This window comes from Ruegeria sp. EL01 (assembly GCF_900313035.1).
Lineage (GTDB): Bacteria > Pseudomonadota > Alphaproteobacteria > Rhodobacterales > Rhodobacteraceae > Ruegeria.
This window is the reverse complement of sequence record NZ_OMPS01000001.1, coordinates 57,672-115,342: the sequence shown is the minus strand read 5'-3', so window position 1 is coordinate 115,342 and position 57,671 is coordinate 57,672. Positions and strand designations below refer to the sequence as shown.

General features: G+C 56.4%; 50 protein-coding genes, 1 pseudogene and 1 riboswitch (2 of these 52 cut by a window edge). Of the genes and pseudogenes, 26 read left to right on the top strand and 25 right to left on the bottom strand.

Annotated features, from left to right (window positions below; translation table 11 throughout):
- Positions 1-787 carry the 5' portion of a formimidoylglutamate deiminase gene (locus D9K61_RS00480; RefSeq protein WP_120631305.1) on the bottom strand. The gene continues 578 nt to the left of window position 1, outside the view, so the window shows 787 of its 1,365 coding nt (coding positions 1-787); it begins with the start codon at positions 785-787; its stop codon lies off the left edge, out of view.
- An 81-nt stretch (positions 788-868) separates the two neighbouring features.
- Between D9K61_RS00480 and hutI the strand changes: the two genes are divergently transcribed.
- The 7 genes from hutI (at position 869) to nadC (ending at position 9,730) form a co-directional block, all read left to right on the top strand.
- The gene (gene hutI, locus D9K61_RS00475; RefSeq protein ID WP_120631304.1) at positions 869-2,080 is read left to right on the top strand and encodes an imidazolonepropionase; all 1,212 of its coding nucleotides are present in this window, start codon (positions 869-871) and stop codon (positions 2,078-2,080) included.
- Positions 2,077-3,615 carry a histidine ammonia-lyase gene (hutH, locus tag D9K61_RS00470; protein WP_120631303.1) on the top strand — a complete coding sequence of 513 codons (1,539 nt, stop codon included), beginning with the start codon at positions 2,077-2,079 and terminating at the stop codon, positions 3,613-3,615. Before hutI ends, hutH begins: the two co-directional genes overlap by 4 nt.
- Positions 3,612-4,406, top strand: a complete 795-nt coding sequence (hutG, locus tag D9K61_RS00465; RefSeq protein WP_120631302.1) for an N-formylglutamate deformylase — start codon at positions 3,612-3,614, stop codon at positions 4,404-4,406. Before hutH ends, hutG begins: the two co-directional genes overlap by 4 nt.
- Positions 4,403-6,085 (top strand): urocanate hydratase, encoded by a 1,683-nt coding sequence (hutU, locus tag D9K61_RS00460; RefSeq protein ID WP_120631301.1) that lies wholly within the window; start codon positions 4,403-4,405, stop codon positions 6,083-6,085. The genes hutG and hutU overlap by 4 nt, the downstream gene beginning before the upstream one ends.
- A gap of 175 nt (positions 6,086-6,260) precedes the next feature.
- On the top strand, positions 6,261-7,310 hold the full coding sequence (gene nadA / locus D9K61_RS00455; RefSeq protein WP_120631462.1) for a quinolinate synthase NadA: 1,050 nt from the start codon (positions 6,261-6,263) through the stop codon (positions 7,308-7,310).
- Positions 7,311-7,316: 6 nt separating this feature from the next.
- On the top strand, positions 7,317-8,885 hold the full coding sequence (locus D9K61_RS00450; protein WP_120631300.1) for an L-aspartate oxidase: 1,569 nt from the start codon (positions 7,317-7,319) through the stop codon (positions 8,883-8,885).
- Positions 8,882-9,730, top strand: a complete 849-nt coding sequence (gene nadC, locus D9K61_RS00445; RefSeq protein WP_120631299.1) for a carboxylating nicotinate-nucleotide diphosphorylase — start codon at positions 8,882-8,884, stop codon at positions 9,728-9,730. Before D9K61_RS00450 ends, nadC begins: the two co-directional genes overlap by 4 nt.
- Positions 9,731-9,842: 112 nt before the next feature.
- Here the strand turns inward: nadC and D9K61_RS00440 are convergent, their stop codons facing one another.
- From D9K61_RS00440 to D9K61_RS00395, 11 genes and pseudogenes are all read right to left on the bottom strand, one after another.
- A complete protein-coding gene (locus D9K61_RS00440) occupies positions 9,843-10,853 on the bottom strand; it encodes an iron ABC transporter permease (RefSeq protein WP_120631298.1) in 1,011 nt (336 codons plus the stop codon).
- 1 nt (position 10,854) lies between these two features.
- Positions 10,855-11,805, bottom strand: coding sequence for an ABC transporter substrate-binding protein (locus D9K61_RS00435; protein WP_254055633.1), 951 nt, complete (start codon positions 11,803-11,805; stop codon positions 10,855-10,857).
- Between the two features lie 12 nt (positions 11,806-11,817).
- Complete coding sequence (locus tag D9K61_RS00430; protein WP_120631297.1) at positions 11,818-12,594, bottom strand: ABC transporter ATP-binding protein; 777 nt, start codon at positions 12,592-12,594, stop codon at positions 11,818-11,820.
- Positions 12,591-12,947, bottom strand: a complete 357-nt coding sequence (locus D9K61_RS00425; RefSeq protein WP_120631296.1) for a DUF1636 domain-containing protein — start codon at positions 12,945-12,947, stop codon at positions 12,591-12,593. The genes D9K61_RS00430 and D9K61_RS00425 overlap by 4 nt, the downstream gene beginning before the upstream one ends.
- A 98-nt stretch (positions 12,948-13,045) precedes the next feature.
- Positions 13,046-13,255: riboswitch (cobalamin riboswitch) on the bottom strand.
- A 45-nt stretch (positions 13,256-13,300) separates the two neighbouring features.
- Complete coding sequence (locus D9K61_RS00420; RefSeq protein ID WP_120631295.1) at positions 13,301-13,804, bottom strand: hypothetical protein; 504 nt, start codon at positions 13,802-13,804, stop codon at positions 13,301-13,303.
- Complete coding sequence (locus tag D9K61_RS00415) at positions 13,801-14,022, bottom strand: hypothetical protein (RefSeq protein ID WP_120631294.1); 222 nt, start codon at positions 14,020-14,022, stop codon at positions 13,801-13,803. The genes D9K61_RS00420 and D9K61_RS00415 overlap by 4 nt, the downstream gene beginning before the upstream one ends.
- Positions 14,023-14,159: 137 nt before the next feature.
- Entirely contained in the window at positions 14,160-14,825 is a 666-nt protein-coding gene (locus D9K61_RS00410) for a D-lyxose/D-mannose family sugar isomerase (RefSeq protein ID WP_120631293.1), read from the bottom strand.
- 18 nt (positions 14,826-14,843) lie between these two features.
- Complete coding sequence (locus tag D9K61_RS00405) at positions 14,844-15,770, bottom strand: carbohydrate kinase (RefSeq protein WP_120631292.1); 927 nt, start codon at positions 15,768-15,770, stop codon at positions 14,844-14,846.
- 38 nt (positions 15,771-15,808) lie between these two features.
- Complete coding sequence (locus D9K61_RS27370; protein ID WP_254055641.1) at positions 15,809-16,789, bottom strand: ROK family protein; 981 nt, start codon at positions 16,787-16,789, stop codon at positions 15,809-15,811.
- Positions 16,790-16,837: 48 nt separating this feature from the next.
- Positions 16,838-18,136 (bottom strand): annotated as a pseudogene (locus D9K61_RS27365) (GH1 family beta-glucosidase); the annotation flags it as partial.
- A gap of 2 nt (positions 18,137-18,138) precedes the next feature.
- Positions 18,139-19,170 (bottom strand): LacI family DNA-binding transcriptional regulator, encoded by a 1,032-nt coding sequence (locus D9K61_RS00395; protein ID WP_120631290.1) that lies wholly within the window; start codon positions 19,168-19,170, stop codon positions 18,139-18,141.
- A 221-nt stretch (positions 19,171-19,391) separates the two neighbouring features.
- On the opposite strand from D9K61_RS00395, the gene D9K61_RS00390 reads away from it, so the two are divergent.
- The 14 genes from D9K61_RS00390 (at position 19,392) to D9K61_RS00325 (ending at position 36,736) form a co-directional block, all read left to right on the top strand.
- Positions 19,392-20,750, top strand: coding sequence for an ABC transporter substrate-binding protein (locus tag D9K61_RS00390; protein WP_120631460.1), 1,359 nt, complete (start codon positions 19,392-19,394; stop codon positions 20,748-20,750).
- 56 nt (positions 20,751-20,806) lie between these two features.
- Complete coding sequence (locus D9K61_RS00385) at positions 20,807-21,814, top strand: carbohydrate ABC transporter permease (RefSeq protein WP_120631289.1); 1,008 nt, start codon at positions 20,807-20,809, stop codon at positions 21,812-21,814.
- A 4-nt stretch (positions 21,815-21,818) separates the two neighbouring features.
- Complete coding sequence (locus D9K61_RS00380; RefSeq protein ID WP_120631288.1) at positions 21,819-22,967, top strand: carbohydrate ABC transporter permease; 1,149 nt, start codon at positions 21,819-21,821, stop codon at positions 22,965-22,967.
- Positions 22,968-22,976: 9 nt separating this feature from the next.
- Positions 22,977-24,632, top strand: coding sequence for an alpha-amylase family glycosyl hydrolase (locus D9K61_RS00375; protein WP_120631287.1), 1,656 nt, complete (start codon positions 22,977-22,979; stop codon positions 24,630-24,632).
- A 3-nt stretch (positions 24,633-24,635) separates the two neighbouring features.
- Positions 24,636-25,718, top strand: coding sequence for an ABC transporter ATP-binding protein (locus D9K61_RS00370; protein WP_120631286.1), 1,083 nt, complete (start codon positions 24,636-24,638; stop codon positions 25,716-25,718).
- A gap of 79 nt (positions 25,719-25,797) precedes the next feature.
- Positions 25,798-26,544 (top strand): sugar phosphate isomerase/epimerase, encoded by a 747-nt coding sequence (locus tag D9K61_RS00365; RefSeq protein ID WP_120631285.1) that lies wholly within the window; start codon positions 25,798-25,800, stop codon positions 26,542-26,544.
- A complete protein-coding gene (locus D9K61_RS00360) occupies positions 26,544-27,590 on the top strand; it encodes a LacI family DNA-binding transcriptional regulator (protein WP_120631284.1) in 1,047 nt (348 codons plus the stop codon). The genes D9K61_RS00365 and D9K61_RS00360 overlap by 1 nt, the downstream gene beginning before the upstream one ends.
- Positions 27,591-27,612: 22 nt before the next feature.
- The gene (locus D9K61_RS00355; RefSeq protein WP_120631283.1) at positions 27,613-28,362 is read left to right on the top strand and encodes a transporter substrate-binding domain-containing protein; all 750 of its coding nucleotides are present in this window, start codon (positions 27,613-27,615) and stop codon (positions 28,360-28,362) included.
- A 66-nt stretch (positions 28,363-28,428) separates the two neighbouring features.
- Positions 28,429-30,075, top strand: coding sequence for an amino acid ABC transporter permease (locus D9K61_RS00350; protein WP_120631282.1), 1,647 nt, complete (start codon positions 28,429-28,431; stop codon positions 30,073-30,075).
- Entirely contained in the window at positions 30,072-32,063 is a 1,992-nt protein-coding gene (locus tag D9K61_RS00345; protein WP_120631281.1) for a beta-galactosidase, read from the top strand. Before D9K61_RS00350 ends, D9K61_RS00345 begins: the two co-directional genes overlap by 4 nt.
- Before the next feature lie 125 nt (positions 32,064-32,188).
- Positions 32,189-33,313: an extracellular solute-binding protein gene (locus D9K61_RS00340; RefSeq protein ID WP_120631280.1), complete on the top strand. Its 1,125-nt coding sequence runs from the start codon at positions 32,189-32,191 to the stop codon at positions 33,311-33,313.
- Positions 33,314-33,430: 117 nt separating this feature from the next.
- Positions 33,431-34,543, top strand: a complete 1,113-nt coding sequence (locus D9K61_RS00335) for an ABC transporter ATP-binding protein (RefSeq protein WP_120631279.1) — start codon at positions 33,431-33,433, stop codon at positions 34,541-34,543.
- Positions 34,544-34,556: 13 nt separating this feature from the next.
- A complete protein-coding gene (locus D9K61_RS00330; protein ID WP_120631459.1) occupies positions 34,557-35,477 on the top strand; it encodes an ABC transporter permease in 921 nt (306 codons plus the stop codon).
- Positions 35,474-36,736, top strand: a complete 1,263-nt coding sequence (locus D9K61_RS00325) for an ABC transporter permease (protein ID WP_120631278.1) — start codon at positions 35,474-35,476, stop codon at positions 36,734-36,736. Before D9K61_RS00330 ends, D9K61_RS00325 begins: the two co-directional genes overlap by 4 nt.
- Before the next feature lie 40 nt (positions 36,737-36,776).
- Here the strand turns inward: D9K61_RS00325 and D9K61_RS00320 are convergent, their stop codons facing one another.
- The 10 genes from D9K61_RS00320 to D9K61_RS00275 form a co-directional block, all read right to left on the bottom strand.
- Entirely contained in the window at positions 36,777-38,696 is a 1,920-nt protein-coding gene (locus D9K61_RS00320; protein ID WP_120631277.1) for a beta-galactosidase, read from the bottom strand.
- Positions 38,693-39,553: an SMP-30/gluconolactonase/LRE family protein gene (locus D9K61_RS00315; protein WP_120631276.1), complete on the bottom strand. Its 861-nt coding sequence runs from the start codon at positions 39,551-39,553 to the stop codon at positions 38,693-38,695. The genes D9K61_RS00320 and D9K61_RS00315 overlap by 4 nt, the downstream gene beginning before the upstream one ends.
- Complete coding sequence (locus tag D9K61_RS00310; protein ID WP_120631275.1) at positions 39,550-40,155, bottom strand: 2-dehydro-3-deoxy-6-phosphogalactonate aldolase; 606 nt, start codon at positions 40,153-40,155, stop codon at positions 39,550-39,552. Before D9K61_RS00310 ends, D9K61_RS00315 begins: the two co-directional genes overlap by 4 nt.
- Complete coding sequence (locus D9K61_RS00305; protein ID WP_120631274.1) at positions 40,152-41,045, bottom strand: 2-dehydro-3-deoxygalactonokinase; 894 nt, start codon at positions 41,043-41,045, stop codon at positions 40,152-40,154. The genes D9K61_RS00310 and D9K61_RS00305 overlap by 4 nt, the downstream gene beginning before the upstream one ends.
- Positions 41,046-41,049: 4 nt before the next feature.
- Positions 41,050-41,817 (bottom strand): SDR family NAD(P)-dependent oxidoreductase, encoded by a 768-nt coding sequence (locus D9K61_RS00300; protein WP_120631273.1) that lies wholly within the window; start codon positions 41,815-41,817, stop codon positions 41,050-41,052.
- On the bottom strand, positions 41,817-43,526 hold the full coding sequence (locus D9K61_RS00295; RefSeq protein WP_120631272.1) for an IlvD/Edd family dehydratase: 1,710 nt from the start codon (positions 43,524-43,526) through the stop codon (positions 41,817-41,819). Before D9K61_RS00295 ends, D9K61_RS00300 begins: the two co-directional genes overlap by 1 nt.
- A 26-nt stretch (positions 43,527-43,552) precedes the next feature.
- Entirely contained in the window at positions 43,553-44,893 is a 1,341-nt protein-coding gene (locus D9K61_RS00290; protein WP_120631271.1) for an alpha-glucosidase/alpha-galactosidase, read from the bottom strand.
- A gap of 21 nt (positions 44,894-44,914) precedes the next feature.
- Positions 44,915-45,763 carry a carbohydrate ABC transporter permease gene (locus D9K61_RS00285; protein ID WP_120631270.1) on the bottom strand — a complete coding sequence of 283 codons (849 nt, stop codon included), beginning with the start codon at positions 45,761-45,763 and terminating at the stop codon, positions 44,915-44,917.
- 1 nt (position 45,764) lies between these two features.
- A complete protein-coding gene (locus D9K61_RS00280; protein ID WP_120631269.1) occupies positions 45,765-46,691 on the bottom strand; it encodes a carbohydrate ABC transporter permease in 927 nt (308 codons plus the stop codon).
- 90 nt (positions 46,692-46,781) lie between these two features.
- On the bottom strand, positions 46,782-48,041 hold the full coding sequence (locus tag D9K61_RS00275) for an ABC transporter substrate-binding protein (protein WP_120631268.1): 1,260 nt from the start codon (positions 48,039-48,041) through the stop codon (positions 46,782-46,784).
- A 139-nt stretch (positions 48,042-48,180) separates the two neighbouring features.
- On the opposite strand from D9K61_RS00275, the gene D9K61_RS00270 reads away from it, so the two are divergent.
- The 4 genes from D9K61_RS00270 to D9K61_RS00255 all read left to right on the top strand — a co-directional run bounded on the left by D9K61_RS00270 (position 48,181) and on the right by D9K61_RS00255 (position 53,406).
- Entirely contained in the window at positions 48,181-48,987 is an 807-nt protein-coding gene (locus tag D9K61_RS00270; protein WP_120631267.1) for an IclR family transcriptional regulator, read from the top strand.
- Positions 48,984-50,042: an ABC transporter ATP-binding protein gene (locus D9K61_RS00265; protein WP_120631266.1), complete on the top strand. Its 1,059-nt coding sequence runs from the start codon at positions 48,984-48,986 to the stop codon at positions 50,040-50,042. The genes D9K61_RS00270 and D9K61_RS00265 overlap by 4 nt, the downstream gene beginning before the upstream one ends.
- A gap of 281 nt (positions 50,043-50,323) precedes the next feature.
- Complete coding sequence (locus D9K61_RS00260; protein WP_120631265.1) at positions 50,324-52,537, top strand: NADP-dependent isocitrate dehydrogenase; 2,214 nt, start codon at positions 50,324-50,326, stop codon at positions 52,535-52,537.
- A gap of 140 nt (positions 52,538-52,677) precedes the next feature.
- A complete protein-coding gene (locus tag D9K61_RS00255; RefSeq protein WP_120631264.1) occupies positions 52,678-53,406 on the top strand; it encodes a formyltransferase family protein in 729 nt (242 codons plus the stop codon).
- 9 nt (positions 53,407-53,415) lie between these two features.
- On the opposite strand, the gene D9K61_RS00250 is transcribed toward D9K61_RS00255, so the two are convergent.
- Together D9K61_RS00250 and D9K61_RS00245 are read right to left on the bottom strand one after the other, a co-directional pair.
- Entirely contained in the window at positions 53,416-54,549 is a 1,134-nt protein-coding gene (locus D9K61_RS00250) for a hypothetical protein (protein ID WP_120631263.1), read from the bottom strand.
- Between the two features lie 108 nt (positions 54,550-54,657).
- The gene (locus D9K61_RS00245; protein ID WP_120631262.1) at positions 54,658-55,050 is read right to left on the bottom strand and encodes a GtrA family protein; all 393 of its coding nucleotides are present in this window, start codon (positions 55,048-55,050) and stop codon (positions 54,658-54,660) included.
- 325 nt (positions 55,051-55,375) lie between these two features.
- Here D9K61_RS00245 and D9K61_RS00240 point away from each other — a divergent pair, with 325 nt between their 5' ends.
- A complete protein-coding gene (locus D9K61_RS00240) occupies positions 55,376-56,752 on the top strand; it encodes a polysaccharide lyase family 1 protein (RefSeq protein ID WP_162946664.1) in 1,377 nt (458 codons plus the stop codon).
- Between the two features lie 15 nt (positions 56,753-56,767).
- On the opposite strand, the gene asnB is transcribed toward D9K61_RS00240, so the two are convergent.
- On the bottom strand, positions 56,768-57,671 hold the final stretch of the coding sequence (gene asnB, locus D9K61_RS00235; protein WP_120631260.1) for an asparagine synthase (glutamine-hydrolyzing). 1,031 nt of this gene lie beyond the right edge of the window; 904 of the gene's 1,935 nt are visible here — the last part of the coding sequence; the start codon falls outside the window, past its right edge; it ends in the stop codon at positions 56,768-56,770.

The window sequence follows — 57,671 nt, the reverse complement described above, 5'->3', positions numbered from 1 at the left end:
TATTGACGGGGGCATTGTTCAACAGCCATTCGACAGGGCGCGCGCCGAGGCCAGCTTCGATCTCCTCAACTTCCTTGGGTTGTTCGGCAATATGGATATGGACGGGCCCCACTGAATGGGTCTGTAGAACAGCGGCAAGATCGCGCGGTGAAGTGGCGCGTAAGGAGTGGGGTGCGATCCCGACCCGGCAATCCGTGGGCAAGGATGAGAGAGCATCTTTGGCTTGCTCGACCAACGCACAAAAGCGGCTGACATCATTGCCAAAGCGTTTCTGGCCAACTTCCAATGGTTTCTCGCCAACACCTGAATAGGTGTAAAGAACCGGCAAATGGGTCAGGCCAATCCCGGTCTCGGCTGCGGCAGCCATGATGCGGTCCGACAACTCTCCCAATCGGTCATAGGGTGTGCCGTTGGGTTGGTGGTGGAGGTAGTGAAACTCTCCGGCCGATGCAAAACCCGCCTCTTGCATTTCCATGTAGACCAGTGCCGCAATCGCCTGAATCTGATCCGGGTTCAGTTGGGCGGTGAACCGATACATCAACTCTCGCCAGGTCCAGAAACTGTCGCGCCCGGCCATGCGATGTTCCGTCATCCCGGCCATTGCCCGTTGAAAGGCGTGGCTATGCAGGTTGGCCATCGCCGGGAGCAACGTGTCCACCGTGGTATCGCCGGTTCGTGCCACGCTGTCTTCTTGCAGGGACGAAATCTGCCCGGACTCAATCTCCAGCCGTAGGTTGGTCACCCAGCCCGTGTCCAGCAGGGCGTGCTTTGCAAAGATGGCAGACATTTTGACCTCATTTTATGCATAGACATATTACATAATGATTTGTACTAGAAAAGAGAGAATTGCAAAGGAGCCGTGAGTCGGATGCAGACGCAAGGTCGGGTTTTTTCGGATCTGAACGCCGCGACGATGGTCGAAGGGTCGGTGCCCTACGGGTTGATCGAGCGCGCTGCAATTGCGGTCGAGGGCGAGCGTGTCGTCTGGGTGGGCTCCCAAGAAACCCTGCCGGACAAATATGCGGGGCTGCCCCGAACCGCGCTTGAAGGGCGCTTGGTGACACCGGCGTTGATCGACTGCCACACACACGTGATCCATGGCGGCCATCGTGCTGTTGAGTTCGAGATGCGCCTGAACGGAGCCAGTTATGAAGAGGTTGCGCGCGCCGGCGGCGGGATCATCTCGACCGTGAAGGCCACGCGCGACGCCAGTGTGGACGACCTGATCGCGCAGGCCCTGCCGCGCGTTGATGCGATGCTGGCCGAAGGTGTTTCGGTGATTGAGATCAAATCCGGCTATGGTCTGGACCGGGACACCGAGCTGAACATGCTGCGCGCTGCGCGCGCTTTGCCGAACCATCGTCCCATCCGCGTCGTGACCAGTTTTCTTGGTGCGCATGCTGTGCCGGACGAATTCAAAGGCCGGGCCGAGGCGTATATCGATGAGGTGTGCATCACCACGCTAAGGGAAGCTCATGCGCAGGGGCTGATCGATGCGGTTGATGCATTTTGCGAAGGCATTGCGTTTTCGCCAGCGCAATTGGTGCCGTTGTTTGATGTAGCAGAAGAACTTGGACTGCCTGTCAAGCTGCACGCCGAACAACTGTCAAACCTGGGTGGCGCGAAACTGGCGGCGCGCTATGGCGCATTGTCGGCAGATCACATCGAATATCTTGATCAGGACGGTGTTGACGCCATGGCCAAGGCGGGCACGGTTGCCGTGATCCTTCCAGGTGCTTTCTATACGTTGCGCGAAACTCAGGCACCGCCAATTGATCTGCTGCGTGCAGCAGGCGTGCCAATGGCGTTAGCAACGGATTGTAACCCGGGGTCGGCTCCGATGTCCTCGTTGCTTTTGACCATGAACATGGGATGCACCCTTTTTCGCCTGACGCCAGAAGAAGCGATGCAGGGCGTAACAATCCACGCGGCAAGCGCGTTGGGCTTGACAGATTGTGGCCAGATCGTCCCTGGCATGCGCGCCGACCTGGCGGTCTGGAACGTGACCCATCCGGCCGAACTGTCGTATCGCATTGGCTTTAATCCGCTTCATACCCGTATTTCCGGAGGTAATCTGTGACCACTCTGACGCTGATCCCCGGCTCTGTCTCTTTGCAGCAGCTTGAACAGGTGTTCCGAAAAGAATGTGCTGTGCGTTTGGATACGTCCTGCCGTCCGGCGATTGAGACCGCACATCAACGCATTGCCTCGGCCGCAGCCGGAGACGAGGCGGTTTATGGCGTCAATACCGGTTTTGGCAAACTGGCCAGCGTCAAGATTGCGCCCGAGGATACGGCAACCCTGCAGCGCAACCTGATCCTCAGCCATTGCTGTGGTGTGGGTCCTGCGATCCCGCGTGCGCATGCGCGGTTGATGATGGTGCTGAAGCTGCTCAGCCTCGGGCGAGGTGCATCAGGGGTGCGTTTGGAACTGATCGACCTTCTGGAGGCAATGCTTGCCAAAGGCGTGACACCGGTGATCCCGGCGCAGGGCTCGGTTGGGGCGTCGGGTGATCTCGCGCCTCTTTCCCATATGGCTGCCGTCATGATGGGCGCCGGGCAGGCCGAGTATGAAGGTACCGTAATGCCTGGCGATGCGGCCATGGCGGCAGCTGGTTTGAAGCCGGTTGAACTGGGGCCAAAAGAAGGGCTGGCGCTGATCAATGGCACGCAATTCTCTACTGCGTTTGCACTGGCTGGCCTGTTTGGGGCTTGGCAAGCGGCCCAAAGCGCTCTGGTCACCTCAGCTCTGACCACCGATGCGATTATGGGATCAACCGCTCCGCTGCAGCCCGAAATTCACAGCCTGCGCGGCCATCGCGGCCAGATCGAAGCCGGGGCAACCATGCGGGCACTTCTGGCTGGATCGGTCATCCGTGAAAGCCACCGTGACGGCGATACACGCGTGCAGGACCCCTATTGCATTCGCTGCCAGCCGCAGGTCGTCGGTGCAGCGATGGATGTATTGCGTCAGGCGGCAACAACGCTTGAGATTGAGGCCAACGCGGCCACGGATAACCCTCTGGTTCTGTCCGAAGCGGGGCTGATCGTATCCGGTGGGAACTTCCACGCCGAGCCGGTGGGTTTTGCTGCTGACATGATCGCGCTGGCCTTGGCAGAAATCGGCGCTATTGCGCAGCGGCGCATTGCCCTGATCGTTGATCCGGTGCTGAGCTTTGATCTGCCGCCTTTCCTGACCCCCAACCCCGGGTTGAATTCAGGCTATATGATCGCCGAGGTGACCACCGCCGCACTTATGAGCGAGAACAAGCATCTGGCCAATCCCTGCGTCACCGACAGTACGCCAACTTCGGCTAACCAGGAGGACCATGTGTCCATGGCCGCCCACGGTGCACGTCGGTTGGGGCAGATGGTGACCAACCTGGAACGCATCCTGGGGGTCGAGCTGCTTTGCGCCACACAAGGGGTCGAGTTTCGCGCGCCACTTCCGACTAGCGAAGCGCTGCAAGGCGTCATGGCCCGCCTGCGCGCGGTTGTGCCAGTTCTGGGCGATGACCGCTATGTCGCCCCAGATATCGAGGCGGCCTCAGCCCTGATTGCCAGCGGCGAGATTGCCCATGGCACAGGGATCTCGATGCCGGATCTTGGCGAATGACGGATGCTGTGGAAATCAGGCAGGGCTCCGGCCCGGTGATTCTGGGCCTGCCGCACACCGGAAGTTATGTGCCGCCCGCGATCGAGGCCAGCCTGAACGCCCGCGGCAAAGAGCTGGCGGATACAGATTGGCATATTCACAGCCTCTATGACGGGTTGTTGCCAGATGCGACGATGGTAAGGGCCACCTTCCATCGCTATGTGATCGACGCCAATCGGGACCCTTCGGGCGTGTCGCTTTATCCAGGGAAAAACACGACAACATTGGTGCCTTTGACTGATTTTGACGGGCGGGACATCTGGGATCGTCCTCCGACAGTAAAGGACATTTCAGAACGGCGCGATGCGTTCCACAGCCCGTATCACGCAGCACTTGAAGCAGAGCTGGAGCGTGTGAAAGCGATCCATGGGATTGCGGTGCTTTATGATTGTCATTCGATCCGCAGCCATATTCCGTTCCTTTTTGATGGAACACTGCCCGACATGAACATCGGCACGGATGGGGGCGCCACTTGTGCGCCGGACATCGAGGCCATCGCCTATGAGTTTGCCGCCTCATCGCCCTACAGCACGGTCTTGAACGGGCGTTTCCGAGGCGGCTGGACCACACGGCACTATGGCCGCCCGTTCGAGGGCATACACGCCATTCAGATGGAGCTGGCCCAATCCAGCTATCTGATCGCAGAAGCCCCGCCCTGGACCTGTGACCCCACCAAAGCCGCCCGCCTGCGCCGTTGGCTCACCGACATTCTGGACGCCATCCAAGATACAGCATTGGAGCTTGCCCCATGACCGATCCTCGTAAAAACACCCGTGACGTTTATCCGCCGACTGGACCAGAGCTGAATGCCAAAAGCTGGATGACCGAAGCGCCGTTGCGGATGCTGATGAACAACCTGCATCCCGATGTGGCCGAGAACCCGCACGAGTTGGTGGTTTACGGCGGTATCGGTCGTGCTGCTCGGACATGGAATGACTTTGATACGATTGTCGCCAGTCTGAAAGAGTTGGAAGACGACGAAACACTGGTGGTTCAGTCAGGTAAACCTGTCGCCATTGTCCGAACCCACGCAGACGCGCCCCGGGTGCTGATTGCGAATTCCAACCTTGTGCCGTATTGGGCCAATTGGGACCATTTCAGTGAGCTCGATAAGAAGGGCCTGATGATGTACGGCCAAATGACGGCCGGATCATGGATCTATATCGGTACGCAGGGCATTGTGCAGGGCACTTATGAGACGTTTGCCGAAGCCGGGCGCCAGCATTATGACGGAGACTTGACTGGCAAATGGATCCTGACCGGCGGATTGGGCGGCATGGGCGGTGCGCAACCACTGGCCGCTGTCTTCGCCGGGGCCTGCTGTTTGGCCGTCGAGTGCAATCCTGACAGTATCGATTTCCGTTTGCGCACCAAATACCTTGATGAAAAGGCTGAAACGCTCGACGAAGCGCTTGAGATGATTGACCGCTGGACCAAGGCGGGCGAGGCGAAGTCGGTGGGCCTGCTGGGCAACGCAGCTGAAATCTTCCCTGAAATCTACAACCGGATGCAGGCGGGCGGGATGCGGCCCGATATTGTCACCGACCAAACCTCAGCCCATGACCCGGTGAACGGGTATCTTCCGTTGGGTTGGACCATGGCGCAGTGGAAAGACAAGCGTGAAAGTGATCCCAAGGCTGTCGAAAAGGCTGCGCGCGCGTCGATGAAACAGCACGTCGCCGCAATGGTCGATTTCTGGAACGCAGAGGTGCCGACACTGGATTACGGCAACAACATCCGGCAGGTGGCGCAGGACGAAGGGTTAGAAAACGCCTTTGCGTTCCCCGGCTTTGTGCCTGCTTATATCCGCCCGCTGTTTTGTAAAGGTATAGGACCGTTCCGTTGGTGCGCCCTTTCGGGCGATCCCGAGGATATCTACAAGACTGACGCTAAAATGAAAGAGCTGTTCCCCGAGAACACCCATCTGCATAACTGGCTGGACATGGCGCGGGACCGTATCGCGTTTCAGGGTCTGCCCGCGCGGATCTGCTGGATCGGATTGGGTGACCGCCACAAGGCTGGGCTGGCATTCAACGAAATGGTCCGCACGGGCGAGTTGAAAGCCCCCGTGGTCATTGGACGGGACCATCTGGACAGCGGCTCGGTCGCCTCGCCCAATCGCGAGACTGAGGCGATGAAGGATGGCTCAGATGCTGTTTCCGACTGGCCGCTGCTGAACGCGTTGGTCAATACAGCCTCTGGGGCAACCTGGGTGTCGCTGCATCATGGCGGCGGTGTTGGCATGGGGTTCAGCCAGCATGCGGGCGTGGTGATCTGTGCCGACGGAACCGACGCCGCCGCCAAGCGGTTGGAGCGAGTTTTGTGGAACGATCCCGCCTCAGGGGTTTGGCGCCATGCGGACGCAGGCTACGACATCGCCAAAGACTGTGCTCGCGCGCATGGCTTGCGCCTGCCCGGTATCCTTGGGTAACCAAAACGGCCGGAATGTCTGATGTACTCCGGCCGTTTCCTGCCATCTATGGATTTGTCGGCGTGGCTTAGCGCTAACGTCGACATTTCCGGTTTCGAATTTAGATTCTATCGGATACCCCTATGTTTTTAGGTAGCCCGCCAGGCACACGACAACTGAAAAGGTGGCTCGTCCGTTGCTCGATATTACACATGTTCGGTCCGTTCTGTCGGACGTTTATGACCTTGCCCCTTCGGCCACGCTGGCCAACGAGATGCAGGATATCTATGCGCGTATGGACCGGGTGATCAGCCCGCCAGATTGGGCGATCTATGCGCCGTATGTCCGTGCAATCAATGCGTTGAAGAAAGAGCGTAACGCGGTGATCCTTGGGCATAATTACATGACACCCGAGATCTTCCACGGTGTATCGGATTTTGGTGGTGACAGCTTGCAACTGGCCATGAAGGCCAGCGACGTCAAAGAGGACGTAATCGTACAGGCCGGCGTACATTTCATGGCCGAGACGTCGAAAATCCTGAGCCCGCAAAAGACCGTACTGATGCCGGACATGGACGCTGGCTGCTCGCTCGCAGAATCGATCACGGCAGAAGGCGTTGAAGAAATGCGTGCCAAATACCCAGGCGCGCCGGTCGTTTCGTATGTGAATACCACGGCCGAGGTCAAAGCGGCCTCGGACATTTGTTGCACCTCGTCCAACGCGGTTCAGATCGTGAACGCGATGGACAGCGATACAGTCATCATGACGCCGGATCAGTATCTGGCGCAAAACGTTGCCAATGAAAGCCACAAGAATGTTGTCTATTGGCCGGGCTCTTGCATCGTTCATGAACAATACACGGCAAAAGACCTGCGCGATTTTCGTGAATGGAACCCGGGCACGCAGCTGATTGCCCATCCCGAGTGCACACCCGATGTTGTGGCCGAGGCCGATTTCTCGGGATCGACGAGTGGCATCATCAAATACGTCCACGACAAAAAGCCCGAGCGCGCGATGCTGATCACCGAATGCTCGATGGCATCAAACATCGCGGATGAGCTGCCCGAAGTCGAATTTGTCGGCCCCTGCAACATGTGCCCCTACATGAAGAAAATCACGCTTGAAAAGATCCTGTACGTTTTGCACACGATGGAGGGCCAGGTTGAGGTCGACGAAGACGTCGCCGCAAAGGCGCGCAAGTCGGTGCAGGCGATGATTGATCTGTCGCGCAAACTGGGTCTCTGATCGGTTATGACCGACATTACGACGGACCGGGTTGTTATCGTAGGTGCCGGGCTTGGTGCGCTCTATGCTGCATTGAAGCTGGCGCCACGGCCGGTGGTTGTGATCTCACCTGATCCGTTGGGCGAAGGGGCAAGTTCCGCGTGGGCCCAAGGTGGCGTGGCCGCTGCGATGGACCGTGCCGACAGCCCGGAAAGCCATGCAGAAGATACGGTGAAAGCCGGGGCAGGGACCGTTGTGCCCGACGTCGCAGAGCTGGTGACCCGCGAAGCGCGTGACTACATTCTCGATCTGACGACGCTGGGCACACCTTTCGATCGCTCGAAAGATGGCGGATATGTCCTGTCGCGCGAGGCTGCTCACAGTTTCGCCCGAGTGGTGCGGGTCAAGGGCGATCAGGCCGGTAGTGAGATCATGGCTGCCCTGATTGAACGTGTGCGGGAAGCGCCGTCGATTCAGGTTCTCGAAGGCACAATTGCCGTTGGGCTGGACGTAACGAACGGGCAGGTCACGGGGGTCTTGGTTCAAGAAGCCTCGGAAATGGGTTCGCAGACCGTGACATTGCGTGCCCCGGCAGTCTTGTTAGCGGGTGGCGGATCCGGTGGTTTGTACGCATTAACAACCAACCCGCCGCGCATTCGCGGGCAGGTGATTGGCATGGCGGCACGGGCTGGGGCGTTGATCGCGGATGCTGAATTTGTCCAATTCCACCCCACTGCGATGGATGTAGGCGAAGACCCTGCGCCCTTGGCGACCGAAGCCCTGCGCGGCGAGGGTGCTGTTTTGATCAACAAACACGGTGCGCGTTTTATGTCGACCGTTCACCCGGACGCAGAACTTGCCCCACGTGACGTTGTGGCCCGTGCTATCTTTGCGGAGGTTCAGGCCGGGAACCGGCCTATGTTGGACACACGCGCGGCATTGGGCAATCGGGTCAAAGATCTGTTCCCGTCCGTGGCCAAATACTGTGCTCGCAATAACATCGATCCGGCGAAAGACCCGATCCCTGTTGCGCCGGCTGCGCATTACCACATGGGTGGGATAGCGACCGACACTGAAGGCCGGGCCAGTCTTGGCAGGTTGTGGGTGTGTGGCGAGGCCTCATCAACGGGATTGCACGGGGCAAACAGATTGGCGTCGAACGGTTTGTTGGAAGCGTTGGTCTACGCCCGCATCTGTGCTGACGGTATAGCGGAGGCATTATCGCCTGTTGCAGAAGCAGATTCAATCGAAATTCATTTTGCCGCTGGTAAATTGCGCAATACGACCAAAGCGGTTGAGGATCTGCGCCAAACCATGACGCAAAATGTTGGGGTGGTGCGAGACCGCGCAGGGTTAACGCAGGCGCTGCAAGCAATCGAAGCGCTTGAGGCGGAACACGGCGAGTGTCAACAATTCCGCAACATGTGCGCCACTGCAACCTTGATTGCGGCAGGTGCTTTGGGTCGCGAAGAAAGCCGCGGCGCCCACGAACGATCGGATTTCCCGGAGGCGGCCGAAGGGCCTGGCAAACGGTCCCGGATGTACCTGTCCGACGCGATCGCCATTCGGACCAAAGTCTGCAAGGAGCCGACATGAGTTTTGCAACACTGCCCGATCTTGTCCTCGAGCCGATGATCCGGGCCGCTTTGATGGAAGATCTTGGCAGTTACGGCGATGTCACAACTCGTACCGTTATTCCGGAAGGTTTAACCTACGAAGCACGTTTAAACGCCCGCGAAGATGCGGTTGTGTCCGGACTGCAAGTGGCGGCCATTGCGTTTCGGTTGGTTGACCCCACGCTTGAAGTCACCTCTCACACACAGGATGGGGCAGCGTGCACTAAGGACGATACGCTGATGACCATCTCGGGATCTGCCGCGTCTATTTTGTCGGGTGAGCGGGTCGCTTTGAACTTCGCAGGTCGCCTGACCGGGATTGCAACACAGACAGCGGCATTTGTGGCGCAAACCAAGGGCACCAAAACCCGCGTGACCTGCACCCGCAAGACAACGCCGGGGCTTCGGATGGTCGAAAAGTTGGCCGTGCTGCACGGTGGCGGTTTCAATCATCGCTACTCGCTATCCGATGCGATTTTGATAAAGGACAACCACATCGCTGCAGCTGGTGGGATTCGTCAGGTACTGGATGCTGCAAAGGCGCAAGCAAGTCACATGATGGCGGTCGAGATTGAGGTGGATCGCCTGGACCAGCTGACAGAGGTTCTCGAAGTGGGCGGCGCTTCGGTGGTATTGCTGGACAACATGGACAATGACACGCTGCGCGAAGCTGTTTCCTTGGTCGATGGACGTATCAGGACCGAAGCAAGCGGTAATGTGACACTCGACCGGATCGCATCCATTGCCGCAACTGGGGTGGACTATATCTCGTCGGGTGCGCTGACCCACTCTGTCCGAACCGTTGATCTGGGCCTGGATCTCTGAGAGCCGCGAAACCGTATTTTTGGCGGCGTTTTCCCGACCCGATATCGGCCGGTTACCGGCCAGCCGTTCTTCGCGACCAGCTTTGTTTACTCAGGGTTCACACCCGAAGTCTTCAATCGGTGCGGGCTGATTTGAACAGGTACAAGAACACAAACAGCGACCCAATGGATGTTGTCACGATCCCCACCGGCAGTTCCTGTGGGGCCAGCAAAAGGCGAGACAGGATATCGGACAGAGTAAGCAGGATTGCCCCCACGATTGCGGATGCAATCAGAAGGTTACGGTGCAGAGTTCCTGCGATTCCACGGGCGATATGGGGCACCATGAGACCAACGAACCCGATGACCCCGGCAACCGAGACAAAACTCGCTGTTGCCAGAGCTGCAACGAAGAACATTCGAAACCGCAGACCCTGAACCGGAATACCTAGCGTGGCGGCCGTAAAATCCCCGGTCAGCAACGCATCCAGCCACCGGCTGCGGTACAATGCGTAGCCAAGGATTAACCCGAATCCGATCAGTACAAGCGGAAATGTCTCCCAGCGGGCCAGACCGAGTCCACCAAGCATCCAGAAAATCACCGAATGGGCGGCGCGGCTGTCGCCTGCAAAGATCAGGTAATTTGTGATTGCCGAAAACAGGAACGAAACGGCCAGACCAGCCAAAATCAGCTTTTCGGGTGCACTGGTGCGCAGACCTTGAACCAGTGCCAGTACGATAGCAGATGCAATCAAACCACCGCAGAACGCAGCGAGAGGCAGGGTCCAGATGCCCAGCACATCGCCTGTTACCGTTATGACCAAAACAGCCCCTGCCGCCGCGCCAGAGGACAGTCCAAAAAGGAACGGGTCCGCCAGATCATTGCGGGTCGTGGTTTGCAACACCACACCGACAACGCCTAAGCCTGCGCCGATGACCGCCGCAAACAGGGCGCGCGGCAGGCGCAGGTCGAATACAATTCGATGCAAGGGCGACATTTCACCTTCGGTCAGGCCGGTCCCCAATCCGATGGCCGCTAATACGTCCGAAACCGGGATCGGCGTCGTGCCGTAGATCGTGGACAACAGCAAAAGGGCGATCAGTACGACCGCCCCCAGTCCAACAATGCGGCCCGTTTGGCCCATGTCAGTTTATTACCGGGTGCATCGCCCGTGCCATTTTCTCGATCGCTTCGATATTTGCCGGCCCGGGCGTCAATTCTTCGTATTGCAACCCGATCCAGCGTTCATTCTTGACCGCGTCGGTTTGAGACATCACCGGATGGTCCTGAAGAAATTTGAACGTGTCCGCGGCACCGTTGCCGGTCTGGTAGTCCAACAAAACCAGAAACTCAGGATTTGATGCGGCAACAGCTTCCCATGAAGTGCGGCCCCAGCTGGTGTCAAGATCATGAGTGACGTTTTCACCCCCAGCAGCAGCGATCATTGCGTCGGGAATAGCAAACTTGCCAGCGGTAAAGGGCGCGTCGGCCGGGCCGTCCAGAAGAAAAACACGGGGTTTCTCCAGATTGGCGGTTTGTGCTTGGATGGCAGACAGCTGATCCTTCCAGCCGGTGACCAGTGCTTCGGCCTTGTCCTCGACATGCATGACCTTGCCGAGACGCAGAACGTCATCAAACAGAAGGTTCATGCTGGCCTTGGGGCGGTCGTTGTCCAAATGGACGCAGCTTTCGGTCAGGATCATGGTCTTGATGCCGAAAGGCGATAACGTGTCCGGTGTCACGTCGCCGCCGGGTTTCATGCCATAGTACCAACCGGCAAAAAACAGGTCCGGCTCGACTGCCACCAAGTTTTCTATGGTGGGATATTTCGGAGCAAGTTCCGGGATATCGCCACGCAGCGCGTCAAAATCTGGGCTGGTTTTGTACCAGCCGGTGATCCCGGTCAAACCGACGATCTTGTCTTGCAGACCCAGCGCAAAGGCCATGTCGGTCATATTCATGTCGTGCACGATCAACCGCTCGGGCATTGTGTCAAACACCAACGGCTCACCGCAGTTGTCTACGGTAACTTCGTGCGCGGCAGCGCCGTTGGTCAGGCCAGCGATCAGCGCCACAGGCCAGAGTTTCTGCATCATGATAGGCTCCTGTTATGATGGCAGTTTTCGTTTTCGAATGTCGAGTGCCGGGATCACGCGGCCTTCATGCTGAAAGCACAAATAGTCCACACCAAAGGTGTCGCGGACGCGCTCCGAGGTCAGCACATCACTGACTGGACCGAACCCAGTCAGGCGAGTGGTTTTCATCAGCGCAACATGGGTGGCAAATTCCGGGATCATGACCAGGTCGTGGACAATCATGACCACTGTCACACCCAGATTGGCGACCAACGAGAGCATATGCCCCTTGGCATCCGGATCCAGATGATTGGTTGGCTCATCCAGAAACAGCAACGATGGGTTTTGGGCCAAGGCACGCGCGATATGGGCGCGCTGTCGCTCGCCACCTGACAGCATCCGCATTGATTTCCCTGCGAGGTGGGTCAATTCGGTGATCGCCAGCACGCGGTCAAGATCTGCTTTGTGATCAGCGGCGGACCGGTCGGCCTGAATGGGTATTTGCCCCAGCGCCACATAGTCTCGCAACCGCAGGCGGCGGTCTGGCAATTCCTGTTGGCCGACCACAGCGATGGTTCGCGCCCTTTGCTGAGCTGACAAGCCACGCAGGCTTTGGTTGCGGATACGGACGTCCCCGAGGGAAAGTCGTTCAACCCCGCACAACAAGTTCAACAGCGTGGTTTTCCCGGCGCCGTTTGGTCCGGCGATGGCCAGAACCGCGCCCTCGTCCAGACTGAAAGACACATCCTGAAGCAGAACGTCGCCATTCAATGCATAATATTCCAGGCCTTCGGCGGTCAAAAAGCTCATGACACGCTCTTTGCAGGTAAGCATGGCAAGCGCGACAACGTCTTGGTGAGCAGGGCAGGCGGCCGCTCGGATGCACTGGTCCAACCGTCCTCACTGTCGAGATACTGATGGGCAAATTCGACCACAGCGGTCAGATCTTTAAGGCTTGTGATGTCGCCGAAAAGGTACTGGGCTTTGTGCCTTGCCTGCAGACCAACGGTCATGGGGCGTTCGCACCCTGCCATGCACGCGATCAGCCGAGTCGCAAACCCGGGTGGCAACTGTTCACCCAGCACCTTTTGCGCTGTTTCAGCTGCAATTGGTCCCTGGCAGGTTGAACAGATTAGAACGTAGTGTTCAGGAGAAGCGGACATAGCAGTCCCCGCCACTCAGGAGATGTGGACAGAAAGTGCCAGTCTTGTGAACACGCATACGCGCCATCTTAGCCTCCTGTCAGGACGCCCCGCCCTGGGTTAGTTGAACATCTGATGGCAGGTCTCCTGACTTGCGGGTCGTCGCTTGGCCAACCTTCCCGACCCTTAGGGCCAGTGGTGATTTGGCGTCGCTCACCGCCTACAGTTGCGGGGGCAGTCACGGAATTGGCCTGAATGTTGGGGCCGCACCGTATTCCCATTTTCATCCCCAAGGAAATCCTCAGGGAACCATCCCGGTCAGCTAGTCTGGTGTCGTATTGATTGTCAAGCGTCAGATCATTGCCAACGCTGCATCACTGAACCACGCGTAGAACGGGGCGTCGTGACGGTTGACCTTGGCATTCGCCGCTGGTGGGGAACCGACTGGCCAACGTCAACCCGGCCTGAACCAGATGCGCATCGGGATACCCCCCGGTAACCTGACCAACCGCGTCTCGCGCAGCGGGTGTTTCATCGCGTCGCATGTGATGCAGCATTTTCAGCAACGCCCTTTCATCACAGGTGATTTCCAACCGGTCCTCCACGCTCAAAGGATCATTGAAAGCCAACCCATCAGCGCGGCAATGCAAGGTGGCCTTGATGACTTTGAAAACAAGATGCGCAAGATTTAGTCCCTGATCCTGACCCCATTTCTCGATTGCGACTGAATATGCATGTTGCCAGGCTTGGGTTGTGGGCGTGGTAAAACTGAGGATGAAATGCCGCATGACGGGCAGAAGACCCCGTTCGAAATCATCGAACTCGTCCAATGCATGTGGTGCCCGCGCGTCGTTTTGTCCGGAAGCGAAAAAGCTCATGCGCGCCGCCTTTCCGTCTTTGCCGAGTGGCTGGACAGGCTTTGAACGTTTTCGGGCAGATCGCATTCGGCAATTGGGGCTTCCGGCCGCGGCGATGCTGCGCGGGCAGGGAAACCGAGGTCAGCCTCGATTGCTTGCCGCAGTTTTGGTTTCAGCGCACATCCGTAGCGGCTGGCGACAGCATCTGCGGCCAATAGGTCGGTGAGTGTTTTTGTCATGATCGTCTCTCGGTCTCTGGTCTTTGACCGGGCGTGATTCCGAGGGATCTGACTGGGTCAAACGGTATCTGACAAAAATAGTAAGAAAATACAACAGGGGAGTTATGTCCGCAATTCTACCCGGTTTCAGAGCTGGGTCAGTAGTCGGCCACTAGCAGGAAATCGGGATCAGTATCTTCCTCGATCGTTGCAAAGCGGGGGATCGGTTCTTCGAACACATTGTCGGTGCGGTCATCATTGACGGTAGAAACCTCTCCGATCAGGCAATCGCCGCGTTCAGCCCAGAAAGCATGCCAAATCCCCGGCATTAGCGTCACGCTAGTGCCGGGTTTCAAACGCAACAGTTCCCCCGACTGAAGGGTCACCGGGCAACCATCGCTTGGGACAGTCACGGGATTGTCGCGACCGACGCCCCCTTCCGGGTTTGATGCATGGATTTCCATGACTAAATCACCACCACCCCGATTGATGATGTCCTCGGCCTTGATGACATGACGGTGCATGGGTGACAGTTGTTTATCGCGGGAAATCAACAGCTTTTCTGCATACAGCATGCCACGACCCTGGCTTAGGTCGCCAACGTCTCCGTTGCGCAGGGTGAACAGGAATAGGCCGAGATCATCGAACCTTCCTTGGCCATAGTCGGTGATATCCCAGCCCAAGCCGCGTTCGCGGATGCTGTCCGCCTTGGGGCTGCGCATTTGTTCCGGGGACCAGTCGGCGAACGGCGGTAAGGCAAATCCAAAAGACTGGATGAAGCTCTGTGCCTCGGCTTTGATGCGGTTGATGTCGGATCTTTTCATATTGCTTTCCTCATCAGATCAAAGCTCGTGCGCCCAGGGCGGGTTTGCTCCGGCGCGGGACACGGTTACCCCGGCAACCTTCGTGCCCAACACAAGGGCTGCGCGCAAAGGATCGGTCGTCAGACCGCGTAAACCGGATTTTGTCAGGTGGCCCGCGCGGTGTAGCTCAGCAAGAACCCCCGCATTGAACGTATCGCCCGCACCAACTGTGTCCACGACCTGTACAGGTTCCACTGGAACAGAGGTTTCAGTGCCATCCGCCAGATAACCTGTTGCCCCTTCGCTGCCCCGCGTGACAATGACCACTGCAGGACCGGCCTGCAGCAACAATGGAACCTTTTCCGCATGGCTTTCGGGGCCTGGGATAATCCAGTCCAAATCCTCGTCGGATACTTTGATCATATCGGCCTGCGCTACCATGCGGTTCAGACGCGTGCGATATCGGGTCTGGTCTTTGATGAAACCGGGTCGGATATTCGGGTCCAGCACAACCGCACGGTCGGCTCCATGGCGATGCAACAATGCGGCATAGGCGTCGGCGCAGGGCTCGCAAGCCAGGCTGATACCGCCGAAATATAGCGCGGAAACAGACGAAAGCTGGTCAGGCATATCCTCGGCCTGCAGCATCCGACCAGCGGTGTTTTCGTCAACAAAATTGTACGAGGCCTGCCCATCCCGCAACTGGACAAAGGCCAATGTCGTGGGGCGGTCCGAGCTGATGACATGCGACGCATCCACGTGGCTGGCCTGCAAGTCCCCCGCCAACTGTCGCCCGAACATGTCCGAAGAAAGGCCCGTCAGCATTCCCACCGGCGAACCCAGCCGTCCCAACGCAATGGCCGTATTGAAAATCGCCCCACCCGAATGCGGAACAAAACCGCTTGCGCCCGAAACCGTTGGTTCGGCGATCATGTCGATCAGGGCTTCACCGCAGCACAGGATCATCCGGCGTCCTCTTCTGGAATACATGTGAGGCGGCAAGCTTACCGCATGAGCGCATTTTTGCAGAAGTTGTTAGCGCCAACAATGCCAAATTCAGGCTGTTCTGACACATAAAGGTTCATCGACTGGCGCAAATCACTAAAACGGCCGCCGCCATTGAACGCATCGCGAAATGCGCCGCCAAACAACCAACGGTTTTTCTCTGCGACGCCACCGACCAGAAATACGCCGCCGGTAGGCATTAAAGTCACAGCCATGTCGCCCATCAACGCACCAAGATGAGTTGTGAAAATCTGGGCCGCTTGCGCTGCCACGGCATCTGCGCCGCTGCGCGCATCCTGCAAAATATCCTTTGCAGACCTGAGCGGCGTATCGCATTGGCCTGCCGCCATACCGGCAGCCTGGTATAAGATTGGCAGCCCAGTGCCGCTTAGGAACATCTCGGCTTCCAGTGCCAGACTGTCACCAAAAAAGCTGTTTGGCGCGATGCGACGGGCTGCGTCAAAAATCTCAACTTCTTCGCGATGGCGCGGCGACAGGCCGACATGGCCGCCTTCGCCGGACACTGTATGATAATGACCCTCTGAATAAAGCAGCGCCCCAACGCCAAGCCCGGTCCCCGGCCCGACAACCAATCGTGTACCGGCGGGCGGGGTGGCTTCGCCTTGCAAGACCGCGACATCCGCGCTGGTCACTTCGGCCACCGACCATGCGGCTGCCGTGAAGTCATTGATCACATAGGTATGTTTGGCGCCTGTCGCGTCGTGCAACTCCGCCTCAGACAGATCCAGATTCGCGTTGGTCAGTCGAATTGTGCCGCTTTTGACCGGACCTGCGCCAGCGGCGACAACGGCCTGAGGGTCAGTCCCAATCTCGTCGCGCAAACTGTGCAGAGCATCAAGTAGATCCGGCAATGTGCCAGTGGGGTGTCTGCGAAGATCGGTCAACAGACCGTTTGAGACAACACCCAGTCGGGTGTTCGTGCCCCCAATATCCGCAACCAAATTCCAGTGTTCGTGCACGGAACCAGCAGGTTGTGCCAAAGGCAACGCAACGCGATCCGTTGTCTTAAGTGCGGATTTCAGCGCTTTGAAAGACGCTTTGGGGGTTCGTTCTAAAGTTTCAAAGTCCACATCCACCAACCCAAAGCGTTTTTCGTATCCGTAGGCCCATTCGTAGTTATCCAGAAGCGACCAGATGAAGTACCCCTTGATCGGGACACCCTGATCCAGTGCGTCCTGAACGGCCGAAAAATGCTGGTTCAGATAGTCGATGCGGTCATCATCCTGCTGACGTTCCGGGCTGGCCATGCCGTTTTCGGTGACATAGATTGGCAGATCGCCTGTATATTCCTTCTGCGTCCGTGTCAGGAACCTGGTCAGAGCGGCAGGGTCGATTTCCCATCCCATTTGCGTTTTGGGCAGCGGACCCGGAACCTCTTTAAAGCTTGGCCAAGCTGTGTCTGCAGGGGCAATGAGCTTGCGGGTGTAGTAGTTCAGCCCACACCAGTCGACCGGCGCACCAATGGTCTCAAAATCATTTTGCCAGCCAGGGGGCAAGTGTGGCGCCAGCCCTTCCAGTACATTTTCGGGATAGGCTTTGTTGAACACGCCACCAAGGAAGAACCTATTGTAAATGCCGTCATAGAGATCTGCGGCCTGCCTTGCCTCGGGGCTGTCATCCGCGGGTTCGGACCATTCGAGGTTGAAAACGGCGCCCAGATTGCCCATCCCAAGACCGCGCATTGCCTGAATTGCGCCGCCGTGGGCCAGCAAAACGTGATGCATCGCGCGGGCTGCTGCCCGGATATCGCGCAGGCCGGGGGCGTGGTGCCCCTCAAAATGGCTCAGCCAACTGACACACCAGGGTTCGTTGATCGGGGCAACGCTGTACATCCGATCGCCGATCCTGCCCATGATGACTTCGGTGAAATCGGCAAACCAACCTGCGATATCCCGATTGCGCCAACCGCCAAGATCGGCGAGCGGTGACGGGAGTTCCCAGTGGTAGAGTGTTGCACATGGGCGGATGTCGCGCTCTAACAGCGCGTCAGCCAAACGGTCATAATGGTCCAGACCAGCCTGATTGACTGGGCCGCGCCCTTCGGGCAGCACCCGCGCCCAGCTTGTCGAAAACCGATAACAATCGAACCCGACCTCGCGCACCAGATCGAAATCTTCGGCAAACCGATTTAGGTGGTCACAGGCCAGATCACCGTTTTCCCCTCGCACGACGTTGCCAGGTGATGCGGCAAACGTGTCCCAATGGGTCTGTCCGGCACCGCCCTGGGCATGTCCTTCTATCTGATACGCAGAAGTTGCCACACCAAAGAGGAAATCTTTGGGAAAGTCAGCGCGTGAGTATTTCATGTTCAGATCCTGTTGGGCGCGGGGCCAGTTGATCTGCCAACTACCAGTTCGGCTTCCAGCAATCTAGTTTTCGTCGGATCGCCGGGGGACTGGATGCGTTCAATCAGCATTTCGGCGGCCATTTCGCCTGCATTTCGCACTGACGAGCGCGTTGCGGTGAAGATCGGGACATCCTGTCCATTCTTCAGGTAGGACAGGTCGTCGTCATGGGCGATCACCGATACATCCTTGCCCATTTTCAACCCACTTTCATCCAGTGCCCGTCGGACGCCGATGGCTGAAATCATTGACGAACACAAAATGGCCGTCGGCGGGTTGTCCAGACCAAGCATGTCCCGGGTTTCATGATGGCCGTAAACCTCTGTCATTTCAGCGCTGCGCATCAGTTCAGGGGCGGGTGACAGACCGGCCTGACGCAAAGCTTCAAGAAAACCGTCGCGGCGACGTTGTGCAAAATCCATGTCTTCAAGCCCGTTGATCAGGGCAATCCGGCGATGGCCAAGATCGATCAGAAACCGGGTTGCGCGCAGAAACGAGCTTTTGTTGTTCACGTCGATCCAGTCGTAGTGACCATTCACCCCGGTCGAGCGCCCATGGACAATGAAAGGCACTGCCATACGCGTCAGAACCTCGATCCGGGGTTCGTTTACTTTTGGGCCCTGCAGGACGACCCCATCCACCGCGCCGCGCTGGAACAGGCTGCGATACGCTTCTTCAATCGACGTATCATCGGCATTGGTAAACATCATGTCATACCCATGCTCTGAATATTTCTTTACGGCACCGGCGACAAAATCTCCGAAGATCGGGTTAACCATTTCGTGCCTGGACGAGCTGGGAATCACGTGACCGATCACCATGGATCTGCCAGTCGCCAAGCCCTTGGCGCGGCTGTTTGGGCGATAACCGTGTTTTTGCGCTGCAGCCTGAACCCGCACCCGGGTATCCTCGCTCACCTCTGGATACCCGTTCAGCGCGCGGCTGACCGTTGTCTGCGAGAGGCCAAGAATTTCAGATAGCTGCTTTAGGTTCATCTTAGTATTCAAAGCGCCTTCAAATATGGTTCAAATCTGTTTTGTGAGCAATTCCGTCGTGCGTCAACCTGTTTCACCACCTTGTCTTAATTTATTAATATTTATTAGTTTCTGAAACAGATTGTTGACAGGGACCAAATGTTAGCGGATAAACTCGCCAATCCAAAGCGCTTTGAATGCTGAGTCTCATCAAGCGCAAGGTAACGTTGGGAGGAAAATTTATGAAACACTCGCTTTACGCAGGTGCGGCGACGCTTGCCCTGATGGCTGGGGCGGTTCAGGCAGAGGGTGAACTGCTGCATGCCGTTGGCGAAGGCAGCTTTGACTGGGATGGATACAGCGCGTTTGCCGAGGCAAATGACCTGTCCGGCGAAAGCCTGACCATTTTCGGGCCGTGGCTGGCGGGTGAAGGCAAGTCCTTTGAGAATCTGGTTGCGTATTTCGACGAGGCAACCGGCTCGAACTCCAGCTACGTCGGCTCGGATTCACTGGAGCAGCAGATCCTGATTGATGCTGCTGCCGGTTCTGCGCCGAACCTCACAGTGTTTCCACAGCCTGGTCTGGCTGCGAACATGGCGAAGAACGGATACCTGACGCCACTGGCAGATGGTTCGGCCGATTGGATCAAAGACAATTTTGCTGCCGGTCAATCCTGGGTCGATCTCGGCACTTTTGAAAATGCCGAAGGTGCAGATGGTTTTTATGGGTTCTTCTTCAATGTGAATGTTAAATCTCTGGTCTGGTACAGCCCCGAGAATTTCGAAGATTTCGGGTATGAAGTGCCCGAAACGATGGAGGACTTCAAAGCACTGATGGATCAGATGGTCGCCGACGGGGAAACGCCTTTGTGCGTTGGTCTTGCTTCGGGCGGCGCTACCGGCTGGCCCGCGACTGACTGGGTCGAAGACCTGATGCTACGCACGCAACCACCGGAAGTTTATGACGACTGGGTGTCGAACGAGATGAAGTTCGACGATCCGCGCGTGATTGCCGTGATCGAGGAATATGGCACCTTCACACGCAATGATGACTACGTCGTCGGCGACGCAGATGATACCGCTGCCATCGACTTCCGTGATAGCCCCAAGGGACTTTTTGACAGCCCACCGGCGTGCATGATGCACCGTCAGGCGTCGTTCATTCCGGCGTATTTCCCTGAAGGGACAGAATTGGGTGCGGATGCGGATTTCTTCTACTTCCCGGCATTTGCCGAAAAGGATCTGGGCACACCGGTGCTTGGAGCGGGGACGTTGTTTACGGTCACAAACCCCAATCCAGCAGCCGAGGCGTTCATGGAATTCCTCACAACACCTTTCGCGCATGAGATCATGATGGCGCAGGATGGTTTCCTGACACCGCATCTCGGAGCAAATCCAGATAACTATTCGAACGACACGCAGCGCGGGCAGGGGGAAATTCTGACCAACGCGACGACGTTCCGGTTTGACGGCTCTGATCTGATGCCCGGCGCTGTCGGTGCGGGCACGTTCTGGACAGGAATGGTCGACTACTCTTCGGGTGCCAAGGATGCGGCAACCGTGGCCGGCGAAATCCAGTCTTCCTGGGACGCGGCGAAGTAAACGCGGCTGGGGCAGCCCAACGGCTGCCCCTTCACCACAAAACGGATGAGAGCGTCATGACACCGGCACTTCAGGGCCTGCTGACCATCGCCATCGGCGTGTCAGGTTGCGTGGGCTACTTCTATCTTTCCAACCAGTTCATAGACAAAGTCCTGTTCCCGCCCCGCGGTCCCAACGCAGGTCGCAATATCAATCGCGCGAATATTATCCGCCCCTGGTTGTTCCTGTTCCCTGCGATGGCGGTCCTTGGCCTGTATCTGGCTTACCCGGTGGTCGAGACATTGCGCCTATCTCTGACCGAGCGTGTCCCTGGCGGCACCTATCGCTGGGTTGGGCTGGACAACTATGTCCAAATGGCCGCTGAGCCGAAGTTTTGGGAAGCGATGCGCAACAATATGCTTTGGCTGATCGTTGTACCGGCCATGTCCACCGCCTTTGGGTTGTTGGTGGCGCAGCTGACCGATCGAATCCGCTGGGGTAACTTTGCAAAATCGCTGATCTTTATGCCGATGGCGATCTCTTTTGTGGGGGCATCGGTGATCTGGAAGCTGGTCTACGATTCCCGGCCCGCCGAGCAGGACCAGATCGGCATTCTGAACGCGCTCTACATCTTTTTTGGTGGGACGGATCCGCAGACATGGCTGACCGTGCCGTTCTGGAACAGCTTGTTTCTGATGGTTGTTTTGATCTGGATTCAAACCGGGTTTGCCATGGTCATCTTATCGGCGGCGTTGCGCGGTATTCCTGAGGAAACGATTGAAGCTGCGATCCTGGATGGGGCCAACCCGTTTCAGATATTCTTCAAGATCAAGGTGCCGCAGATCAAGACGACCATTCTGGTGGTCTGGACGACGATCACGATCACGGTTCTCAAGGTTTTCGACATCGTCTTTGCCATGACCAACGGTCAGTGGGAGACGCAGGTTCTGGCCAACTACATGTATGACAAATTGTTCCGGGCCAACGATTGGGGCGTGGGATCGGCGTCAGCCATGGTGATCATGTTGCTGGTGGCCCCAATCCTCGTCTGGAACGTGCGCAATGCGCGCAAGGAAATGGAGTAGGGGCATGAGCGATATTGCAGGAACCAGACCCGCCCTTCGATGGGTCGTCCATGCCTCGGTCATCTTTTTGGTGGTGCTGTGGGTTGTGCCAACTCTGGGCCTTTTGATCTCATCTTTCCGTACGGCCGACCAGATCGCGACCAGTGGCTGGTGGCGCTCGCTTTTCCCGTCCGAACAAAACCTGACCTTACGCAGCGCCGCGCCGGAAACGCAGGTGCTGGAAAACGGTATTTATGTGATTGAAGGTCAGCTGTTTGGTGACGACCAGCAAGCGACAATCTCAAAGTGGGGCATTAGCTCACGCGATGTTGGTGCTTTTAAGCCAGACCAAACGGCCGAGCTGCGCCGGGGTGGCACCATCACCGTGACTGCCGACGGCGACTATCGTATGGAAAACACCGAGGAGTTCACTGGCAATCGCGGCCCGCGAATTTTCGTAACCGCTGAATTGCCACCCGAATTTACCTTCGATAACTACCAAAAGGTTCTTCTGGATCAGAGCAGTACGGACAGCATGGGCAAGGCGTTCTTCAATACGCTGACGGTGACGATCCCGGCGACGATTATCCCAATCCTCGTCGCGGCGTTTGCCGCCTATGCGCTTGCCTGGATGGACTTTCCCGGTCGTGCTTTGCTGATCGCGGCAGTTGTTGGATTGTTGGTCGTCCCACTTCAACTGGCGCTGATCCCCTTGCTGAAATTCCATCTGAGTATCGGCATTGGCAAAGGGTATCTTGGCGTTTGGCTTGCCCATACAGGGTTTGGGATGCCATTGGCGATCTATCTGTTGCGCAACTACATGGCTGGATTGCCGCGTGATCTGATTGAAAACGCCCGCGTCGATGGTGCAACCGAGTTCCAGATTTTCACCAAGTTAATCCTGCCCCTTAGTTTTCCAGCGCTGGCCTCATTCGCGATCTTCCAGTTCCTGTGGACCTGGAATGACCTGCTGGTCGCCAAAGTGTTCCTGATCGATGCGACGGGTCAGACCACAGTAATGACCAACCGCATTGTCGAACTGCTGGGCACACGCGGTGGGAATTGGGAAATTCTGGCGACAGCGGCCTTTGTGTCGATCTTTGTGCCGCTGGTGGTCTTTTTCGCAATGCAAAAATACCTGGTCCGAGGCCTGTTGGCCGGATCCGTAAAGTAGAGGCGTCTGATGAACGTGCAGAACAACCTGAGTCAAATCAAAGCGACCAAACTGTCCTCTGATTGGTGGCGGGGCGGGGTGATCTATCAAATCTATCCGCGCAGCTTTCAGGACAGCAATGGGGACGGGATCGGTGACCTGAAAGGCATCACTGAAAGGCTGGGCTATATCGCTTCTTTGGGCGTCGATGCGATATGGATTTCGCCTTTCTTCAAGTCTCCGATGAAGGATTTCGGGTATGATGTCAGCGACTATCGCGACGTCGACCCGATGTTCGGAACGCTCGATGACTTTCGTGATCTTCTGGACAAGGCCCACGCGCAGGGCCTGAAGGTTATGACCGATCTGGTGTTGTCGCACACATCCGATCAGCACCCTTGGTTCAGCGAAAGTCGTAGCAGTCGAGAGAACCCAAAATCCGACTGGTATGTCTGGGCTGATCCCAAACCAGATGGCACCTCGCCGAACAATTGGTTGTCGATCTTTGGTGGTTCGGCCTGGCAATGGGATTCTCGCCGACTGCAATACTATCTGCACAACTTTCTCACCTCGCAGCCTGATCTGAATTTTCACTGCACAGACGTTCAGGATGCGTTGTTGGATGTCGCACGGTTCTGGCTGGATATGGGAGTGGATGGGTTCCGTCTGGATACCATCAATTTCTATTTCCACGACAAAGCGCTGCGCGACAATCCGGCGCTGCCAATGGATCAGCGCAATGCGTCGATTGCCCCAGCCGTGAATCCATACAACCATCAGGATCACCTGTTTTCGAAAAGCCAGCCCGAGAACATTCTATTCCTTGAGAGGTTGCGCGCGCTGACGGACGAATACGAAGGCCGCGCCTGTCTGGGTGAGGTCGGAGACGCGCAGCGCGGGCTTGAGATCATGGGGGAATACACCACCGGCGATAAGCGCATGCACATGTGCTATGCCTTTGAGTTCCTTGAAAAACGCGCACTGACTGCAAGCTACGCAAGGCAGGTCTTTGATCAACTCGAGGCCAAAGCTGGTGATGCATGGCCTTGCTGGGCCTTTTCTAATCACGATGTGCAACGCCACGCGTCGCGCTGGAACCTGGATGACGCAGCCGCGCGTCAATACGCAGTTTTGATGATGTGCCTGCGCGGGTCCGCCTGCCTGTATCAAGGTGAGGAGCTTGGGTTAAGCGAAGCGGATGTTCCCTTCGAAAAACTGCAGGATCCCTACGGCATAGAATTCTGGCCCGAGTATAAAGGTCGCGATGGTTGCCGGACTCCCATGGTTTGGGCCGCTCAGGACAAGCAATCCGGATTCAGCGTGGCTGAACCTTGGCTGCCGGTAAGTGCCGCACAAGCCGAGAATGCGGTGGACCGGATGGAAACTGATCCACACTCGATGCTGCACCATTATAGGCGCGCGATTTCGCTGCGCCACGCACATTCGGCGTTGGCGTCCGGAGCGCAGGCAGACATGACGCAAAATGGGCCCGTTCTGACATTCCTGCGTGAGGATGCAGTCGAGCAGGTCTTTTGTGCCTTCAACCTTGGTGTTGATCCAACAAACGTAAATCTGCCCGAGGGCAAATGGCGCGCAATAGGTCAGGATTTGGGTGCCGTTGAGGGCGCCAGCAACGTGACGCTGAATGCATCGCAATTTTGCCTGATGGTCAGGGATAAGGGGTAAAGAATGTCTGAACTAAAACTCACAGATGTCGCCAAGTCCTATGGCCCGGTTGACGTTTTGAAACACATCAACCTCGATATTGATCAGGGCGAATTGATCGTTTTTGTCGGCCCTTCCGGCTGTGGCAAGTCTACTTTGTTGCGGATGATCGCGGGGCTGGAAAAGATTACCGGCGGTTCGCTGGAAATCGAAGGTCAGGTCATGAACGATGTCCCCCCCGCTCAGCGGGGCATCGCGATGGTGTTTCAAAGCTATGCTCTGTACCCGCATATGACCGTCCGCGAAAACATGGCTTTCGCGCTGAAGATAGCCAATTTGCCTGCGTCCGAAATTGATGCAGGGGTTGATCGCGCCGCCCGCATTTTGCAGCTCGAGCCGTTTTTGGATCGTCTGCCCAAGGCGCTGTCTGGTGGTCAGCGGCAACGCGTCGCCATCGGACGTGCCATCGTGCGTGACCCGAAAGTGTATCTTTTTGATGAGCCACTTTCGAATCTGGACGCAGCCTTGCGCGTGGCAACGCGGATCGAGATTGCGCGCCTGAAGGAAGCAATGCCTGACAGCACCATGATCTACGTGACCCATGATCAGGTCGAGGCGATGACGCTGGCCAGTCGCATTGTTGTGCTTGCCAACAAAGGCATCGCACAGGTTGGTACGCCACTGGAATTGTATGAAACACCCGACAATGAGTTTGTTGCGCAGTTCATCGGCTCTCCTTCGATGAACCTATTGCCGGGTCAGATTACTGAGACCGGGCAAATGACAACGGTGGCGCTGGAATCTGGCGGCGTGGCAGTTTCGACGGTTCCGACTGAGGCGAGTGATCAAGGCAAACACGTCAATATCGGTGTTCGCCCCGAACATCTTGTTATGACAGAAGACAGTTCGATTCTTTCCGGCGTGGTTGATTTTACCGAAGCCCTGGGTGAGGTCACGTTGTTGTATTTCGACAAAACCAAGGGGGCCGAGTCCGTCATCGCCAAACTACCCGGCGTACAAAAGGACCTTCGTGGCAAGACAGTTTCTGTGACTGCAGCGCCAGAAAAAGTACATCTGTTCCACGACGGCATGTCGATGCGAAAGTAGGAAATTGCAGGCTTCAAGCGATGCTTGACAGCGCCACCTTTCGTGTTTCACCATATTTGAAACGTTTCAATGGTGAAAAATGCGAGTTTCTGCGCAGCTTTATACAGTTCGGCAATGTGGCGATCTTGCAGACCAACTGCAAATGGCTGCCAAGTGTGGGTTCACGGATATTGAAACCACCGGCCTGCATCATCTGACGCCACCTCAGATGGCCGCAATAGTTCGACAATCGGGTCTTCGTGTGCGTTCAGCGCATTTTGACTGGGAGGAATTCGCCGAGCGTTTTGACGACGTCATCGAAGTTCTGGCGCTTCTTGAATGTCCGGTTGCTGTTATGCCGTGGCTTGCCTCGGAACAGCGGCCCACCACGGCCGACGGATGGTTGGGAGTTGCGGCGCAATTGGCTGATTGGGCAGAACGATTGGGTGCCGATGACGTTAAACTGGCCTATCACAATCACGATTTCGACCTTGTCGGATATCCAGACAATACTCCGTTGGAGCTGATCCTGTCGAAGGGTAACATCTACTGGCAGCCAGACATTGGTTGGCTTGTCGCAGCGGGGTTTGATCCCGCAATCCTTATCCAATGCTATTCCGACCAGATCTTGTCCGTCCACGCCAAGGATGTCGATCCAACTGAACAAGGCGATGAACGCTGGCGCGATCTGGGAGATGGAGTTGTGGACTGGCCTGCTGTGCTGGCAGCTTTGGGCCAGACAGATTGCACTGATCTGTTCGTCGAGCATGATGAAACATCCGATCACTATCGGACCCTTGAAACAGGCCGACGGTTTCTGGAACGCCAATTGGACAGGGCTGTTTGATGGCGCGGGCGACCATCAAATCGATTGCCAAGCAGACGGGTTACTCTATCGGCACCGTTTCAAGTGCGTTGCGCGGGGCCGAGTCCGTCAGGCGTGAGACTCGCGAGGAAATCCAGAAAGTGGCCAACGAGCTTGGATACCGGGTCAATCTGGATGGGCTGAAACTGCGCACTAACAAATCCTACCGCATCGCTGTCCTCGTTGGGGTCTCAATAGATGCGCCCGAAGAATGGGAGGGGGTAGAGTTCACCCGAATTCTGTCCGGGATTTCCAGCGCTTTGCAAGGATCGCGATATCAGCTTAGCGTATTCAGCGTGTCGGATATGGAAAGCGCCATGACAACTTTACATAACATTGTTCAGGAAGGGTTGGCAGATGGTGTCATCTTCTCGGGTACCCGGCGAAACGACCCTCGCATTGCGTATTTGCAGGAACATGGCTTTCCCTTTGTCACCTATGGGATGAGCGACAGTACCAGCCCCCATCCCTTCGTGGATTTCGACAGTCAGGCAGCGGCATATGATGCCACCGCGCGACTGGTCGATCTAGGGCATCGCCACATCGCATTGATCAACCCGCCCGGCGATCTGATCTATGCAACACAACGAGAGAAAGGCTATTCAGGCGCTTTGACCGCAGGTGGCATCAGCCTTGATCCTGGATTGATCTGCAATGGTCCGACCACTGCGCTGTTCGGCCGACAGGCTTTTCAAGCGCTGATGCAGGTACCCAACCGTCCAAGCGCCATCATTTGCGCCAACGAAGCGATGACATTGGGCGCGCTGTCAGCTGCGGCTGAAACAGGTGTTCAGGTTGGACGCGATGTTGTCGTTATCTCAACTGACGATTTACACCTCAGTCAGTATTTCGTGCCGCCGCCCAGCACGTATTACCTGCCGATTGGTGAAACCAGTCGTCTGCTGGGCGAGTTTATGTTGAAATCCCTGGACGGGGCGGACCCGTCCGAGACCCAGAAAAAGATCAGGGCCACCCTCATCGAGCGGCAACCTGACACGCCCGCGTCAGAAATGGCGCAAACCAACTGATCCAACAAAGGAGAAACCGAACATGTTCAAGAAACTGCTAGCCGCCGCCACTTTGGCCGCGATGACCGCCCCAGCGGCATATGCTGCCGATCTGGAAGGGCGCGTGCTGAAGATCGGCACAGATGCGACCTACCCACCTATGGAAACCGTTGATGAAACAACCGGGGAAATTGTAGGCTTTGACGTCGATGTGATGAACGCCATCTGCGAGAAAGTGAATTGCGTTCCGAACTTTGTAAACACTGCATGGGATGGGATCTTTGCTGCCCTTCAGCAGGGCGAATTTGATCTGGTGATCTCGGGCGTTTCGATTACGTCGGAACGCGAAGAGACCATGGATTTTTCGGAACCCTATATCATCGTTAGCCAAGCGATCCTGCTGCAGGTCGACAACGGCGACATGACGCTGGATGACTTCAAAGCCGGCGGTCAAAAGCTGGCCGCCCAAACCGGCACCACCAATGCGCAGCTGGCCGAGGAAGTGGTCGGGCGCGAGAACGTAAGCCTGTATGACAACTTCTCGGCGGCCATTCTGGCGCTTCAGAACGCGGATGTGCAGGGCGTGATCATTGATGGCACGTCTGCGGCGGCCTACGAACAGGAATTTGCAGGCGAACTGACAGTTGGCATAACCGGTCTTCAGTCCGATCCGCTGGGTATCGTTTTTCAGGAAGGCGATGCCACAGTTGATGCCATCAACACCGGTCTGGCAGCGATCCAGGAAGACGGCACGCTGGACGCGCTGAAAGCCGAATACTGGGGCACTAACTGATCCTTTGATGCACCTAACGGTCCCGGCGGCGCATGTTGCCGGGGCCTTGTCCCAGCGGAGATCCCAATGTCGCGCATAAGCTCGATCCGCCCGAGCAACCTTGTGTTGCTCGCTGCTGCCCCTTTCATCATTTACCTGTTTGCCACCTCGTCCAAATACCTGCGATCCCTGATCGCCATACTTGGAATTGGCAACAATGCTGGGCCTATTTTCGTGGGGTTCTTGTTGGTTTTGGCGGTTGCCATCCTGGGCTATCTCTGTGCCCGGCATGCGCGGTTCCAAACACACGCGCCTGAGTGGTTGCGCCTGTCTGCACTGGCCGCGTTTCCTGCAGCAGTTGCACTGTCGATACTGGGATTTGTCCAGCCTCAAGTCCTGATGCCCCTTGCTGAATCGGTGTTTTTTCATTCACTCAGCGAGAACACGTCGACGCTGATAGACCGGTCCAATCAAACTTGGATTCTGTTCCCCGACGTGGTCGCGCAGGTTCAGACGGGCTTGCAAATCCTGTTGGCGGCATATGCGGTGGTTATCGCACTTTGCTTGCTGTCAGCCCGCCTGACGATTCCGTTTGGCGGATACATACGGCTTGGGTTCGAAGCGTTGACCGGCGGGGTTTTGTTCTATTTGATGTTCATGGCCCATTGGCAGTTTGCCACTGGCGTTGCAATCACGTTCCGCGCCGCGATTTTTGCTTACATCTTCGCGGCAATCCTTGGTTTGATCTGGGTCGGGCTGCAATCCTTCAAGCCAAAGGTCCGGACGACAGTTACCTATGGTTCAATCAGTTTGGGATTGTTGGCCGTCTCTGCCTTCTTCTTCATGCAGCCTCAGGTCAACTACGCGTTGGTCGGCAGCACCGATGCGCGCATCGCCATTGTGCGGGGCACTCCGCAGGCGCAGGCGGATTTGATCCGGTTCGGCGAATTCGAAGGTAGCGGCGATCAGCAATACAAGATCCGGAGCGCGACCGACGTGGCAAGCGCATTGAAACAGATCGAGACCGTCGACAGCGTCTCGGGCGCCTTTGTTCCGGTTGAGGCCAACACAAAAGGGTATCCGGTTCTGTGGCAGACAAGCTTTCTTCCAGACAAGTACCGCAACCCGGCTTTGGCCTTCGCCGTTTTTGGATTTCTCCTGCTCACTTTGACCATCGGGGGCGCTCAGCACAAACTGCACCCCTTGGCGGTTGGTGCCGAGTTTTTTGTGGACACGATCCGCGGCATTCCGATGCTGGTGATCATCCTCTATATTGGGTTGCCGCTCGCAGGTGCCGTCAAAGATGCGACCGGTGGCGGCATCGACATGACCAATATGACCCGAGGGATCATTGCCATATCCGTCGGGTATTCCGCCTATATGGCCGAGATTTTTCGATCTGGCATCGAGGCCATCCCAAAAGGCCAGCTTGAGGCGGGCAGTTCGCTGGGTCTATCCCGCTGGCAAACCGCGCGTCTGATTGTGCTGCCGCAAGCGCTGCGGATTGTTACGCCACCTTTGGGCAATGAATTCATCGCGATGATCAAAGACACATCACTGTTGTCGATCCTGTCGGTACGCGACATGACCCAGCGTATGCGCGAGTTTCAGGCCGCCAGTTTCCTGCCCTTTGCACCGTTTAACACCGCAGCAATCCTTTACGTCGTGATCACACTCGCCTGCGCCAGCTTCCTGAAATGGATTGAACGGCGGGCGGCAAAGGACGACCGATGAGCAAGCTAGAGCTGGGGGTTTGCTACTACCCCGAACAATGGGACCCGTCCCTATGGCGCGACGACGCTGCACAGATGGTGGACATGGGTCTGGATTGGGTGCGAATCGCCGAGTTCACCTGGGGTCTGATCGAACCAGAACGCGGGCGTTTTGAATGGGGTTGGCTGGATGAGGTGATCGAAATCCTGGGTGAGGCTGGTCTGCGAGTCATGATGTCGACCCCAACGGCCGCGCCGCCCAAATGGCTGGTTGATGAACATCCTGAAATCCTGCCTGTTGGGTCGGATGGGCGCGTGCGGGGGTTTGGTTCTCGTCGTCACTATTGTTTTTCAAGCGATATCTACTTGGCTGAGGCACGCCGGATCGCCACTGAATACGCCCGCCGCTACGGCCAGAACCCGCATGTTGGTGCGTGGCAGATCGACAACGAATACAATGACCACGACACGGTGCTCAGTTACTCCGATGCGGCACGGCAGGGCTTTCGCCGCTGGCTGGCCGATCGCTACCGCTCGATCAATGTTCTGAACGAGACCTGGGGCACAGCGTTCTGGGGCTCGACCTATTCAAGTTTCGACCAAATTGAGTTGCCCAATGGATTGGTTGCATCGCCGAATCCGACCCAATCGCTCGATTTCAGACGATATTCCTCGGACCGGGTCCGGCTATTCAACAAAGCGCAGGCCGATATCCTGCGTGACCACTCGCCGGGTCGGGATGTCACTCATAACTTCATGGCCGGCAGTTTCGAGTTTGACCACCATGATGTCGCCCGTGATTTGGATATAGTGGGGTTTGATAGCTACCCGTTGGGAAACTTGCTGGGCTCGGGGTTGAGTGAGCAGGAAAAACACCGCTACCTGCGAACAGGCGCACCGGATTATCAGGGGTTCCACTGCGATCTTTATAGGTCTCAGGGGCGCGGGCGGGTGTGGGTTCTAGAGCAACAGCCAGGTCCGGTGGATTGGGCCGAGAAAAACCCATCGCCGGCAGAAGGCATGGTGCGGCTTTGGACTTGGGCGGCCTATGCGCATGGCGCACAGGCGGTGATGTTTTTCCGCTGGCGACAAGCAAAATCTGCACAAGAGCAATTTCACACGGCACTGTTTCGGTCAGACGGCAGCCCCGATCAGGCAGCTATAGAGTTGAAGCAGATCGTGCAAGATCGGGTTGCCTTGCCGCCGGCCAAACGTGACAAAGCGACCGTCGCTATGCTGTTGGATTACACTTCTATCTGGGCGGCCGACGTCCTGCCGCATGACGATGATTTTCCAAATGCTCAGATCGTTCGTGAGTGGTATGCGGCGTTACGTGAGATGGGTGTCGATCTGGATTTTGTTGGCCCCGACGATGATCTGAGCGGGTATACTTTGATCGTTCTGCCACAAAGTATGATTGTGAGTGAGAAACTCGCTTCTCGTTTAGCCGGGTCTCAGGCCAAACTTCTGATCGGGGCACGTTCAGGTAGCATGACACCGGATATGCATACACCGTCAAATCTGGCACCGGGCGCATTGGCAGATCTGACCGGAGTTCGCGTTCTGCGTGTCGAATCACTGCCAGAGCTGGCGAATGAAACAGTGCTATTTTTTGAGAAAACGTCGCTTGCATTTACCGGCTGGCGCGAAATTGTGGACACAAATCAGGAGGTCATAGGCCAATTTATCAGCAATTATCGCGACGGAAGCCCTGCCGTGATCCGTAGCGAAAAGGCAACGTATCTGGCGATGGTGCCGGGACAGGAACTGCTGCGACAGGTGTTGCAAAACGCATTGGAATGGTCTGGCATTTCCCCCGCGGACCATGGGCCTGATCTGCGTATCACGCAGCGTGGTGGCTTAGGTTTTGCCTTCAATTACGGGACAAGTGCACTGCACCTTCCGACCTGCGACAGGCGCAAAATTCTGGTTGGGTCTGATCCGGTCATGCCCCGTGATGTGACGGTCTGGAATGAGGTTGGACCGCTGGACCAAACCGCTGCAAAATAAACCCAAAACAAAAACTGGACTTAAGAAATCCACAAACTGTCACTTTCGGGCTGACGAACTCGTGCAGAAAGTCCTACAATCGAAACATAACAAAAAAACTTCAGTCCAATATCGGGAGAAAACACATGGCTGACAGAAAAACACTTTCCAGACGTTCCGTCCTAAAAAGTGCAGGTGCCGCCGCCTTGGCCGCACCGCTATACAGTAAGAGCGCGCTGGCATCTTCGGGTGAAATCAACATTTTGATGTGGTCGGACTATCTTCCGCCTGCGTTCATCCAAGAGTTCGAAACCCTGACCGGAATCAAGGTGAACTACACCGGTATCGGTTCGAACGAGGAAATCATCAATAAGATGAAGGCCACCAAGGGCCAGGGCTTTGACATTGTCTCGCCGACCAACAACCGCTCGCTTCAGTGGGGTCCGTTGGAACTGCTGCAGCCGTTCGACATGAATAAGGTTCCGATCGATCTGGTGAACCCGGCGATGGCCAAAATCGGTACGGATGCGTGGAACTTTGGCGATAGCGGCGCACATTGGTTGCCGCATATCTGGGGGACCGAAGGCATTGCATACCGCACTGACCTGTGGCTGCCCGAAGGCGATGCGCCGTCTTATGGCGACGTTTGGTCCGAAGCGAACGCAGGCAAAACTATGGGCCGTGCGCATTCGATGATGCTGGGCGCAGGTCTGTACATGGAAAGCGCGGGCGAGATGGAGCCGGGTTCGGTCTGGGCTGCTTATGGCGACGAAGACACCATGCGTAAGGTCTGGGGTCAGATCGCCGACTGGTGTGTTGAGCGCAAAAACCGGATCAAACTGATCTGGAATGATGCTGACACGCAGAAAAACGGCTTGCTGAACGAAGGCGTGATCGTTGGTCAGACATGGGATGGCCCACCGCTGGCGCTGAAGTCCGCTGGTGAGCCAGTGCATTATCAGGCACCGGTCGAAGGTGCGATGGCTTGGGTTGACGGTATTTCGATGCCTACCGGCGCGACCAATATCGATCAGGTCTACGCCTTTATCGACTTTGCCTATCAGGCCAAACCGGCGGGTATCGCGATTGACAGCCACGGCTACAACTCACCTGTTCTGGGTGCCGACCAGTATTCCGGCGACACCTACAAGAAGAACTTTGCCGAAGCCTATCCGGGCGATTCACTGGCGAACCTGAACCCTTGGCCCGCCGAGGCACCTTGGTACGCCGAAACCCGGACCGAGTTCGTCAACAAGTTCAAGAGCGCTTGATCGCTTAGAACCTAAGCCCCTCGCCAATGCGCGAGGGGCAATTCACCCGCACGCCGCCCAGGCGTGGCGGCAAATGTTATGGTACGGCTTAGAATCGTGCCTCAGGGGGATGCCAAAATGAGTGCAGGGGTCGGCGTAGATCTGGAAAACCTGTGGATCCGTTTCGGTGACTTTGTCGCCGTGCGCGATGCAAACGTGAATATAAACGGGGGCGAATTCTTTTCGTTCCTTGGTCCTTCGGGCTGCGGTAAGACAACGATCCTGCGCGCGGTGTCCGGCTTTCTTGATCCCAGCGAGGGCAACGTCCTGATTGGTGGCAAGAACATGAAAGGGATTGGACCGAACAAACGTCCGACAGCGCTGATCTTCCAGAACCTTGCTTTGTTCCCGCTGATGAAGATATGGGAAAACATTACCTTTTCCATGGAAATTAAGGGTGTCAGCGCCGCGCAACGACGCAAACGTGCGGATGAACTTTTGGACATGATCGCGCTGCCGGGGCAGGGCGATAAGCTGCCCAGTGAACTATCGGGTGGTCAACGTCAGCGGATTGCGATTGCGCGCGCGCTTTGCGCCGAACCTGACGTTCTGCTGCTGGACGAACCACTGTCGGCACTGGATCTTAAGCTGCGCCAGCACATGCGCACCGAATTGCGCGAGATCCAGCAACGCGTTGGCATTACGTTCATCTACATCACGCACGATCAGGGAGAGGCCCTGACCATGTCTGATAGCATTGCAGTTATGCGGGCGGGGGTGATCGACCAGATTGCCGATGGAAAGACGATATACAACGATCCCAACACGGCCTTTGCGGCCTCATTCGTCGGCGAAAACAACGTGTTCCGCGGCAAGGTCAAGCAGGTCATGGGGAGCGAGGCCTTGATTTCAACGAACCGCTCAGGCGATTTGGTGGCCCGGATTTCGACGGCCAATCAGGGTAAGATGAGCGAAGGCGACGAGGCCATGATGTTTATCCGTCCTGAGGCGTTCACAATCGCGCCGACCGGAGCAACGGGCGACCATTTTGTCACCGCCCGCGTCAACCATGAAGAATTCGAAGGCAACGCCTTCAACATTTTCACCGAAGGCGAAGGCGGAAAAGAGATCAAGGTCTCGATCCCTAACCATGGTCAATCCTTCGAAGATCACACCGGTCAGAACATCACGCTGGAATACGAAACCCGCAATGCGGTGGCCGTTCCTGCGGGTGAACTGGCCGCAGAATAAGGAGGCCAAAGATATGCCCGGCTTCCTCAAGGAGTTTTTCAACCGCAACGGCATTGGTATGGGCACGGCGATCCTGGGTTTCGTCCTGTTCTGGACGATTGGTCTGATCATCCTGCCACAGCTGTCGATGCTGGACTTTTCGTTCCGCCCGAACCTGCCGCCGCCTGAGATTGGCGGACCAAAGGACGTCTATACGCTCGAAAACTACAAGTATCTGGTCTTTGGACCTGAAGGCGGTAGTCAGGACTACAACACGGTCGATCTGCGGGTGTTTTTCCGCACTTTGGTTGCGGCGGTTTGCGTCACGATCTTCAACCTGATCATCTGTTACCCGATTGCCTATTATCTGGGTCAGTCCGAGGGCAGCCATATCCGCATTTTCGCGATCATGCTGATCATCCCCTACTGGATCAACGAAATCTTGCGCGCCTTTGCCTTGCGGATCATTTTTGGCGAAACGGGTGTTCTCAATACGCTGTTCGTGGGGCTTGGGGTGTGGGATACGCCGTTTGACTTCATCCGCAACGACATCGCGCTGTATGCAGGCCTGGGCTATGCCTACATCCTGTTGATGATCTTCCCGATGTATAATGTGATCGAAAGCCTGGACAGAAACCAGATTGAGGCGGCACGGGATCTGGGTGCGCCATGGTGGCGGATTCATTGGCGCGTGGTCATTCCTTATGCCAAGCCGGGCATCAGCTCGGGCTGTACCATGGTCTTCATGCTCAGCGCGGGTGCGCTTGCTGCGCCCCAAATTCTGGGCGGGCCGTCCAGTCTGTGGTTCACACAATTGATCTATCAGCAATTCAACGACAACAATGACTGGCCGCAAGGTGCCGCCTACGCCATCGTGCTGCTGGTGACCTGTATCCTGTTCGTGCTCGCCGTGATGCGCCTGTTCAAGGTGAACATGGGGGATATCGGGAAATGAATACATCCTTCCTCCGCATAAGCATCTGGGTCTATCTGGTGATCTTTTTCGCCTACCTTTTGGGCCCGCTGGTGATCATGTCGGTCACGGCCTTCAACTCTTCGGGCTTCCCAAGGATGAGTCCGTGGGAATGTCTGACCTTCCAGTGGTTCGGAGAGTTGTTTCAGGATCAGCGTATTTTGAACGGCATCAAGAACTCGCTGATCATTGGGGCTGGAACGGTTGTTCTGTCGGTTGCAATGGGTCTGGCCGGGGCACTGATGCTGACGCAGATCTGGCCCAAGCTGCGCGCGACGTACTACACAATCATCATTGCTCCGATCCTGATCCCAGGTGTGGTTATCGGTATCTCGACTCTGGTCTTCTGGGACCGGATCAACCGGATGTTGGGTCTCGGTGCTGACAGTTTCCTGTCGAACGGCATCTTTCTGACGGTAATCGGTCAATCCACCTTTATCGCCAGCTACTGCATGCTGGTGTTGGTCGCGCGACTGCAGCGGTATGATATGGCGCTGACCGAGGCTGCGTTGGACCTTGGCGCAACCCATGCGCAGGCATTTCGCAAGATCATGCTCCCGTTCATGCGTCCGGCGATTGCATCCGCAGCTGTGCTGGCGTTCCTCGCATCGTTCGAGAACTACAACACCACCACCTTCACCTTTGGCGAGTATCCGACACTGACGATCGAGCTGGCACAGAAGGTTCGTTATGGCATCACACCTGCGATTTCAGCGTTGGCCTTCATCATCGTGGCTCTGACGGTGTTCTTTGCACTCCTGAACGAAGCCAAGTTGAAACGTCAGGAACTGGTTGCTGCCGCGCGCAAAGAGGCCACGGTCGAAGAACTCGCTGGAAAGATCAAACTACCCAGCTTTTTCGCAGGGAACATGGCCGCAGTTCTGTTGGTCGTGTTTGCTGTGGCGACGATCACAGTGGTCGGCACGGCAACCGCGTACAACCCGGCGCAGTGTATCGCCGACGTGCGTGAGCAAAAGCAGCTTGAGGCTGAGCAGCGCATTCAGGAGCTGCGTAAGCAGCGCGAAGAACGGCGCAAGCAGCAAGAGGCCCAGGAAGCTGAGCAGGGCGATGCACAGTCCACACCCAAACCGTCCAACAATAGCGGCTTTGGCAATGTGTTTGCGCCGAATTCGCTGGGTGGTGATGACGATGACGGTGCATCGGACACTGAGGGCGAGCCCTCGAACAACAGCGGATTCGGAGGGGTCTTTGACCCCAACAGTCTGCAAAACGATCAATAGCTATAAGCGATGCATACCTCTGCGTCCGCCCGGGGAAAACTTAGGTTTTTCCGGGCGGGTTGCGCTTTAGGATCGTGACATCGCAGCCTTGAATTGCGTGCCCATTCCAATCAACTGGGTGTGCATTGTAATTGATCAGGAATTCATGGTCCGCGGTTTCGCGCCGACGCAGACCCACTGGCATCGCATTCACGGTCAGCCCAGCTTCCTCTGCGGCCAGGGCAACAACGCGATCCCACAAGGCCTTGTTCGGAGACCCCGCCAGATACCAGATTCCGTCCGCGCCCTTCAACGCAGCGGTTGAATCCGCATAGGACAACAGGTTCGGGGCATCGCCTGAAAGCCGATCAATCCAATGCTCGGCCGCGCCACCGCCATCGACAGGGCGTGCCACATTTGGCGGTAGGGTTTCGACCAGATCAACATGGCAATCCAATCCTGACAGGCCAGGGCGCCCCTGTTCGGGAATTTGGAAGTCATGGGTGATTGCTCCCGCTCTTGGTCCGAGAATCGCAAGATCGCAGCCAGCCGTCAGCTTCTGCTCTAATTCGTGGCCCACCGTCGCCAGACCGGGTGCAAAGATCACGGCGTAACTGCTTTTCGGAATGTCTGTGGTCGAGAGGAAGTCTACTGAGAACCCAGCGCGTCGCAGTGCCTGGTAGGTCAAGAAGACCAGTTCGAAATAGTCAAATCCGGCCCCTTGTGGTTGGGTTGTCCAAGCCCAATCCGAGGCATAGTCGAACACGATTGCGACCTTGGCCCGCGCCTGTTGGACGGTGCCCAGATTTGTCAAATCATCGACGGTTTGGCGCGCTTCGATCAGTGCCGGGGCGGGGCGGTTGTCCGGCGTCAACAGGCCCGCATGCATCTGCTCTTGCGCAAATGGGGCTTGCCGCCAGCGAAAGTAGCTGACCACTTCGGCCCCGTGCGCCACGGCTTCCAGTGACCAAAGCCGTACCATTCCGGGCAAGGGCGCAGGGTTGTACGGCGCCCAGTTAACCGGGCCGGGTTGCTGCTCCATCACCCACCAACGACCACGCCCGACGGCGCGGTACAGATCATGGTGAAACGCCTGCATGTCCGGGTCACCCTGTTGCAGAAACGCTGTTTTATGCGCTTCATCTACCTCGAGCCGGTCAGACAGGAAGCCGATCGGATAGCTGTCCCATGTGGCGATATCCAGATCCGCACCAACCTCAAAATGGTCGAACTCCAGTGTACGTCCCATGTAGTTATGCAACAGCGGGGCATCCGTCAGCGAACGCAGTACGTCTACCTGCGCCCTATTGAACGCCACAACCTGATCCGAGCTAAAGCGGCGAAACGCTAGAACATGCGCCGGATTGGGATCGGTCACGGTGAGGTGGGGAAGCTCAATTTGATCGAAGCTGTTGTACTCCATTGACCAAAAAACGTTGCCCCATGCCTCGTTCAAGGCTGCAATGGTTCCGTATTGGGTTGATAACCAGTGCCGAAACGCCTGCAGGGCGGACGGGCTGTAACTGATCGTGGTGTCGTGGCAGCCATATTCGTTGTCGATCTGCCAGGCGGCAACATGCGGATTTCGCCCATAGCGTTCACCCATGATCCGGGCGATGCGAACGCATTCATCAATGTATCCCTGATGGCTAAAGCAATAGTGGCGACGAGACCCGAATTTACGCGCGTTCCCCTGTTCGTCCACGGCCAGCATGTCTGGATGTTTGTCCAGTACCCATCTGGGTGGGGTCGCCGTCGGTGTGCCCAGCACAACTTTCAAGCCAGCTGTCCCAAGCGTGTCGATGGCGCGATCGAGCCAGTCAAGGTGCAGATCACCGGGGCGCGGTTCCATCCGGCTCCAGCTGAATTCGCCGATCCGGACCCATGACAGACCAGTTTCGGCCATGCGTGTGGCATCTTCCGCCCACATCGCCTCTGGCCAATGTTCGGGGTAGTAGCAAACGCCAAGTTCTGGCTTCATAGGATGACTCTGTGTTCTGCCTGACCCCGCCCCGCATTTTCGCGGGTAAAGGTCATTCCGTTGGCAGGGTGTGTTTCAATCTCTCTTACACTCAGCCCCTCGCGCGCGGTCGTACAAAAGAGTGTCGTCAAATCGGCGCCGCCAAATGCAGGGCATGACGTATGGGCGGCCTCAAAGGAAACGGCGCGAAGGAAATCGCCTTCTGGGGTGTAGACAGCAACCCGACCCACGCCCCATTGCGCGATCCAAATGTTGCCAACTGCGTCAACCACGGCGCCATCAGGGTTCAGTCCTTCATTTCGCAAGTCTAGAAAGACAGTGCTGTTCCCGTCTGGCCATCCCGTTTTAGCGCTCAAATTCCAGCGCATCACATGCCGGGTGCGCGTGTCGCAGAAATAGGCACAAGAGCGATCCCGCGCGAAGCAAATTGCGTTTGAGATTGTCACATCAGGCACCAGACGACGCAATTCACCACGCCAATAGCGATATATTGCACCAGCGCCCGGTTCGGCTTGTTTGCCCATTGTTCCAATCCAAAACCCACCCCACGGATCAGCGCGACCATCATTGGAGCGAGTCACCGGATTATCAGCCTCAAGCGGCGTGACCAGTGTCTTTTTTCCTGTTGGTAACTCAAATCGCCAAAGCCCGGTTTCCGAGGCGATTAGCAGCGTGTCGTGATCGATCCAACCTGCGGCTGAGACATGTTCAGGAAAGTCCCAGCTTTGTTGCTGATCGCCCGTGCGGGTCAGCAGACGCTTACCAACAATGTCAAACCAAAACAGCTGCTGCCTTTCGGGGTGCCACAAGGGGCCTTCGCCCAGCTCGCATGGGCGGTTGTCAAAGACCGTGCTCATTTGATGGCCTCATCATAGGCTATCACGATCTGTGCGGCACGGTCTGCGATCTCAGCAACCTGCATGCCGGGTTTGTAAAGCGCGGATCCAATGCCGAACCCATCAGCACCCGCCTTGATCCACTGGCCAAAGTTCTCAGGCCCGGCGCCGCCTACGGCAAACACCAGAGCGTCATTTGGTAGTACCGGACGCAGCGCTGCCAACCCTGACGGGCCGGCCATAACCCCGGGGAACAGTTTCAATCCTGTGGCGCCGGCCTTTAGGGCAGCAAACGCTTCGGTCGGCGTGTAGATGCCTGGCCAGCTTTGCAAGTTCAGCGCGACGGTTCGGCCAATCACATCCGCATCATAATTAGGTGAAACAATCAGCTTGCCGCCAACACCCGAAACGGCCTCGACCTGCTCAGATGTGAGCACGGTACCTGCACCGATCAGTGCCCGACCCCCGAACGTCTCTGCCAACAAGCCAATGCTTGTCAACGGATCGGGCGAATTCAGGGGTACTTCGATCCGGTCGATCCCGGCGTCAATCACGACGCGTCCAACGGCTTCGGCCTCGGATGGTTGCAATCCGCGCAGAATGGCGATGATGGGGCGGTTCATACCGTTTGCCTCGTCAGGTTTCGGGCCAGAGAAAGGCCGACCAGAGTGGTTTGTGTGGCATCAGCAGTTTCGACAAAAGCACCTTGTTGTTGCAGTGCTTTTGCATAGATGTTTGACACCTCGTCTGCGCCAATGATGGCCAGTTGCTGTCCCAGCCAATAGGGTCGGGTGGCGGCCAGTTCAGCCCCAATCAAAGTGCCTGATAGTTTTGCGCGTGCGATGCCAGCATCCTGCCCCTGCAGGAGATCTGCGGCGCGCAGGCCAAATAGTCGGGCGGCCAATTGCTCGGGCTTGGACAAGGTGTCCGAAACGGCATCTGCAAAGGCACCATCATCCCAACCCTCCCCAACTGAGTGTTTGAGGACGGATTGTCCGCGCAACAAGTCGAACAGTTCACCGGTCATGAATGTCCGAAAACTCACGACTTCTCCCGCGCTTATCTGCACCCATTTGGTGTGTGTTCCCGGCAGGCAGACAACGCCGTCCCAGTTCGGCCGCGTGGCTAGAAAACCGGCGATCTGGGTCTCTTCCCCGCGCATCACGTCAGGCGGATTGATCTGCTTGAGGCCGGGTACGACAAACGCGCGGATGCGAGGGTCAGTATTGGGAACGCGGATGGGGACTGTTGGAACAGGGGTCGAAGGAACGGCAGAATAGGGTGCTTCGACCCACCCCTGCCGCGCGCCGACCATGCCGCAGGCCATCACGTCAAGAGGGGCGGAGCCCAACCATCCCTCGATCAAGTCAAGCAATGCGGCCTGAAAGCCCCCCTTGGCCAAGCGTGCCATGCCGCTGTTTGACTGCGCCTGATCCATTGCGGTTTCGCCCTGCATGGCCCAAATGCGTAAATGGGACGTTCCCCAATCGACGGCGATCCATTCTGTGTTCATGACTTCACCCTGACACCACCACACCGCCGTCAACAGCCATGCATTGACCTGTCATCGCGCGGCTTGCCTCGGAGGCCAAAAACAAGGTAGGGGCAATCATGTCCTCGGGCGTTAGGTGCTCTTTCAAGCATTGACGATCCAAGTGTGCCGCCAGATCCTTGGGCGTGGCCCACATATCCAATTGTTTCTGCGTCAACACCCATCCGGGTGCCAAGGCATTCACGCGGATTTTCTGTGGACCTAATTCACGCGCCAACGATCGGGTCATGCCGGTGATCCCGGCGTTCGAGGTTGTGTAGATCGGATAGCCAGAGTTGCCCATCATGTAGCTGATCGAGCTGAAATTGATGATCGATCCACCCTTGTCCTGCATCTGACGCGCCGCTTCCTGACAGGCGAAGTAGTAGGCCTTGAGATTGACCTCGATCATCCAGTCCCAAAACTCGGGCGTGGTTTCCTCAAGCGAGTGGCGTTTGTCATTGGCCGCGTTGTTCACCAGAACATTCAGCGGCCCATGCGCCTCGGCGGCCTTGGTCATCGTGGCGTGCAGCAACTCGGTATCCGTCATGTCACCTTGCATGAACAAGGGCGCCCGGCCGTGCTTGTCGCGCATTTCATCAACAAAGGACCTGGCATCCGAGCGCCCAATAAAGGCAACGTTTGCACCCTGCGCAAGGAACCCATCCGTCAACGCAGCGCCAACACCGGACCCGCCTCCGGTGATGTAAATGGATGCACCATTGAGATCGTGGAATGTGATTGGTTGATCCATCAGTGGCTCTCTCTCGTCACGAGACGGGTGTCTTTGCCGACAAGAAAATCAAGGTCCGCGCCCTGATCGGCCTGCAAGACGTGGTCTATATACAGTTTCGCATAGCCGCGTGTGTAGTGTGGCGCGTCCGGTTGCCATGAGGCCCGCCGGGCGTCCAGTTCTTTTTCGTCTACAAGCAAATCCAACTCGCCCTTACTGGCAGAAACGCGAATGCGGTCACCGGTTTTGACCAGCGCCAAAGGACCTCCGGCCTGTGCTTCGGGGCTGACATGCAGGATGACGGTGCCAAATGCAGTGCCGGACATGCGCGCATCCGAGATGCGGATCATGTCGCGTACACCCTCCTTCACCAGCCTGGCAGGGATCGGCATATTGCCGACCTCGGGCATGCCCGGATAGCCCTTGGGGCCGCAGCCTTTGAGAACCAGAATGGTCTCGGGTGTGACTGGCAGGTCGTCGCGGTCAATGTTGGCTTTCAGGTCTTCGATGCTTTCAAAAACATAGGCCTCGGCCTCGGTTTCGAGCAGTTCATCCGTTGCGGCCGAAGGTTTCACAATTGCTCCGTTTGGCGCCAGATTACCACGCAGTACACGCAAGCCCGCGGCGGGTTTCACCGGATCATCAAAGGTTTGGATCACATCGCGTTTAAAGCATTCCGCGCCTTCGTAATGGGCAGAAATGTCTTTATTCAGAACCGTTTTGGCTTGGCGTAGAAAGGGCTTGAGTTCGGACAGGACGACCGGCACACCGCCTGCGTAACAGAAATCTTCCATAAGATATTTGCCCGACGGCATGCAATTGACCAGCAAAGGAATTTCAGAGCCGATTTCGAAGTCTTTCAGCGTCAGATCAACGCCGACGCGACCGGCCAGAGCAAGCAGGTGCACAACCGCATTTGTAGATCCACCTACAGCGGCGTTGGCCAGAATGGCGTTTTCGAACGCCTCTTTGGTCAGGATGTCGGATGGTTTCAGATCTTCGTCCACCATCTCGACAATCCGCTTGCCGGTCAGATGTGCCAGCGCCATGCGGCGGGCGTCAACGGCGGGCAGGGCGGCGTTGGTTGGCAGGCTCATGCCCATCGCCTCGACCAGCGACGCCATGGTCGAGGCCGTGCCCATGGTCATGCAGACCCCAGCGCTGCGTGACATACCGGCTTCAGCACTCATGAAATCCTTCAGGGTCATCTCCCCGGCGCGCACGGCCTCGGAGAATTTCCAGACATCTGTACCGGATCCAATGTCCTGCCCGCGATACTTGCCATTCAGCATCGGGCCTGAACTGACTACGATGCTTGGCAGATCAACAGACGCCGCGCCCATCAACTGACCCGGTGTGGTCTTGTCACATCCACCCAGCAGGACAACGCCGTCGATTCCATAGGCACGGATCGATTCTTCAACATCCATCGCCAGAAGGTTCCGAAACAGCATGGCGGTGGGTTTCATCTGCGTCTCGCCCAGCGACATCACCGGGAATTCAACTGGAAAACCTCCGGCCTCCCAAACACCACGTTTCACGCCTTCGGCCAGATCGCGCAGGCCCGAGTTGCAGGGGGTCAGTTCCGACCAAGTGTTGCAGATGCCAATGACAGGGCGCCCGTCAAAAGCGTGATCCGGGAAGCCCTGGTTTTTCATCCAGGATCGGTGGATGAATCCATCCTTGTCCAGCTTGCCATACCAATGCTGTGAACGGCGTTTTTTTGTCATTGTCTTTCAGCCTTGTGAGTTTGCGGTTAGGCCGCCTTGGCGGGTTTGCACCAGTCCGGCAGCCAATCTGCGTGCGCTGCTAGCAATTCAGTTACCAGATTTCGGATTTGGCGCAGATCCAGCTCGGCGGCGGTATGGGGGTCCATCATGGCCGCGTGATAGATGTGTTCGGGGTTCTGCTCAACCAAGGCCCGTACCGTCAGCTCTTGCACATTGATCTGCGTGCGCATCAGCGCAATCAGCTGAGGCGGTATGTCCGCCACGACCGAGGGTTGGACACCGTTTGCATCTACCAGGCAAGGGGTCTCAACCGCTGCACCCAAGGGCAATTGCGGGATCTGGCCGGTATTGGGCAGGTTGCCATAGGCCGTGTAGGGCGTATCCGTGACGATTGCATTCATAAGGTCGGCGGCGAACTCGTGGCTGCGGGTCACCTTGATGTCGCGGCCGTCGGTCAGTGTCTTGGCCTGTTTTTTCCAGCTGGCGACCTGCTCGACGCAACGGGTCGGATATTCATCCAGCGGGATGCTGAAATGTTCGATCAGGTCGTCGCGACCATCCTTTATGAACCACGGAACGTATTCCGCAAAATGCTCGGAGCTTTCGGTGCAGAAATAGCCCAAATGGTCCATCACCTCATACCGGACTTTGTTGGGGCAGCGCGGCATCAACAGGGGCGGCTTGGGCAAGCGACCACTTTGATAACCCTGGCGCAAAGCCGGGTAGAGATCGCGGTCGTCATGCTCAAGCCGCAGGAAGAAGGCGACGTGATTGATGCCTGCGACTTTGTAGCGAAACTCGTCTTTGGGTAGGTCCAGATCGTGGGCCAGTTCTTCAACCGTGTTTTGAACCGAATGGCACAGGCCGACCTGTTTCAGGTCCGGGAACCGCTCGGCCAGCGCCCATGTGTTGATTGCCATCGGGTTAACATATTGCAGCAGCGTGGCGTTTGGGCAGAGTTGCATCATATCCTGAGCGACGTCCCACAGAACCGGCACTGTACGCAGGCCCCGCATGATACCGCCAACGCCAAGGGTATCGGCGATGGTCTGACGCAGGCCGTATTGCTTCGGGATTTCGAAATCGGTCACTGTGCACGGTTTATAGCCGCCAATCTGGAAAGCGGTGATCACGAAATCTGCCCCGTCGAGCGCGGCGCGACGATCGGTATGGGTAGAGACGGTTGCGTCTGTTCCGACCGAACGGATCATGGCCCGTGTAACAGTCTCGCTTTCGGCCAATCGCACCGGATCAATATCCATCAACGCGAAATGACTATCGGCCAACGCAGGGGTCAGCAGTGCATCGCCCGCGATATTTTGCATGAAAATCGTGGAACCCGCACCAACAAAGGTGATTCTGGTCATGTAGCGAACTCCGGTTCGAAGCTATTTTACGGCACCGAGGGTCAAACCCGCGATGAAATGTTTCTGCATCAGGAAGAACATGGCCACCGGCGGCAATGCCGCAACGATGGAACCGGCACTCATTAATTGGTAAGCGGCCCTGAATTGTGCGTTAAAACTGGTAATTCCTGCCGTCACTGGCTGGCTTTCGGCGCCCTGGGTCAGAACAACGGCCCAGAAATAATCGTTCCAGATGAAAGTGAAGATCAAGACGCTAAGTGCGGCAATGGCGGGCTTCATCAGCGGCAAGACCACGTACCAGAAGATACGCCATTCGCTGATGCCTTCGACCCGGGTGGCTTCGATCAGTTCAAACGGAAGCGCGCGGATGAAGTTGCGCATGAACAGCGTGCAGAACCCTGTTTGGAACGCGATGTGAAACAGGACCAACCCGGTTTTGGTATTGTAAAGGCCCAGCTCCAGCGTCAGATCGCGCACGGGCACCATCAGGATCTGGAAGGGCACAAAGTTACCGGCCACAAACATGAAAAAGATCCAAAGGTTCGATTTGAATTTGTAAATGCCCAATGCAAATCCGGTCATACTGCTGAGTGCGACGCATCCGATGACTGTGGGGACCGTGATCAGGAACGAATTCATCAAGTAACGCGGCATGTCTGAGTTGAAGAACACCTGGCCGTAGTTGAACGCGCCTTCAAAGCTGGACGGCATGCCCCAGTAGTTGGCGTTGGTGAAATCAGCCTCGGGTTTGACCGAGAACAGCGCGACCGCCAAAAGGGGACCAAGCCAGAGCAACAAGGCCAATGGTAACATCGCTTGATAGGTGATCTGCGTCGCGCGGGGTTGCTTTTCGATAGGTTTCGGAAACATCTCAGTACCCCTTTTCTTCGCGGTACATCGACCAGAGGAAATAGGCGATGAAGCACAACATGATGAGGAACAGGATCACCGCGATGGCGGCACCGTATCCCATTCGGAATCCATATTCAGAAAGCGCGACCTCGAACATGTAATAGGCCAGAACGCGGGATGATCCGAATGGTCCGCCCTGAGTCATGATCGAAATCAGGTCGAAGGATCGCAGGGCGCCGATGATGGTTACAACAAAGGCTATGAATGTGGCAGGGCGCAGCTGCGGCAGGATGATGTGCCATAACATCTTTGCGCCTTTTGCACCATCCAGACGTCCGGCTTCGATCTGTTCCGGGTCCACAGCGTTCAAGCCGGTTAGGTAAAGGATCATGCAATAGGCCGTCTGCGGCCAGAGGCCCGCAAAGATGATGCCATACGTCACGAACCGCTCGTCGCCCAGAACGTTCAACGGACCCATGCCAAACATGCCAAGGAATTCGTTCAGCAGGCCGAATGTCGGGTCGTAGAACCATGTGAAAACAAGGCCGACCACCACCTGAGAGATGACGAAGGGAAAGAAAAACAGCGATTTATAAAGGCGAATGCCCCAGACCGTTTGGTTGAGGAACAGTGCGATGAACAGCCCCGCGGGAATCGCCAGAAGATACAATAGAAGCCAGATCAGGTTGTTTTTGAGCGAGATGTAGAAGGCATCCCGATCAGACAATTCCCAATACAGGTCTTCATAGTTGCGAAAACCCACATATTCTGCAGCCCCAAGCCCGTCCCATTCATACAGTGACAGGTTGAATGACTGGAAAACCGGAATGATCACATAGACCATAAAGAACAGCAGGCCCGGGGCCAAAAAAAGCCAGGGCGCAATACGCTGTTGATTCCTGTGGAACCAGCTTTCTTGTTCAGGGACGTCGGCTGCAGTGGTCATGGCGATTTTCCCGATTATGGTGGCGGGCTGAAACCCACTCTAAATCTGGTGTCGGCGTAGGCCGGGCTTCAGCCCGGCCTATCCACATTCTTAGTTGTCGTAGATACGCTGGCGTGCGCGTTCCAGCTTGGCCAGGATCTTGTCTGCGTTGTCAGGTTTGACCATGAATTCCTGGAAACCTTCCATTGACGCTTTGGCCATTTCAGCCGGTGCATCGCGGTCCCAAAACTGGGCCACGCCACCAGGGCTGTTCGCCGACAGCATCTCGAAACCTTGCTGCAGGAACTTGTCCTGATCAACTGACGATTGCGCGTTGACCGGAAGCTGGCCAAGGTTTGCGCCGTTGTTGATCTCGGTCTGTTCGTCAGGAGATACGGCAAAGCGCAGGAACTCGCGCGCGGCTTCTTTGTTGGCCGCGTTGGCCGGAATGTGGAACGTATCGGTTGGCGCGTCTTCTGCCAATTCGACATCCGGGTTGATGGCAACAAACTGGTAGAAGTCCAGTTGATCATCGGTCAGACCAGCGTCGCGCAGCGGTGCCACTGCAAAGTTGCCCATCAGGTATGCTGTCGCATCACCTTTGACCATGAAGGGCAGGGCCTCCTGCCAGCTATAGGTCTGGTGGTTGTCAATGAACGCACCCATATCGATCAACTGTTTCCAGTTGGCAAAGGTCTGCTTGACCCGATCATCTTCCCAGCTGATTTCGCCATTGGCCAGTTGCTGGTGGAAGTCGAACCCGTTGGTACGCATGTTCAGGTAGTCAAACCAGCCACCGGCAGTCCATAGGAACTTGGTGCCGATGGTGTAACAAGCGCGACCCGAGTCGACGATTTTCTGGCAGTTGGCCAGTTCTTCTTCCCAAGTTGTCGGCTCGCTCAGACCCAGCTCGTCAAAGATGTCTTTGCGATAGTAAACGCCCCACTGGTAGTATGTATAAGGTACGCCCCACTGTTTGCCGTCGATGGTCATCGCGCCTTTGGTCGACGCCAGATTGTCGGCAATCGCAGGCTCGGCCCACAGGTCCGACACGTCCTCAAACAGGCCGGCGTCAACATAAGGCTTCATCCGGTTCGCCGCGTACCAGGTGGCAACGTCCGGCGTGTCCGCCGTCAGGAAGTTGCGGATCTGGGTCTTATACGCCTCACGATCAATCACCGTCGTTTCGATTTCCAATCCCGGGTGCTGTTCCGCGAATCGCCCGATCATCGCTTCCATCGTCGCGCGCGGCGCGGGGTTCGATGTGTCGAGGAAGATTCGCAGCTCACCGGTCAGTTCAGCTGATGCCGGAGCGGCAATTGCCACACTGGTCGCCAACGCCGCGGCCGTGCGCTTGAAAATGGAATGCATGGTTTCCTCCCTTAGCTTCCATCATGTTCCATATAGTGGAACTTAGTTTTATATATTGAAAACTACACATCAAATCGGTTAGTCTTGTCAAGACCCTCGTGCCGATGGCCCGCGGGTAAGTGGAGGAGATAGGGCGCCCGTGGCTGGTGACGGAACAATAGGCAAAGCATGTGATGTGCTTGATCAGGTGGCTGCTTTTGAGCGGCCGGTCCGATTCGCTGAATTGCTGGACAACAGTGTTTTCCCAAAGGCGACTCTGTATCGGTTCCTGCAGTCGCTGACCAACCAAGGGATGCTCTCTTACGATCCGGACCGTCAGACGTATGCGCCGGGGATGCGGCTGGTCCGGTTGGCACACGCGGCGTGGACACAAAGTTCTTTGGCGCCAATAGCACGACCATTTCTGGATGCGCTTAGCCGGGAAACCGGGGAAACGGTGCATCTGGCACAGCTCGATTCCAGCCAGGTTCTGTATGTCGACAAACGTAACGCGGCGAAGCCGGTTGAGATGTTTTCGCAAGCAGGCAAGGTGGGTCCGGCCTATTGCACGGGCGTCGGCAAGGCGATGATGGCCTATCTTGACGATGATGCGCTGAACAAAGCGGTATCCCAGCAAAGCTATCACCGGTTCACCGAAAAAACCCTGACTTCGGAACAGGCGCTTCGGGCCGATCTCGACCGGATCCGCCAACGCGGTTACGCGATTGATGATGAAGAGCATGAACCTGGCATTATCTGCATCGCCTGCCCAATTCTGACCTCGGGTGGCCGACTACTGGGTGCAATCTCGGTAACCGGATCCACAAACCGGATGGATTTTAATCAATTAGAATCCTGGGTTCCCCGTGTTCGCCATGTGGCCGACCAAATCGGAACCGAAGCCCAGGCGTGGCGGTTCCCCGACACGCGCCAGAACGTAAGCAACGACAGGATGCGAGTAACATGACCGGAGTAACTCTGAACGGCGCGATCAAGCGCTATGGCCAGACGCAGGTCATTCACGGGATTGATCTGCAGATTGAAGACGGAGAGTTTTGCGTCTTTGTTGGCCCTTCGGGCTGCGGCAAGTCCACTCTTCTAAGGATGATTGCGGGTCTCGAGGACACCTCGGAAGGGGAAATTCATATCGGCGCACGCGAGGTGACCCATGTCGACCCTGCCAAACGCGGGGTGGCGATGGTTTTTCAGACCTACGCGCTTTATCCGCACATGACCGTTGCAGAAAACATGGGATTTGGTCTGCGCATGAATGGCGTGGACAAAGCCCGGATCGAACAGAAGGTTCAGGAAGCTTCGGGCATTCTGAAGCTGGATCAATATCTCAAGCGCAAGCCCAAAGCCCTATCGGGCGGACAGCGGCAGCGCGTCGCCATTGGTCGGGCTATTGTTCGTGGGCCCGAAGTGTTTCTGTTCGACGAGCCGCTTTCCAACCTTGACGCAGAACTGCGGGTCGAGATGCGCGTTGAAATCGCGCGCTTGCATAAAGAAATAGGGGCGACCATGATCTATGTGACCCATGATCAGGTCGAGGCGATGACAATGGCCGACAAGATCGTTGTGCTGCGCGATGGCCGTATCGAACAGGTGGGTGCGCCCATGGATCTTTATCGTGATCCAGACAATCGGTTTGTGGCCGGTTTCATCGGTTCCCCGGCGATGAATTTTCTGGAATGTGACTTTGCCGATGGCCAAGTGACGCACCCCGCGCTCAGCCAGCCGATGCCCATTTCGGCAGACGTGCCTGCCGGCCTGAACAAAGTGACACTGGGCATGCGACCTGAACATATCCACATTGACCGCTCGGCCGACACCTGTACGGTGGACCTGACCGAAGCGCTCGGCGGCGTGTCTTATACATATCTGCTAACGCCGAATGGCGATAAGCTGATTATTGAGGAACGCGACGACCAACGCAGCGCAATCGGCGAGCGTATAGGTATTTCGGTCCAACCCGAACGCGCGATGGTGTTTGATCCCGAGATAGGGCAGCGTTTTCGGTAGGGCGCATGGGAGGCAGCCGGATCGTCAATCCGCCGGATAAACTATCTACGCAAACTTTCGCCGGAAGATGATCAATTCAGCACCACAGTCAGAATTTTCCCAACCCGTGTCAAAACGCGCGCCCAGTTGCGATTGATTCCAAGGCAAACGTGATTTAAGGGAGGCCCTGTCAAAACAGAGTCACCCAGGGGCGGTACCATCTACGCGCCCCTCCCGCGCCGCGCAATGTGGCACAAACTCTTGGATCGCACGCCCCTGAAAGGCTAAAAAGGTAAAAGAATATGGTAGATAACTCAAACTTCGACATATTGTATACCATTGTAGACGAAGCGCCCGAACTGGCTAGCGCCTCGTTCCTGCCCATCATTCGCAAGTTTGCCTCGGCAGCGGGTGTCAGTGTTGGTACCAAGGATATTTCATTGGCCGGTCGTATTATCTCGACCTTCCCGGAAAAACTGACTGATGCACAGCGCATCACCGACGATTTGGCCGCATTGGGCGAGCTGGTGAAAACGCCGGACGCCAACGTGATCAAACTGCCAAACATCTCAGCATCGGTCCCGCAACTTGTGGCGGCCGTCGAAGAGTTGCAGTCGCAAGGCTACGACATCCCGAGCTACCCCGAAGAGCCATCGACCGATGAGGAAAAAGCAATCCGCGCGCGTTATGACGTTATCAAAGGCTCGGCCGTGAACCCGGTTCTGCGCGAAGGTAACTCGGATCGTCGCGCGGCGCGTGCGGTGAAGAACTATGCTCAGAAGAACCCGCATTCGATGGGGGAGTGGGCGTCGGACAGCAAAACCAAAGTGTCGTCGATGTCTGGCAATGATTTCTATGCAAATGAGAAATCGGCCACCATCACCGCCGCTCAAGCCGGTGATGCAAAGATTGAATTCGTCGGAAAGGACGGCGGCGTGACCGTTCTGAAAGACGGCTGGCCGTTGGCGGAAGGGACCGTGGCCGACGCAACATTTATGTCGGTCAAAGCCTTGTCGGTGTTCCTGGCGGGCGCCATTGAAGATACCAAAGCAGACGGTACCATGTTCTCGCTGCACATGAAGGCCACGATGATGAAGGTCAGCGACCCAATCATCTTTGGCTATGCGGTCAAAGCGTGGCTGGCCCCGGTGTTCGAGAAATTCGGCGCCGAACTGGATGCGCTGGGTGTGAACCCAAATTCCGGTCTGGGTGATCTGCTAGAGCGTGTTCAAGGCAATGCCGACATCGTGGCTGCCATCGACGCGATCAAGGGCGATCGTCCGTCCATGTATATGGTGGACAGTGACAAGGGCATCACCAACCTGCACGTGCCGTCAGACGTGATCATCGACGCTTCGATGCCTGCTGTGATCCGCGCCGGGGGCAAGGGTTGGGATGAGGCAGGCGCCAAGGGAGACACCAATTGTGTGATCCCCGACCGCTGCTATGCCACCGTTTATGACGAGTCGATCAACTTCTTCAAAGCAAATGGCGCGTTGAACCCAGCCACCGTTGGTGCGGTCGCCAACGTGGGCCTGATGGCGCAGAAGGCAGAGGAATACGGTTCGCATCCAACGACGTTTGAAGCGCCAGCTGACGGTATCATTCGTATCGTTCTGGCCAGTGGCGAAACGCTGCATTCACACGATGTGGAAAAGGGCGACATCTGGCGCGCCTGCACCGTTAAGAAAGCGCCGATTGAAAACTGGATCCAACTGGCCCTAGACCGTCAGCGCCTGACCGGGTCCGAGGCGATCTTCTGGCTGGACGCAAACCGCGCCCACGACGCCGAGTTAATCAAGTACGTTAAACCTGCACTTGAAGCTGCTGGTGTCGCTGACAAATTCATGATTCTGGCCCCGCGTGAGGCGACCCGTCAGTCGCTAGAGACGATCACGGCGGGCAAGGACTCGATTGCCATTACCGGTAACGTGCTGCGGGACTATCTGACCGACCTGTTCCCAATCCTCGAACTGGGCACTTCGGCCAAGATGCTGTCAATCGTCAAGCTGATGAATGGTGGCGGTCTTTTCGAAACCGGTGCGGGCGGTTCAGCGCCAAAACACGTGCAGCAGCTCGTCGAAGAGAACCACCTGCGTTGGGATTCGATGGGTGAATTCTGCGCGCTGGGGGAATCGTTGAACTTCCTCGCTGACAGTAAGGGCAACGCGAAGGCAGGTGTTCTTGGCGCAGCGGCCGAGGCCGCCACACAGGGCATTCTGGACAACAACAAATCGCCCAGCCGTAAAGTTGGTCAGCCCGATAACCGTGACAGCCACTACTGGTTCGCGCGATACTGGGCCGAGGCACTGGCTGCCCAGTCTGATGACGCCGATCTGGCGGCCGAGTTTGCGCCTGTCGCGAAACAGCTGGCAGACCATGAAGACCAAATCTTGGCAGAAATGGCAACAGCACAGGGCGCCGCCGCTGATCTGGGTGGGTATTATCACACTGATTCTTCCAAAGCAGCGGCTGTGATGCGCCCCAGCGCTACGCTGAACTCGATCATCGACTAAGCTCTTTGGGTCTGCGTCACGGCGCAGGCCTTTTTTGCCTCCAATGGAAACGCTAGAGCACATGTTAGTTGTGTGCCATAATCTGTTGAATGCGCTTGGTACCTGAGCGCTGGCACCGATGATTTGAACGAGTGATATTGATGACAAATGACATTGATCCGGCGAAACCGGGCGACCGTTCGACGGTACTATTTTTTGGTCGGGAAAACTGTGACGGGACGCAAAAGGCGCTGCAGTTTCTGAACTTTGCGGGCTTTGATGTCAGCTACGTGGGATCTCAGGGACTAGGCCAAACCTTGCCCGATTGGGTGCGCGATTGGCGCGGAGACTACGTATTTTGTTTTCGCAGCTACTTCATTTTGGATCAGGCCTTGATCGATGCGGCGGCCATTGCGGCGATAAACTTCCACCCTGGTCCGCCAGAATACCCGGGCAGCGGATGCATCAATTTTGCGCTCTATGAAGGGGCTGAAAACTACGGCGTAACTGCGCATATCATCAATACCAAAGTCGACAACGGTTCCATTATCAAGGCACTGCGCTTTCCGATCTTAAAACACGATGGTTTACGCTCCGTACTCGCGCGAACGCATCTGTACCTGTTTCATCTGCTTCAAGAGGTTATTGGCGGGATCGCAACCGGCGGTGAGAGCTATTTGAACGATCAAATTGTAGCCTCGGCCGCCGAAGCCTGGCGCGGTAAGGCACGGCGGATGAAAGAGCTGTCCGCCCTGCAGAAACTGCCGCTGGATATCGATGCGGCAGAGTTTGAAAAGCGCCTGCATTCGATGCATCTGCCTGAGTACCCGCTGTACATCTCTTTGCATGGACGCAAGTTTGTTCTGTTGGGTGACGCGGACGAGGGCTGATCGCCAACCTTAGGGGCAGGCGACGCTGGCCGGATCGAACTGCGTCCGATCAATAAACTTCACATCCGGGTTAAAAACAGAGATATCTTCGTCTTGCAATAGCTGAGCGACTTTAGACGCCACAGCGAAGTTGCCAAGCTCCTGCATATGATGATCGGGGGTGCCAAAAAGGCTGCTTGTGGAAATTCCCAAGTCCTCTGAAAACTGCTCGAGAACGGGCTTCAGGTTCACGTAGGTGTAGCCATAGTCTTCCGCCCCTTGCGCGATTAACGCACGCGTTGCATTGGCATAGCCTATTGGGTCATCCCGAAAAGTCACCGTATCCTCACCAATAAATTCTGAAATATCTGGCAGCGAAAACACGAACAACTGGGCGCCCTGATCCTCGACCGATTGGGTCAGGTCACGAAGCGATTCAAAAAGCAGTGCCTTTTCCGTTTCTGTCGGGATCGAAGGGTACAGCTCTTGATAAGACAAGATTTGTTTGAACTGCAGGATCAGCTTTCCAACATAAAGCTTCCCAATCGCGCGCTTGATCTTCTGAACCAAAGTTGGGTTTTGGGATCGCGTGCCGGGGTTTTCCTGCCACTTTCGGAACCTGATGTTATCGACCAGATCGTTCCGATTGAAGACAAACATCAGAACTGTTTTGTGCGGTATCTGATCTTTGAACTCCTCGTATGTCAGGGCACTTTGTAGCGTCCCATGACCACCGGTGCCCAGATTCACAAAATGGGAATCCTCAGACCACATGGATAAAAGGGCCGGTATGGTTTCTGTTTCATCCGCCAGCGTTCCGCGGGTGAACGAGTCGCCCAGAACCATAATCTGAGCTTTGTCATAATCTGACGAAAAATCCCCACGGAATCCATGTTCATTGATCTCGATGAGTGTGACGGTCGCGTTCCGGAACTCGAAATAGGATTGGTTCGGGGTTTCCCGCGAATACACGATGTCGTGGGGGGAACGTCGGTCAGGTCCACCTTCGCAGAAGAAGTTCTCACTGTTGACCAAAGGCACAGTTGCTTGTTTCCGGCTAATATGGGGCTCGAAATTCAGAGGGTCAAACAACCGTAGTCCAATTTCTACGATCCCCAAGCTGACCAGTGCACTGATGGTTATCAAAAAAAAGTTCTTAAACACGAAAGGGTTTTCCCCAACTAGTTAACATCGTCTTAAATCGAACAATGCTCTCAGAGTACTTACAGCACTTCTTTGAAGCAATAATTGAGTTTTGCTTAATAAGTATTCCTATTTCTTTAATATCCGCCGCGAAACCATAAAGTTGATGGTCATCCCGGCAAGCGTTGCGATCGCCAAGGCTATTATAGGATAGGCGCTGGCGGTGTCCGATAGATAAAGAACAAGAAAGAAGGTGCTGAAATTGGTCAGCAAACCGATCTGCAGGCCGCCCAGATAGCTGAGAAACTCGAAGAAGCTTGCCGGTTTGGTGGTTCGAAACGTGTACGTGCGGTTCAGGTACCAAGTGAATGTGACCGAAGCCAGAATCGAAACGCATCGCGACGCCAGTGTGCCCGCGCCCAGCGTGTCCAAAATGGTAAAAACTCCGGCGTCCACGAAGAAGGCCAGCGATCCAACGACCGCAAAGGCCAGCACGTCTCGATATGTTTCATTTGAAAGCAATCAAAGGCTCCTGCTTTTTCACGATTGCACCATGCAACGATCCCTGTCCGAAGGGGAAGCCCGGATATCGGCGGACGCGCTGCAAAAGGCTTTTTCATGATCTAGCTATGGCCAGCCGCATCCAACTTTATGTGCGCAATCAAAACATTGCCGGATTCAGACCGTTCTCGTGGTTTGGGGTGTCAAACCTGTTTGCATCAGCTAGGCTCTGTTCCGGGGATTGAGACAATCTCCGGAGTTTTGTTTTTTGGTTTCGGCAACAATTGGTTCCAACATGCGCCTTTCGAGTTCTCTTTGTCTGACTCTTATTCAATCCACTGCATTGATGTTTTCGCTTGCTACAGGCGGTCTTGCCGATGATGGCAACACCAGGAACGTCGCTTTCCCTGGCGCGGAAGGGTATGGCAAACACGCGACCGGGTGGCGCGGCGGCAGTGTGTTTTACGTTACCAACCTCGCGGACTCTGGACGTGGCAGCTTGCGCGAATGCCTGCAGCACCCGGGTGTCGGTCGGGTGTGTTTGTTTGCCGTTTCGGGCACGATTGTCGTCGACAAGCAGCTTCGCGTGTCACCCAACACCTATATTGCAGGACAAACTGCGCCGGGACAGGGCATTCAATTGCGGGTCGGGAATGTTCAGAAATCACCGCTGATGATCTACGAATCTCATGACATTCTGTTGCGCTATCTCAAGTTTCGCCCGGGTCCCAGCAAGGAAAAATCCCCCAGCGTCGACGGGTTGATTATCGAAAGCAGCTCGAACATTTATGTCGACCATGTTTCAATCGCCTTTGGTGTCGACGAAAACCTCAGCATCGGCACTGAACGAAAAGCCAGCCACGATATCACGATCGCCAACACCATCGCGGCCTATGGGTTGGACAAATCTTCGCATAACGAACGGCGCCACTCGAAAGGTGCGCTGATCTGCGCCAAGGATGGGGCAGTTTCCGATTGTGGCCGGATCACGCTGCTTGGCAATCTGTTCGCGCATAATCGAGACAGAAACCCGGACATCTCGTCCTCGCCCCTTGGGCCGGTCGATATCGTCAACAACGTGTTCTACGATGCAACCTCGCAATTTGGCGAGTTTCGTAACCTTTATGGCGACACCTGGATCAACTATGTGGGCAATGTGATCCTGCCCGGCCCCAGCACGAGGGACCGCAATCGCCCTGCAGCGATTGAGGTTTTTCCAGTTGAGCCCGGAAACAAGCTGGAAGTGTTTGAAGAAGACAACCTGTATATGGACAACCGGCTCGATGTTTTGTGCGACAGGTCGAAACAAGGTCGGATTGTGGATGAGGCGGCAGTTCCAAATGTCGTGGAACAACCTGCGTTTCCGCTGTCCGTCACGCCGCGGCCGGTTGGTGGTGTTTTGGATCATGTTGCGTCGCATGTCGGCGCAAGGTTCGGGCCCGATCGGCAATTGGACAGTCTGGACGCTTCCATAGTCGAAAACATGCTTGGGTGTGATGGGCATAGGATTGATCACCCGGATGAAGTGGGTGGTTGGCCGGACCTGCCCGAGGTCAATGTGCTGAACGACAGGGACCTGGACGGGCTGCCAGATGAATGGGAAGAAACGCATGCGGGGCTTGACCCGAAAGATCGTGACGATACCTGGAAAGACCGCGATGGGGACGGGTGGTCAAACCTTGAAGAGTATCTGAGCTTTCTGGCAGGTGATCCGGGACCTTAGGTCTGAGTTCCCGCCTCAGCGCAGCCATTCTTCCTGCCAGAAGTGGTACATCAGAACGACCCAGAGATGCGGGCCCCAGTTGCGGGTGCCTGACAGGTGTTCGCTCCAGCGTTTGTTCAATTGTGCCCGGTCAAAGACTTCACCAACCAAATTGTCGGAGGCAAAAACGTCGCTAGCGATGGATTTGAGAGGTCCACGTAGCCAGTCGTTCAAAGGAATACCAAAGCCCTGTTTGGGTCGATCATAAAGCGCTTTGGGAACACGTTTGTCCAACAGCCGCCGCAAGGCAACCTTGCCGGACTTCCCGTTGTAGCGCAGGGAATCAGGCGACCGCCATGCGGCCTCGACCACGCGGTAGTCCAACAGCGGCGCGCGGATCTCTAACCCAGTTGACATCGAGGCCCGGTCCGCTTTGACCAGAATGCTCTCTGGCAGGTACAATTCGGAATCCAGCAGCATCATTTTATCAACTGAGCTCAGCCCATCTGGTAGCTGATGCGTCTGGAATACGCCCTGACAATTGGCTGCAGGTGGGTTCCACAGCGTGAACAGCGCGTCATAGCGGCTGCGGAAATCAGGGTGACGCGCGATTGAGGCCACTTTGGCCAGCCGATCCGGGGTAATCTGGTCGCGCATTGACGTGGGGGCCAGCGGCCGCAGCACTTTTGCTGCGGCGTTTGTGACAAAAGCTGGCGAAGCCGCCAATGCTGAAACGGCAGGGCCGGGCAACTTGGCGCCAATACGCTCCATCGCCATCATCCGAACATAGCGTTCATAGCCGCCAAAGGACTCGTCCCCGCCATCGCCAGACATGACGACCTTAAGCTGCGCCCGTGCCAATTGTGATACAAGCAACGTCGGAAATGCCGAGGGATCGGCAAACGGTTCATCGTAGACCTGCGGCAGCTTTTGCAGCAAA

Coding starts and splice junctions, on each gene's coding strand:
- D9K61_RS00340 (WP_120631280.1), top strand. CDS start 32,189: ATGGCTGACAGAAAAACACTTTCCAGACGTTCCGTCCTAAAAAGTGCA.
- D9K61_RS00310 (WP_120631275.1), bottom strand. CDS start 40,155: ATGAACCGCCCCATCATCGCCATTCTGCGCGGATTGCAACCATCCGAG.
- D9K61_RS00285 (WP_120631270.1), bottom strand. CDS start 45,763: ATGTTTCCGAAACCTATCGAAAAGCAACCCCGCGCGACGCAGATCACC.
- D9K61_RS00395 (WP_120631290.1), bottom strand. CDS start 19,170: ATGAACCTAAAGCAGCTATCTGAAATTCTTGGCCTCTCGCAGACAACG.
- D9K61_RS00275 (WP_120631268.1), bottom strand. CDS start 48,041: ATGCATTCCATTTTCAAGCGCACGGCCGCGGCGTTGGCGACCAGTGTG.
- D9K61_RS00240 (WP_162946664.1), top strand. CDS start 55,376: ATGTTTTCGCTTGCTACAGGCGGTCTTGCCGATGATGGCAACACCAGG.
- hutG (WP_120631302.1), top strand. CDS start 3,612: ATGACGGATGCTGTGGAAATCAGGCAGGGCTCCGGCCCGGTGATTCTG.
- D9K61_RS00420 (WP_120631295.1), bottom strand. CDS start 13,804: ATGAGCTTTTTCGCTTCCGGACAAAACGACGCGCGGGCACCACATGCA.
- D9K61_RS00290 (WP_120631271.1), bottom strand. CDS start 44,893: ATGACCAGAATCACCTTTGTTGGTGCGGGTTCCACGATTTTCATGCAA.
- D9K61_RS00260 (WP_120631265.1), top strand. CDS start 50,324: ATGGTAGATAACTCAAACTTCGACATATTGTATACCATTGTAGACGAA.
- D9K61_RS00430 (WP_120631297.1), bottom strand. CDS start 12,594: ATGAGCTTTTTGACCGCCGAAGGCCTGGAATATTATGCATTGAATGGC.
- D9K61_RS00280 (WP_120631269.1), bottom strand. CDS start 46,691: ATGACCACTGCAGCCGACGTCCCTGAACAAGAAAGCTGGTTCCACAGG.
- D9K61_RS00360 (WP_120631284.1), top strand. CDS start 26,544: ATGGCGCGGGCGACCATCAAATCGATTGCCAAGCAGACGGGTTACTCT.
- D9K61_RS00320 (WP_120631277.1), bottom strand. CDS start 38,696: ATGAAGCCAGAACTTGGCGTTTGCTACTACCCCGAACATTGGCCAGAG.
- hutI (WP_120631304.1), top strand. CDS start 869: ATGCAGACGCAAGGTCGGGTTTTTTCGGATCTGAACGCCGCGACGATG.
- nadC (WP_120631299.1), top strand. CDS start 8,882: ATGAGTTTTGCAACACTGCCCGATCTTGTCCTCGAGCCGATGATCCGG.
- D9K61_RS00385 (WP_120631289.1), top strand. CDS start 20,807: ATGACACCGGCACTTCAGGGCCTGCTGACCATCGCCATCGGCGTGTCA.
- D9K61_RS00335 (WP_120631279.1), top strand. CDS start 33,431: ATGAGTGCAGGGGTCGGCGTAGATCTGGAAAACCTGTGGATCCGTTTC.
- D9K61_RS00315 (WP_120631276.1), bottom strand. CDS start 39,553: ATGAGCACGGTCTTTGACAACCGCCCATGCGAGCTGGGCGAAGGCCCC.
- D9K61_RS00410 (WP_120631293.1), bottom strand. CDS start 14,825: ATGAAAAGATCCGACATCAACCGCATCAAAGCCGAGGCACAGAGCTTC.
- D9K61_RS00380 (WP_120631288.1), top strand. CDS start 21,819: ATGAGCGATATTGCAGGAACCAGACCCGCCCTTCGATGGGTCGTCCAT.
- D9K61_RS00255 (WP_120631264.1), top strand. CDS start 52,678: ATGACAAATGACATTGATCCGGCGAAACCGGGCGACCGTTCGACGGTA.
- D9K61_RS00295 (WP_120631272.1), bottom strand. CDS start 43,526: ATGACAAAAAAACGCCGTTCACAGCATTGGTATGGCAAGCTGGACAAG.
- D9K61_RS00405 (WP_120631292.1), bottom strand. CDS start 15,770: ATGATCCTGTGCTGCGGTGAAGCCCTGATCGACATGATCGCCGAACCA.
- D9K61_RS00375 (WP_120631287.1), top strand. CDS start 22,977: ATGAACGTGCAGAACAACCTGAGTCAAATCAAAGCGACCAAACTGTCC.
- D9K61_RS00365 (WP_120631285.1), top strand. CDS start 25,798: ATGCGAGTTTCTGCGCAGCTTTATACAGTTCGGCAATGTGGCGATCTT.
- D9K61_RS00370 (WP_120631286.1), top strand. CDS start 24,636: ATGTCTGAACTAAAACTCACAGATGTCGCCAAGTCCTATGGCCCGGTT.
- D9K61_RS00330 (WP_120631459.1), top strand. CDS start 34,557: ATGCCCGGCTTCCTCAAGGAGTTTTTCAACCGCAACGGCATTGGTATG.
- D9K61_RS00450 (WP_120631300.1), top strand. CDS start 7,317: ATGACCGACATTACGACGGACCGGGTTGTTATCGTAGGTGCCGGGCTT.
- D9K61_RS00425 (WP_120631296.1), bottom strand. CDS start 12,947: ATGTCCGCTTCTCCTGAACACTACGTTCTAATCTGTTCAACCTGCCAG.
- hutU (WP_120631301.1), top strand. CDS start 4,403: ATGACCGATCCTCGTAAAAACACCCGTGACGTTTATCCGCCGACTGGA.
- D9K61_RS00390 (WP_120631460.1), top strand. CDS start 19,392: ATGAAACACTCGCTTTACGCAGGTGCGGCGACGCTTGCCCTGATGGCT.
- D9K61_RS00305 (WP_120631274.1), bottom strand. CDS start 41,045: ATGAACACAGAATGGATCGCCGTCGATTGGGGAACGTCCCATTTACGC.
- D9K61_RS00350 (WP_120631282.1), top strand. CDS start 28,429: ATGTCGCGCATAAGCTCGATCCGCCCGAGCAACCTTGTGTTGCTCGCT.
- D9K61_RS00300 (WP_120631273.1), bottom strand. CDS start 41,817: ATGGATCAACCAATCACATTCCACGATCTCAATGGTGCATCCATTTAC.
- D9K61_RS00325 (WP_120631278.1), top strand. CDS start 35,474: ATGAATACATCCTTCCTCCGCATAAGCATCTGGGTCTATCTGGTGATC.
- D9K61_RS00435 (WP_254055633.1), bottom strand. CDS start 11,805: ATGATGCAGAAACTCTGGCCTGTGGCGCTGATCGCTGGCCTGACCAAC.
- D9K61_RS00265 (WP_120631266.1), top strand. CDS start 48,984: ATGACCGGAGTAACTCTGAACGGCGCGATCAAGCGCTATGGCCAGACG.
- D9K61_RS00415 (WP_120631294.1), bottom strand. CDS start 14,022: ATGACAAAAACACTCACCGACCTATTGGCCGCAGATGCTGTCGCCAGC.
- D9K61_RS00355 (WP_120631283.1), top strand. CDS start 27,613: ATGTTCAAGAAACTGCTAGCCGCCGCCACTTTGGCCGCGATGACCGCC.
- D9K61_RS00345 (WP_120631281.1), top strand. CDS start 30,072: ATGAGCAAGCTAGAGCTGGGGGTTTGCTACTACCCCGAACAATGGGAC.
- D9K61_RS00440 (WP_120631298.1), bottom strand. CDS start 10,853: ATGGGCCAAACGGGCCGCATTGTTGGACTGGGGGCGGTCGTACTGATC.